A 53624-nucleotide genomic window follows, 5' to 3' on the forward strand; every position below is an offset into this window, starting at 1 on the left:
TGGACCAGCCAGCACACCCCAGCACGCCCACGCCCACCAACAAGATCAACAAACCCCACCAAGATCACCAACAAAACCCACCGGTGGATCCAGGTCTGATGCGACGAAAGGAGCCTTCGCCTCCGGCCAGATACGGTCGTGAGTGGTGATTCGGGTTCGTGGTGAAGGGGGGCAGATGAAGGAGAGCCTGAACGGGCGAGTCCACAAAGGACACTTTTCGAGCTGTGAGTGTCCGGTCTGGGTGGTCTGCACGGTTTCACGAGGGGGTCGTGAGTGGCAAAGAGGGTTCTAACCCTCATTGCCACTCACGACCTCGGCCAAGATCGTATATATAGCCATAAACCGGACAGTGCACAGCCGGAAACTGTCCGTTGTGGACACTCACTGGCACTTAGACGTCAGCGAAGAGGCCTCACGTCACGTTTGACTTACCCCTCAATAACCCTCTTTGCCACTCACGACCCATAGGTAAAACGCCTAAGTCGGGCGCAGTCACCCGAAATTTGTCCCCTGTGGACAGTCGGGGCCCTGATCCTGAAGGCTGGAAAGGGACCCTTCACGACACGGTCGCTGGAGCCTTCGTCCGGGTCCTTTCAACGCGCCTTTCGCCTGAAGAACACGGCCACGAGGACTCCAAGCCACACGACGGCGAGGGTGAGCAGCAACCCGGTGACGGTGTCGGCATCGTGCAGGCCCGGGTTCCGAGCGCCGCCGAAAGGCCGCCACAGCAACGGGAACGCGAGCAGCGTCAGGACACCGGTGAGGACCGCGCCCGTTTTGACCGGGGTCTTCCAGCGGTTCGGGAGGAACCGGCTCAGCGCGAGGCCCACGCCGCCGACCAGCGGCGCGACCAGCAGGTCGTGGACCAGTGGACCGCCGGCGAGCCAGCCGAGCGTCCCGAAGACGTCCGGGCGCAGCGGGAAGGCGTACTCGGAGAACAGCACCGCGCCCCACGCGAGCGCGGCGAGGCCGGGCAGGAAAAGCAGCAGCCGCAACGTCTTCACAGCGTCTCCAAGCGGGTGACCCATTTCGTCTGCAGGACACCGGGCCGGTTCGGTGCGATGATCCGGCACGGGAAGCCGTGGTCGGCGTCGAGCACTTCACCGTTGAGTTCCAGTGCCAACAGGGTGAGCTCGTCCCCGGTGTGCTCGCCCGGAAGATCGCTGACGCCGTAAGGTCCCGCCTTCTCCAGCGAGAACACGCGGACCGGGGTTCCCGGCGTGCTTCCGGCGTGCCGCAACAACTCCGGCAGGGAGACCCCGCTCCAGTGCGCGGATTCGCTCCAGCCCTCGACGCAGGCGATCGGCAGTTCGGCCGAAGTCCTCGGCAGGGCGCGAAGCTCCTCCAGCGAATAGGTCTTCGTACCGTTCGGGGTCACCACGGAGAGCCGCCAGCCTGGGTCTTTCGCCGTCTCCAGGACACCGGCGGCCTCGGCGGTCCGGTTCACCGGCAGCCCTTGCGGTCCCTTGCCGCTTCGCCAGGACAGTCCGGAAACGGTGCGCAGCAACGGAACCGTCGCTCCGGCCGTCGCCACGACGGCGACCCCCGCGGCCAGCCAGGTCGTGCGGAGGAAGGCACGCCGTGAGGGGTCGGGTGCTTTCGTGATCGAGCGGCGGACGATCGGGAGTTTCACCGCGATGTGCACCAGGATCGAGCCGATCGCCACCCACGCGACCGCGTAGTGCAGCTGCGGGAAGTAGAAGTTCCACGGGTAGTTCTGCGCGATGTTGAACAGGCCGGTGACCAGTTCGAAGAACGCGGCCGCCGAAAGCACGAGGATCGACAGGCGTTCGAGCGCGTGCGGCAGCGAACGGATCACCGGACGCTCGAACAGTTTCGGGTAGACACTCCAGAGTTTGGCCAGCAGCAAGGGGATCGACGCGATCCCGGAGATCACGTGCGTGCCCTGCGTGACCCGGTACAGCCAGACCGGGCGGCTCGGCCAGCCGAACCACGACGGCGGATGCTGGATGAGGTGGCTGATCAAACCCGTGACGAAGCACAGTGTGAAGGTGACGGCGAGGGCGAGACCGATCCGGGACGTCACGCGCTCCGAAGGGGTGTTCATGCTTTCTCCAGGCAGGCGAACCAGCGGTGGCCGTGGCTGGTGGACCAGGCGACGCGGAACGCGGTGCGCGCGGCGAGATCCGCGATCGCTTCGACACCGACCCACGCCCAGGTGAACCAGGCGCCGTTGTCGGGACGCAGGCGGACCCGGTCCTGGCGGAGACCGCGGCCGGGCGGGTCGAGTTCGACGAGCACGGTCCCGCCGGCGGTGAGCAGTTCGGCCATCCGCGCCAGGAGACGGTGCGGATCGCCGCCGATGCCGATGTTCCCGTCGGCGAGCAGGACATGCCGCCAGCGTCCTTCGCCGGGGAGCCGGTCGAAGACGTCGCGGTGGAGCGCGGCGGCGCCTCGGGCGTGGGTGAGCCGTACGGCGGTGGCGGAGATGTCGACGCCGAGCGAGGCGACGCCGCGTTCGGACAGCGCGGCGGTGAGCCTGCCGGGGCCGCAGCCGACGTCGAGGGTCGGGCCGTCACAGGCGTCGAGGAGGACGTCGTCGCCTTCGCACGGGATGGCCGTCCAGCGGTCCACCGGCAGGTCCACGCGTTCGCCGGTCGCCAGTTCCAGCCAGCAGCGGTGGCCGAGCAGGCCGCGATCGAAGGCGGTCACCGGACTTCGGCCACCGCTCGGGCGAACCGGCCGTGCGGTACCAGCGTGGCGACCCGGCGCGCGTCTGCGATGGTGTCCACATCGGACAGTGCGGCCAGCCGGCCGGGACGCAGCCCGACGTCGGTCAGAGCGCGTAAGGTCTGCCGTCCGGTGTCGTCGCGCGACATCGGGACCCCGGCGAGAGCCTTGGCGTGTAAAGGATCCTTGAGGCCCAGCGCCCACCAGCCGCCGTCCTCGGCAGGCCCGAGGACCGAATCTTCGGGCCGGTTGGCCGCTTCGGCCAAGAGTGCCGGGGTGACCTGTGGCGTGTCCATGCCGACCTGCAGCACCGGCTCCCCAGGGCGAGGGGCGTCCGCGTGCGCGTTGACGAGCCGCAGGTCGAAGCCCTCCCCGCGTTGGGGGATGACCTCGGTCTTTTGGAGTACCGAAGCGATTTCCGCGCCGCGGACGGCCTTGGCGAGTTCGCCGGTCATGGCGACGACCACGCGGGCGTCCGGGGTCCGGAGGGCGGCGTCGAGGGTGTCGAGCAATGAGGCGGCCGCGATCTCGGCGGCCTGCTCCGGTGTCGCGGGCGGGCACAGGCGCGTCTTCGCGAAACCGGGCACGGGCGCCTTGGCGACGATCAACAGGCAGAAGGTCATCGGCTCAGCACCCGCCCGAAATCCCGCGCGGCGCGGAGGGTTCCCCGCAGCGAACCGGAGACCTTCGACTTCGTGCCCTTGGCGCGTTCGCCGTAGGACACGTCGAACTCGGTGACCCGCCAGCCCGCGCGCCCGGCCTTGATCAGCAGTTCGAGCGGGTAGCCGAAGGCGCGATCGGTGACGCCGAGATCGAGGAGCGCCCGCCGCCGGACTGCTCGCAGCGGCGCGATGTCCCGGACGGGCAATCCCTTGTGCCGCAGGAGCGACGAGATCAGCACGTTCCCGGCTCTCGCGTGCCAAGGCCAGACTCCCGGTCCGGCCGGCACCCGCCGCCCGACCGTCAGATCCGCGTCCGCGAGGCCGCGGACGAGCATCGGCAGTTCGGCGAGATCGAGAGAACCGTCGGCGTCGGCGAAGCAGACGACGTCCGCCGTCGCCGCTTCCAGGCCCGCGTGCACCGCGGCGCCGTAGCCGCGCCGGGGTTCGTGGACGACCTTCGCCCCGAGCTCGGCCGCGATCTCGGGGGAGCCGTCCGTGGAGCCGTTGTCGACCACGATCGCCCGATACCGCTCGGGCAGGGCCGCCAGTACGCCGGGCAGGGCACCGGCCTCGTCGAGACAGGGGAGCACGACGTCAACCTGGTCATCGTTCACGCAACGCACGTTAAGTCCGGGATGGACGGACGAAAACCCTTGCCGTGCTTACCGAATCATGACGTCGGCGAAGTTCTTACCGAGTTCTGACGGATCGCGCGTTCAGGCCGCCGGGCGGCCGGGAGAGGGCTAAGGTGCCCGGCTGTCACGGTTTCGCGATCAGCCTGGCCGTGAACGCCCCGGCGAGCGCGACCAGGACGGCCCCGGCGATCCACGGCCACAACGGTACGGAGTCGTCCGCCGCCGGGAGGGCGGCCGCGGTGTCGGTCCGCGGCTTCGGGGCCGCGGCCGTCCCGGGACCCGCCGTGGTGAGCGTGAACGGGACGGAACCCGACACGGGGTGGCCATCCGCGGACACCACGCGGTACTTCACCGTGTAGACGCCGGCGGCGCCCAGCGCCCGAAGAGGCGCGGACAACTTCTCACCGGTGACCACGGGCTCTCCGCCTTCCCAGTGCGACGTGCCGTCCGGGCCGAGCACGGCCAATTCGGTGAAGCCGCGGTCGAGCGGCTCGTTGAACACCAAGGTGACGGCGGCGGGCGCGGACGCGAACGAGGAATCCTTCGCCGGATCACTCGAGACGAGCACGCTGTGCGCCATGGCGGGCTGGGCGCCGGCGAGTGCCATGAACAGCACCGAAGCGGCTATCACGGCTCCACGCGGCACGTTTCGCACCGAGGGCGGGAAAAGCGGCATGGTCGGGTCCTCGCAATCGCGTCGGGGATGCCCCATCGTGGGCGACGGAATGGTCGGACGCGTTGCGGTGGCGGGTGTTCGTGCGACAACCGTGTTAACGAAAACTCACCGCTTCCGGCGAAAGAGCACTCCGAAACGGACGGCCTTCACTCGTTCGGCCGCACGGGCCGGGCATTCGGCGGAGGAACTCACAGCCGGACGGCGGCATCGAGCCGGGTTCCTTTACCTGGCCTTCATGTGACGATCATGCCAGGTAACGCGGCAGCTGGTTTTCTTCTCGCCCATCGAGCCGTTCCCCATTTCTCCTTCGTAGGAGAGGACATATTCGTGGCCTTGCGAGGTATCGTCCCGCGCCGGGATCAGCTGATCGCGGCAAGCCTCACCGGCGCGGTCGTGATCGTGGTCGGATACGCGTCGGGTCTCGGGCTGAAACCCGGGACGGCGGCGGAAAGCCCGCCGCCGATGGCCGCCGGGCCCGCGCCGTCCGAGGCGTCCCCGGTGCCGGACGGGAAACCGCCGCCTCCCGCGCCCATTCCTTCCCTGCCGGCGGATCCGGTCACCGACGTCCCCGCCCCGGTGGCGCCGCCCGGACCCGGTGGCGGGGTCGAGGTCAGCCCGTCGGCACCGCCACCGGAACCCGTGCCGACGCATCCGCATCCGGAGCCACCGACGACGGTGCCGACCACTCCGCCACCACCGCCGGAGGAGCTTCCGGTGTGTCAACCTGGTGCGGCGCAACAGGTTCTCGACACCGTCGCCGCGCTTCCGCTGCTCGGCGGCATCACCGGCGGCCTCGGCGTGACGGGGGCGGACGGGCTCGGCGCGACGCTGCTCGGATACTGCCGTGCGCCCGACGGCACGGTCGTCCTCGAAACCGTCCCCGTCCCGGTCCGGTGAGCCATGGTCAAGACCTGGTACGTACTCGCCCGCTGCGTCGACTACTTCGGCATGACCCTGTTCACCGGCGGCCTGTTCTTCCTCGCGTTCCTGTGGCCGGACGGCGCGGGGCACGGCCGGGCGCGCAAGGTCGTCGGAGCCGGATGGCTGCTCGGTTTCGCCGGTACCGTCGCGGGTCTCGGTTTGCAGGGTGCGTGGGCGGCGCAACGGCCGGCCGCCGACCTGTTCGACTGGGACCTGCTCGGGCAAGTACTCGACACCCAGTTCGGCCGCGTCTGGTTCGCGAAGGCACTTCTGTGGCTGCTGGCGGGTGTCGTCCTCGCCGACCTGATGCAACGCGGCCGGGCAGCGGCGAAGTCGGCCGCCTGGCGAGCCGGCGCGGGCGTGGTGACACTGGGGCTGCTGCGCACTACGGGGTTGACCGGGCACGCGGTCGAAAGCGGGCGGCCGTTGCTCACCCAGCTCGCGGACCTCGTCCATCTGGCCGGGATCTGCGCCTGGATCGGCGGACTGGCCGTCCTGTTGTTCGGCGTGCTGTCCAGGCGTGATCCCGGCGAACTCGCCGCCGTCGTACCGCGTTATTCCCGGCTGGCCATGGTCTCCGTCTTCGCCGTCATCGTGGCGGGCGTCGTGCTGGCGTGGCAGACGGTCGGCAGCTGGGATCGACTGTCCACAACGGACTACGGGCGCACGCTGGTGGTCAAGCTGCTCGTCCTCGCGGTCGTCCTCGTCATCGCGCAGGGCAGCAAGAGCTGGGTCGCCCGGCGCCTGGATTTCGCGGTGGTCCTGCGCGGGGACGCCGCCACCGTCCGCCCCTTCGTCCATTCCGTCGCCGCCGAGACCGCGCTCGTCATCGTGGTCCTCTTCGCGGCGAGCCTTCTCGTCACGGCCAGTCCCGGCCGGTGACCGTGCTATCGAAAGGAGTGTCCTTTATGGACAACCCGGAACCCGAGAACCCCACGGCCGAAGCTCGCCGGCGGACCTGGCCGGTGGCGGTGGCGATCCTCGCGCTGGGTGTCGCGCTGTTCAGCCTCGCCACCCTGCGAGGCGGGCAGCAGGCGGACACCGCCCAGAGCGCCGACGTCGACCTGGCCGCGTTGTCGAAGCAGGGGCCGCTGGCGGTTCCGCTGTACCAGGGGCTCGCCAAGGAAAAGGCGACGGCGGCCTCCGCCAAAACCGTCGAGATCATGGGATACAAGTACAGCCCCGCGAGCCTTTCCGTCGCCGTCGGCGACACGGTGACCTGGACCAACCACGACACCGCGCCGCACAACGTCGTCATCACCGACGGCCCGGAGAAGTTCACTTCGCCGACGTTGCAACAGGGACAGACCTTCAGCCACACCTTCACCAAGGCGGGGAACTACTCCTACTACTGTTCGGTGCACCCGGACATGAAGGCCTCGGTCCAGGTGGAGGGCTCGGGCACTCCGCCGACGTCTTCGCCGACGAGCGGCCCGACGTCTTCGCCGACCTCGGCACCGACGTCGAGCCCGCCGCACTCGATGCCGCCCACCACCCCGGGCGGCGGGTCCTGTGTCCCGAAGGGTGTGCTGCAGCCGATCATCGACCACGTCAAGGCGGCGCACCTGCAGACCTCGCCGGGGCAGCAGGTGCAGGACATCCTGAACCTGGACCAGTACATCAAGACCCACACGGTGTGGCTGGAAACCGTGCTCGCCCCGGTGCTGGACGGATCGGCCGACAAGGTCGTCGCCGACACGCTCGCGCCGATCGTCGCGCATCTCAAATCCGCGCATCTGGAGACGTCGCCCGGGCAGCAGGTCACCGATCTGCTGAACCTCGACCAGTACATCAAGACGCATACGGTGTGGCTGGAAACCGTGCTCACCCCGTTGCTGAACCAGGCGAGCTGCTAGCAGGGGGCCCGGCCGGTAAGCGGCCGGCCGGGCCCTTCGCCAGTATCCACGTTCCCCAGTACGGAGACGAGCGATGTCCGACACCGAACTCCTGCCCGCTCCCGTCCAAGCCGGCCACACGCTGCGCCCGGACCGGTGCGTCGTCGAGCCGTCGATCAGATTCCTGCGTTTTCCCTTGGCACGCGCCAGGTTGACCGCGACGGCGGGATACCTGGACGTCTCGGAGGATCCCGCGCTCTTCGTCGAGCTGGACGTTTCTTCGCTGCGCACCTATCCGTGGCCGTTGAAGCGCTTGATCCTCAGGCGCCACGAGACCCGTGTGCTGACGTTCACCTCCGGCGAACTCGTCGTCGATGGCCACCAGGTGCGGATTGACGGAGAGATCGGGAACCGCGGGCTGGTGCTCTCCGGCGAGCTGCGTCCGGTCGATGAAGAAAGGATCGTCTTGTGGGCCAAAGGAATCCTTCCCCGGCCGCGTCGCGCGCGCTGGTTCGTCCGGCGCGTCCACGTCGAGATCGCCATCGAGTTCGTCCGGTGAAGCGGCTCACCGGTCTCGTCCTGACGGCGCTTTTCCTGATCCTGCAAGCCGTCTTCCTGACGTCACCGGCGAACGCGGCCACGCAGCAGGTGATGATGCAGAACTACGCGTACGGCCCGGCGGCGCTGACCGTCCGGGTCGGGGACACTGTCACCTGGATGCAGCACGATCAGGCGCCCCACGACGTCGTCACGACGAGCGCCCCGGTCACCTTCCGCAGTCCTCAGCTCTCGGCGGGGCAGAGCTGGAGCTACACCTTCACCAAACCGGGTACGTATTCCTACTACTGTTCGGTGCATCCGGACATGCGCGCGACGGTCACCGTGCTCGCCGCGGAAACGCCCACGAAGCAGCCGGCTCCTACGCCGTCGAAAAAGCAGACCACGGCTCGGCCACCGTCCTCTTCGGCTCCGGCTTCGAGCGCGCCTCCGACGAGCAGCGAGGCCCAGGCTCCCGCGGCGCCCGTGAGCGAGACCTCGGCGCCCGCGCCTCCGGTCACCCAGGAGGCGGCGGCCACCGGACCGTCGCTCGACCCGATGCTGCTGGTCGCCGGGGTCGTCACCGCGGTGGCGGTGCTGTGCCTGCTCCTCGTCGGATCGCGACCGGCCGGGTGAGGGAAGGTCTTACCGAGTTCTGACGGACGGCGCAGACCCGTCGTTTCGTGCCGGCAACGCGGGTTACGGTGCCGGTGATGTCCACTGTCACCGCCCCTTCCCGTACCGGCCGCCGGGCCGATCTGATCGCCGTGGGGCTCGCGATGCTCGTGGTCGCCGCCGCGATCGCGGTCGGCCTCCACTACAACCGGCCCGGCTCCGGCGTGGTGATCTACGCCTTCGCGCCGCCGCTGTTCGGGTTGTGGCTGCCGCACGTGGGGCCGGGTTCGGTCGCCGCCGTCATGCTCGCGCTCCTCGTCGTCACCAAAGGTCCCTCGCTCGCCGCGCGGCTGAGGTGGCGTCCGCTGCTGGCGCTCGGCTACGTGACCGCGCTGGCGTGGACGTTCTCGCTGGCGATGATCGACGGCTGGGCGCGCGGGTTCACCGGCAGGCTCACCACGGAACACGAGTACCTGCACGAGGTCCCGGGCATCACCGACATCCCGGCGATGCTGAACGAGTTCTCCTCGCGCATCCTGGACTTCCAGCCGAATTCGTGGACGACGCACGTCTCCGGGCATCCGCCGGGCGCGACGCTGGTCTTCGTCTGGCTCGACCGGCTCGGTCTGCAGGGCGGCGCGTGGGCCTCGACGGTCGTCGTGCTCGTCGGTTGCCTGGCCGTGGTCGCGGTGCCGGTGACGCTTTCCGCGCTGGGCAAGCAGGACGCCGCGAGGACGGTCCTGCCGTTCGCCGTCCTGACCCCGGGCGCGATCTGGATCGGGGTGTCCGCGGACGGTCTCTTCGCGGGTGTCACGGCCACCGGGATCGCGCTGCTGGCGCTCGCCACGCGACGGCGGATCCTCGCGCTCCCCGGCGGTCTGCTGCTCGGGTTCGGGCTCTTCCTCTCCTACGGTCTCGTGCTGCTGGGCGTGATCGTGCTGGCCGTCGTCGTGCTGACCCGCGAGTGGCGGATCCTGCTCCTCGCCGCGGTCGGCGTGGCCGTGGTCGTCGTGGCGTTCGCGCTGACGGGCTTCTGGTGGCTCGACGGCTATCACCTGGTCGTGGAGCGCTACTACCAGGGGATCGCGACGCTGCGCCCGTACTCCTACTGGGTGTGGGCGGATATCGCGGCGGTGCTGATCGCACTCGGCCCCGCCGTGATCGCCGGGACGCGACGGGCGGGCGCGGAGTTCCTCGCCGAGCCGAAACGGTCGTTGCGCGAGCCGGTCACGCTGATCGTGCTGGCCGCGGCGCTGACCATCGCTTTCGCCGACCTGTCCGGCCTGTCGAAGGCGGAGGTCGAACGCATCTGGCTACCGTTCGAGGTGTGGCTGCTGCCCGCGGTGGCGCTGCTGCCGGTCAAGGGGCGGCGGTGGTGGCTCGCCGCGTCGGCGGCCACGGCGCTGGTGGTGAACCATCTGGTGCTGACGAGCTGGTGAGGTGGATGGCATGACAGAACAGGGCCGGGTGCTCGTCGTCGACGACGACGAGACCGTGCGGGACGTCGTCCGGCGATACCTGGAGGTCGCGGGATTCGAGGTCGACGTCGCCGGGGACGGCACCGAGGGGCTGCGGCTGTTCTCCACGACCGGGCCGGATCTCGTCGTCCTCGACGTCATGATGCCCGGGCTCAACGGGCTCGAGGTGTGCCGCCGCCTGCGGCAGGTGAGCCAGGTGCCGGTCGTGATGCTGACCGCGCTCGGCGAGGAGGAGAACCGGATCGCCGGACTTCAGCTCGGCGCCGACGACTACGTCACGAAACCGTTCAGCCCCAAGGAACTCGCGTTGCGGGTGGCGTCGGTGCTGCGCCGGGCGCGGATGCCGCGGCCCGAACCGGCGGCGCGGGTGATCACCGACGGCGATCTCGCGTTGCAGATGTCGGCGCGGCAGGCGGCCCTCGGTGGTGTGGAACTTCCCTTGACCAGCCGGGAATTCGATCTGCTCGCGTTCTTCCTCACCCATCCCGGCGTGGCGTTCTCCCGCGCCGATCTGCTGGAGAAGGTCTGGGGCTGGGACTTCGGCGACCAGTCCACCGTGACCGTCCACGTGAGACGGTTGCGGGAGAAGATCGAGAAGAACCCGGCGAAACCCGTCCGCGTCGCCACCGTGTGGGGCGTCGGCTACCGGTACGACCCGGTGCGGCGATGATCGGCTCCGGGGAGTCGCTCGGCGAGATGCTGGCGCATGCCTGGCATATCCTGCCGTTCGCGCTGATGTTCGCGGTGCCGGTGGTGCTGCTCGGCGGTTTGGTGCTGTACCTGCTCCGGCGCGGTTCGCTGGCCACCACGATGACGATCCTCGTGCTGATCCCGGTGCTCGCGACGCTGATCGCGGTGCTCGGGATCAGCGGGTTCATGTTCACCCCCGCGCTGACCACGATGACGCTGGTCTGCCTGCTGGTCGCGCTGGTGACCGTGCCGGCGGCGCTCGTGCTCGGCCGAGCCATCGCGCGCCGGAGCGTGTGGGAGCGGGAGGCGCGGGAACGGGAGCGCGCGGCCGAAGCGTCGCGTCGCGAACTGGTCGCGTGGATCAGCCACGACCTGCGGAGCCCGCTGGCCGGGATCCAGGCGATGGCCGAGGCCGTCGCGGACGGCGTCGTCGCCGACCCGATCGAGGTCACCGGCTACGCGCGGCGGATCAGCGGTGAGACCACACGGCTGTCCGGCATGGTCGGCGACCTGTTCGAGCTGTCGCGGATCACGGCCGGCGCGCTGCAACTGACCATGGCCGCGGTGCCGCTGCGCGACGTCGTGAGCGACGCCGTCGCCGCGCAGGCCCCGCTCGCCGACCAGAAACGCGTGCGGATGATCGAATACGCCACCGTGTGGCCGGTCGTCTCCGGCAGCGACCCGGAACTGGCGCGGATCGTGCGCAACCTGGTGTCCAACGCCGTGCGGCACACACCGCCGGACGGGACGGTCGCCGTCCAGATCGGCATCGAAGGCGGCGAGGCGCTGCTCGCGGTTTCCGACGGCTGCGGAGGGATCCCCGACGACGAGATCGGCCGGGTCTTCGACGTCGCGTTCCGCGGGACACGGGCGCGCACGCCCGAACGCGGCGGCCTGGCGAGCGGCGGTGGGTTGGGGCTGGCGATCGCGAAAGGCCTCGTCGAAGCCCATCGCGGCCGTATCGGCGTCGAGAACCACGGGCCCGGCTGCCGGTTCGAGGTCCGGCTGCCGCTCGCCATGCCCTGACCGTGTCAGCGGCGTGTCACCGCGGTGTCAGCGCGGACGGCGATCGTTGCCGCCATGACGACTTCAGCGAAGCGAATCTTCCGACGAGCGGGCATCACCGCGGTGGTGGCCGCACTGCTGGCCGGGGTCGCCCCCGGCGTGGCCGCCGCGGACAACGGACGGGACCGGCCGGACCTGCGGGCGATGGTGGACGAGATCGCCGCCTCCGGTTTCGCCGGCGCGCAGCTGAGGGTGCACGACGCACGCGGTGACTGGACCGGCAGCGCCGGGGTGCGCGAACTGGGCTCGGCCGCCAAGCCGCCGACCAACGGGCGTTTCCGGATCGGCAGCAACACCAAGACCTTCGTGTCCACCGTCGTGTTGCAGATGGTCGGGGAGGGCAAGGTCGGCCTGGACTCGCCGGTGGCCGGGTATCTACCCGAGTTCGGCCTCGACCGCCGGATCACCGTGCGGATGTTGTTGCAGCACACCAGCGGCCTGTTCGACTACACCGGCGCGATGCTGCCCGACGGCACGATCGTGCCGGGAATCCCCTTGACCGGTAAGGAGTTCCTGGACAACCGGTATCACTCCTACCAGCCGGAGGAGCTGGTGCGCTTCGGCCTGTCCAAGCCGCCGCTGTTCGCGCCCGGCACCGACTGGACCTACACGAACATCAACTACGTCCTGGCCGGACTGGTGATCGAGAAGGTCGCGGGCCGCCCCTACGGCGATGAGCTCGAGCGGCGGATCCTGCGGCCGCTCGGACTTCGGGACACCGTGGTGCCCGGCACCTGGCCGGGTATCCCCGGCCCGCACGCCCACGGCTATTACCGCTACGAGGAGAAGCCCGGGCAGTGGAGGACGGTCGACATCACGAACCAGAACCCGTCGTGGGCGTCCAGCGCCGGTGAGCTGATCTCGACGACGAAGGACCTCCACACGTTCTTCTCCGCGCTGCTGGGCGGAAAACTGCTGCCCGCCCCGCTGCTGGCCGAGATGCGCAAGCCGCATCCGAAGGGCGGCTACGGCCTCGGGCTGTACGTCCAGGAAGCGAGCTGCGGCACCGTCCTCAAGGGAATGGGCGGCTTCCACGGCTACGGGACGCTGATGGCGAGCACTCCCGACGGCAGCAGGACCTACGAGCTGTCGATGACCTACGGCGACTCGGACGCCGATCTGGGGCAGGCCTACAACAAGGCGGACCAACTGCTCACCGACAAGGTGCTCTGCGGCAAGTAGGTCAGAGCCGCAGGAACCCCATATCCGGGAAGTGGGCCGGCGCGATGAGCGCGCCGGTCTCTTCCGCTTCCGCGAGAAACCGTTGCCGGGTACGGAGAGCGAGGTCCGGGTCGACGTCGCCGAGGAAACCGACCCGCGAGTCCGTCAGCTGCGCGGGAGTGTGCAGGACGTCGCCGAGCAGCAGCAGGCGCTCGTCGTCCGCGGTGATGTCGAGGACGTAGTGGCCGGGCGTGTGACCCGGAGCGTGCCGCGCCACGATCCCGGGGGCGATCTCGACCTCGTCGCCGCTGATGGCCTCGGTCAGCCCCGCGCCGCGAGCGGTCTCCATCCCGACACGGCTCCATTCACCCGTCCCGGCGGGCGCGATCAGCGCGTCCCAGTCGAGTTGGCCGAAGACCACCTGGGCACTGGGGAAGGTGAGGTCGCCTTCGGGGGCGATCCAGCCGATGTGGTCGTTGTGCAGGTGGGTGAGGAAGACCGTGTCGATCTCGTCCACCGGGCACCCGGCCTTGTCCAGCGCGGCCGCGAGGTCGCCGCCCGTGCCCATCGGCGGCGTGGGGTCGCCCTTGGCGGGCGTCATCCCCGGCGGGAAGGCGAATTCGCGCGGGCCGAGGCCGGTGTCGACGAGGATCGTGCGGCCCGCGCCGCGGATCAGGTACGCGCCGGTCGGGACGTGCACGGTGCCGTCCTCGTCGAAGACGTCCGGGTGGGCTTCGGGGTCGAGACCGGGGAAGAACGCGAGCGGCAGCCGGATCAGGCCGTCCCCGAGCGCTTCGATCTCGATGTCTCCGACGGTGATGCCCACCAAAACCCCCAAAAAGTCGATTCCGTTGCCGGGAACGACAACCGGCCGGGGGCCCGGTCTGTTCCCGGTTTCAGGAACCGACCGGTTCCCGCAGCTCAGCGGTGGCGAAACCGGCGATGCCCTCGGCGAAACCCGTTCGCGCGGTGAAGCCGAGCAGCCGTTCGGCGCGGGCAGGATCCGCGACGACGTGCCGCACGTCGGCGGGCCGGGCGCCGCCGGCGATCTTCGGGGCGGGTCCGTTGCAGGCCTTCGCGAGCTCTTCGGCGAGCTCGCCGACGGAGTGGGGTTGCCCGGAACAGATGTTCAGCGGCGTCAAGTCGCCTTCGGGGCCGTCGGTGCGCAGTGCCAGGACGTTCGCCCTCGCCACGTCGTGGACATGCACGAAGTCGCGCTGCTGTTTCCCGTCCTCCAGGACGATCGGCGTCTCGCCGCGCAGGAGCGACGACCGGAACAGCGACGCGACGCCCGCGTACGGGGTGTTCTGCGGCATCCGGGGCCCGTAAACGTTGTGGTACCGCAGGGCCCAGACCGTTCCGCCGGTCTGCCGGGCCCACGCCGCCGCCAGATGTTCCTGCGCGAGCTTGGTGGCCGCGTAGGTGCTCCGCGGCCGCAGCGGCGCGTCTTCGGGAACCAGCCGCCAGGCGAGTTCGGCGCCGCAAGCCGCACACGTGGGCTCGAAGCGTCCGGCATCCACATCGGACTGTTTCCGCGGCGACGGCGCGACGATCCCGTGGGCAGGGCATTCGTAGCGACCTTCGCCGTAGACGACCATCGACGAGGCGAGCACCAGTTTCCGGACCTTCGCCCGGTGCATCGCGGCGAGCAGCACCGCTGTCCCGTAGTCGTTGTTCAGCGCGTACGACGGCGCGTCCGCCGGGTCGACCCCGTGTCCCACGACGGCGGCCTGGTGGCAGACCGCGTCGACGCCGTCCAGCAGCTCGGCGACCAGCTCCGGGTCGGTGACGTCGCCGCGCAGGAACCGGTGGCGGCCGGTGTACCCGGGCGGGCGCGACGAACCGTGGGCGGTGCCAAGGAGGCTGTCGAGGACGACGACCTCCTGACCTTGATCGGACAGCAGATCGGCGATGTGGGAGCCGATGAACCCGGCCCCGCCGGTAACCAGTGTTCGCACCACTCCGACGCTAGGGGCGATCTCCGGCGGCGGCCCCGGATCACCGGCTCACGTCAGGGAATCGTCATAACTACGCGGCACCGCCGAAGCGAAGATCAGCCGAAACCGGATACGGTGTGCTCATGGAACGGAGCGCACAACGGCTGGGCCGCGCACTGGTGGTCATCGTGGACGATCGGGTCGCCCACGGCGAACACGAGGACAACACGGGACCGCTGGTCACGGAGCTGCTCGAAGAGGCCGGGTTCATCGTCGACGGCGTCGTGGTGGTCGAGGCCGAGACGGCCGCGATCCGCAACGCGCTCAACACCGCGGTGATCGGCGGCGCCGACCTGGTGATCACCGTCGGCGGCACCGGGGTCTCCCCGCGCGACCGCACCCCCGACGCGACGGCCGGTGTGCTCGACCGCCCGATCCCGGGCATCGGTGAGGCACTGCGCGCGTCCGGCCTCGCCGCCGGCGCGGTGGACGCGGGTATCTCCCGCGGGCTCGTCGGCGTCTCCGGCAGCACGCTGGTGGTCAACCTCGCGGGTTCACGCGCGGCCGTGCGCGACGGCATGGCGACGCTCTCGTCGCTGGTGCCGTACGTGATCGACGAGCTTTCCGGGCTCGAAGAGGCCTAGTTCTTCGGGGCGGGTCCGGGCTCGGTCCCGGGCTCGCCCTTTTTGTCCTGGTGCAGCACTCCCTCCACCTTTTCGGTGACGTGGCCGATCTTGTCCTCGAACCGGCCGCCGGTGACCTTGTTCGCCCCGGCCGACGCCGCCGAGACTCCCTTGGCCGCGACGTCGCCCGCCTTCTCGGCGAGCGGCCCGGCCTTCTCGCGGACTTCGCCCGCGACCTCTTCCGCTTTGTGGATGGCCTGGGCGGCCAGCCCCTTCGCTTTGTCGACAATGCTCATGCGCTGATGGTCCCACCGGCGGGCGGACCGCGCGACCGGTGCGAAAATGGACGTCATGCCAGGTGAAGACAAGGACAAGCGCCCTTCCGCCGCGGAGAAACGGCGGGTCGACGACATCTTCGGCGACGTCCTGCCGGATACGACCTCCGACGAGCGAGAGCCGGGGCAGCGCACCCCGGACTCCGACTCGTGGTTCCTGGAGAACCGGCCGCCTCATCACGACCGGTGAACCTGGGTCTCAGCCCTGGCGGTTCTGCTGCGCGCGCAGCAGGTCGCGGATCTCGGTGAGCAGTTCGACGTCGGTCGGCTCCGCCGGGCCTGCCTCTTCGCCGCGCTTGCGCCGCTCCTGGACGTGCTTGACCGGCAGCACGATCACGAAGTAGACGACGGCCGCGACCAGCACGAAGTTGATCGCCGCGTTGATCACGCCGCCGAAGTCGAGGAACGTGGCGTCGTTCTCGGCCAGGATGTTGAACCCCAGCCCCTTGGCGGCGTCCGACCCGCCGATGGTGTTGATCAACGGTTTGATCAGGCCGTTCGTGAAGGCCGTGACGATCGCCGTGAACGCGGCGCCGATGACCACCGCGACCGCCAGGTCGACGACGTTCCCGCGCATCAGGAAGTCCTTGAAACCCTTGAGCAAGACGCTCTCCTCTTCACCTGGGACGGTTCGCCGACCGTCCCTTTTTTTGCATACCGGGGGGACGCAGGCGCCCGCCGCCAGCGGGCAGGGCGCGAGCTAGCGGAGGGTAACCGTTATGGACCGTTCCAGCGAGGTGGCCGCGACCCGTGTCGCGATCGCGGAAGGCAGGGAAAGCAGCACCAAAGGTCCCTTGCTCCCGGCGCCCGAGGACTTCGGATCGCGGGTGCCTTGGTCGCCGACCGCCGCCACGACGGCCATGCTGGCCAGCACAGATGCTTCGCGCCCGGCTTCGGCGGCCGCGACGACGTCGACCCGTTGGCCGGGCCTGAGCAGCTCCGCGACACCGGCGTCGGCGAGCCTCACCGGGACGGTCGAACTCTCGGGATCACCCGATCCGGGGATGGCCGCGTCCAGCAGGCGGACATCGGTCAGCGGTTCACCCGCCCGTGCCGCACCGACGAGCAGCCGCCCCTCCGCCGAGGCGGGCAGGCCGATCGCGCCCTGTGGACGGACGTCGTCCGGGAGGTCGACGAGCTTGAGGTCGGCGGCGCGCAGCACCGACCCGGCCGGGAGGTCACGGGCGGAGACCACGGTCGCGGTGCCGGGCGCACCGCGTGCCGACGCGGGCAGGAAGAGCGCGATCAGGCCGCTGAGCAGCAGGGAAAGGGCAAGCCAGCGGCGCAGCAGCCGCGCGGGCCTGCCGTGGAGTCTTCGCAGGGCGGGCAGGTAATGGAGCACGGGATCCCCCTCGTCGATCGGTGATGATCTCGACGTTAGGGGCCGGTGCGCGGCCCTGGAAAGAACGAAAACCCCCGGCTGTGGATAACCGGGGGCCTGTGGACAACTCGGGACGTCAGGAAGCGGCGGCGGCCGTTTTCGTCGTACCCGTGGAGGAAGATGCCGCGCTCTTGGTCTCCGGCTTGGACTCGGTCTTCGACTCCGACTTCGTCTCGGTCTTGGCCGGGGCCGAGGTCGTGTTGGCCTTCGAGTCACGCGAATCGTTGCGGTAGAACCCGCTGCCCTTGAAGACCACGCCGACCGAGCTGAAGACCTTGCGAAGCGGGCCCGAGCACTGCGGGCACACGGTCAAGCTCGCGTCGGAGAACGACTGCACGGCCTCGAAAGCGTGGTCGCATTCCTTGCAGGCGTATTGGTAGGTGGGCACTGCTGCTCCTTCGTGCATTGGCACTCAGCCGACAAGAGTGCTAACACAACACGGTACCGGGGCATTCCGACGCAGGTCAAACAAGGTTTCCCAACATCACATGACGCCCTGGTCACGGCCGTCGTGCCTAAGCTCTGCGCTGTCGCGTCACGTCGGAGTGCGGGAAGGGCGGTCACCATGCCGGAAGAAGATCCGTTCGGCGGCAGGAAACCGACCGGTCACGAGCGCATGACCGGCCTGCCCTGGGACGTGTCGTACCGCGACGGCCCCGCCCCTTGGGATTTCGGCGGACCTCAACCCGCGGTCGTCAGGGCGGCGGGAAGGTTCACCGGCCGGGTGCTCGATGCGGGATGCGGATCGGGAGAGAACGCGCTTCACCTTGCGTCGCAAGGACTTTCGGTGCTGGGCGTCGACGTCGCCGAGACGGCCCTCGCCCTCGCGCGGCGGAAGGCGCGCGAACGCGGGCTCGAGGCCGAGTTCGTGACGGCGGACGCGCTTCACCTGGAGCGGCTCGGGCAGCGCTTCGACACGGTGCTCGATTGCGGGCTCTTCCACGCCTTCGACGCGGACGAGCGCGTCGCGTACGTCAAGAGCCTCGAAGCGGTCACCAAGGGGACGCTTTACATCCTGTGTTTCAGCGACGGTGAGAACGCCGGGCCGCACCCCGTAAAACGTGAAGCGCTGACAAAGCCCTTCGGGGCAGGATGGCGCGTGAAGACCATCGTGGAGGAGCGCGTCCGGACGAGGTTCCACGACGAAGACGGTGCTCCAGCGTGGTTCGCGACGATCGAAAGAGAGCCGTCGAGTGACTGAGTTGCGAGATCTGCTGGCCGACGTCGCTGCCCGCGTCACCCGCTACCGCGAAAGCGTCGCCGACGCCCCGGTCTTCCCGGACGACACGACTGGCGTCCGGGAGAAGCTCGGTGACCTGCCCGAGAAGCCCGTCCCGCCCGCCGACGTGATCCGGCGGCTGGCCGGTGCCGTCGAGCCGGCGCTGGTGGCGAACACCGGGCCGAGGTACTTCGGCTTCGTCACCGGTGGCGCGCTCGACGCCGCGACGGCGGCCGACATGCTGGCGACCGGGTGGGACCAGCCCGCGTTCAACCAGGTCACCTCGCCCGCCGCCGCGATCGTCGAGGAGGTGGCGGGCGAATGGCTCAAGGAGGTCCTCGGCCTCCCGTCCGGCGCCTCCTTCGGCTTCGTGACCGGCGGGCAGGGCGCGAACACGGTCGGCCTGGCCGCCGCCCGGCATCACGTGCTGGCGCGGGCCGGATGGGACGTCGAGCGCCGAGGACTGCACGGGGCGCCGCCTCTGAAGGTCGTCGCCGGCGAAGAGCGGCACGCGTCGATCGACCGCTCCCTCCGCTTGCTCGGCCTGGGCACCGACGCCGTGCACCCGGTCCGCGCGGACGGCCAAGGCGCCATCGACATCGCCGATCTCGAACGAACGCTCGACGGGCCCGCAATCGTTTGCCTCCAGGCCGGAAACGTGAATACCGGCGCGTTCGACGACTTCGCCGCCGCGACGGAGATCGCCCGGCGGCACGACGCGTGGGTCCACGTCGACGGCGCGTTCGGGCTCTGGGCGGCCGCCGCTCCCACGCTCAGGCGCTTGACAACGGGACTGGAGGCGGCCGATTCCTGGGCGGTCGACGGGCACAAGTGGCTCAACGTCCCGTACGACAGCGGCTACGCGTTCTGTGCCCATCCCGAATCGCACAGGGCCGCCATGGCGGTCACCGCCGCTTACCTGACCGGCCAGGGTGACGGCGGCGTGAGAGCGCCGGGCGACTTCGTGCCGGAGTCGTCCCGCCGGGCGCGCGGATTCGCGACGTGGGCCGCGCTCAGCGAGCTGGGCCGCGAGGGGATCGGCGAGCTGGTCGAACGATGCTGCGCGCTGGCCAGGAGGTTCGCCGAGAAACTCGAAGCGTGCGAGGGCGTCACCGTCGTGAACGACGTGGTGTTGAACCAGGTCCTCGTCGCCTTCGAGGAGGAAACGGATCGCGTCGTCGAAGCGCTCCAGCGGTCAGGCGAGTGCTGGATGGGGGCGACCACTTGGCATGGACGGCGCCTGATGCGCATCTCCGTGTCCAACTGGAGCACCACCGAAGCGGACGTCGATCGCAGTGTCGCCGCGATCCAGGCGGCGGTGAAGAGCGATCAGGAATCGAGAAGCGCCGCGAACCGGTCTCACCTAGCGTGACCGTCATGGACATCGCCATTCACGGGAGCTTCCTCCCGCAGACCGACCCCGAAGCAGCACTGGCCTTCTACCGCGACATCCTCGGCTTCGAGGTGCGCAACGACGTCGGCTACGACGGCATGCGCTGGCTCACCGTCGGCCCGCCGGGGCAGCCCGTGTCGATCGTGCTGCACCCGCCCGCCGTCGACCCGGGCATCACCGACGACGAGCGCCGGGTGATCGGCGAGATGATGGCCAAGGGCACCTACGCGGGCATCCTGTTCTCCTCCGACGATCTCGACGGTCTCTTCAAACACCTGCAGGAGGCGGGCGCCGAGATCATCCAGGAGCCGACCGACCAGCCGTACGGCCTGCGTGACGGCGCCGTCCGCGACCCGTCCGGGAACCTGATCCGTATCCAGCAGCGCGTCTGACTTCACCGGGTGCGGGCGCGGACGTGGACCCGTTCGCCCTGCCTGCCGAAGAGACTGAGCACCTCGACCCGCCCGCGGCCGGTGGCGCCGAACCAATGCGGTGTCCGGCAGTCGAACTCGGCGGCCTCGCCGGGACCGAGCACGACATCCTGGTCGCCGAGCACGAGCCGCAGCCTGCCTCGCAGCACGTAGAGCCATTCGCGGCCGGCGTGCGTTCGCGGGCGGGGATCGTCGTCGCCCGCCGGAATCGTCATCTTGTAGGCGCGGGGCCCGTCCTCGTGCCGGGTGAGCGGGATGAGCACCCGGCCGTCTGATGGCGGTCCGAGCACCCTCGGTGAGGCGACGATCTCGTCGACGCGCAGGCCCAGCGAGGCGATCACCGGCAGCAGCAGTTCGAGGCTCGGCTTGCGCTGTCCGGATTCGAGGCGGGACAGCGTGCTGGTGGAGATGCCGGTGGCGCGGCTGAGCTCCACCAGCGTCGTGCCCTTCTTCTCCCTGGCGTGACGCAGCCGGGGCGCGATCAGCTCGATCGCCGCGGTGACGGCGGGTTGGTCCTGCATGTCGCCAGCTCAGCAGCTCGTCCCGGTTCCGGCAAAGTTCTTTGCCGAAACAGCCAGAAGCTCCCGATGCTGGCCGCATGACCGAGACGAAACGCCTCCCCGCCGGGGTCTACCTCCTCGCCTTCAGCCTGTTCGCGATGGGGAGCGCCGAGTTCCTGATGGCCGGGGTCCTGCCCGCGGCCGCCGCCGATCTCGGCGTCTCCCTGTCGTCCGCGGGCGCGCTCATCACCGCGTTCGCCCTCGGTGTCGTCCTGGGTGGTCCGCCGTTCGCCGTGCTGAGCTTGAAGTGGCCACGGCGCACGGCATTGATGACCACTCAGGCCGTCTTCGCCGCCGCCACCGCGGTCGGTCTGCTCGCCGATGACTACTGGATCCTCCTGGTCGTCAGGTTCGTCGCCGGTCTCGCCTACGCCGGCTTCTTCGCGGTCGCCGCCGTGACCGCGATCAGCCTGGTGACCCCCGACCGCAACGCCCGCGCCTCCGGTGTCGTCGTCGCGGGGCTCAGCGTCGCCATGGTCGCCGGGGGACCGGTGGGCACCCTGCTGAGCAACCTCACCGACTGGACCGGCGGTTTCTGGGGCGTCGTGACGCTGACCGTCGTGGGGGTGGTCGCGTGCGCCGTCGGCCTGCCCGCCACCGCGCCTTCGTCGGAACCCAGCCTTTCGGGGGAACTGCGCGCCATGCGGGCACCACGCCTCTGGGGTGTCTACGCGATCACCATCCTGAGCACCGCCGCGTACATGGTGTCCTTCAACTACCTGGCGGCGATGCTCGCGGACGTCCTTCCCGCGGTCTGGATCCCCGCGGTCCTCGCGCTGTTCGGGATCGGCGCTTTCGCCGGACTGTCGATCGGCGGCCGGATCTCCGACCGTCGCCCGCACCACGCGCTGCTCGGCGGCGCCGTCGGCATCGCGGTCTTTTCGGCGATGCTCGCACTGTTCGCCACCTCCGTCTGGGTCGTCGTGCCGACGGTGTTCCTGCTGGGTGTCGCGGCCTTCGTGCTCAATCCGGCGCTCTACGGGCGGGTCTTCACGATCGCCGCTTCGGCCCCGACCCTCGCCGGCGCGACCACGGTCTCGGCCTTCCAGCTGGGCATCAGCCTCACCCCGGCCTTCGCCGCCGGGGCCTTAAACCTGGCCGCTTCGTTGACCGCCATCCCGTGGATCGGTGCGGGTCTGGCGCTGGTCACGGTGCTGCTTGTGCTCACTTGCTAGCATGCGAGCATGACCCAGGTCGCCAAACGGCAATTCAACGTCTATCTGCCGAACGACCTCATCAAGCGGGTGAAGCACGCGTCCGTCGACGCCGACGAGTCGCTTTCGTCGTTCGTCGAACGGGTGCTGGAGGAGTACCTGCTGCGGACCAGTGAGGAACGCGAGCGATGAAGATCATGCCGATCCGCTACAGCGCGGACGTCGAGGCCATGACGCGGTTCTACGAGGTGCTCGGCCTGCGGGTGGGGCCGGTGTCGCGTCCCGGCGGCTGGGTCGAGATGCCCGCCGAGGGCGGGATGCTGGCCGTCCATCGGTCGTCCGGCGAAGACGTGGGCCGCTGCGAGCTGGCCTTCGAAGCCGACGAACCACTGGAGGACGTCGCGGAACGCCTGCGGGCGGCCGGATTCGAGCCGGGCCCGCCGATGGACGAGGGCTTCGGCCACTCGTTGCGCGTCCAGGATCCCGACGGGGTCTGGGTGCAGCTCAACCGGTACGACCGAGACCTCTACACGTGACAGGAGTCCGGCTGGCGGTCGGCATCGTCGCGCTCGAGTTCGCGGCCGCCGTCACCGGCTTCGTCGCCTCCACCTTGCTGCCCGTCGTCGCCGCCGATCTCGACGCGAGAAGCGACCTCGGGCTCCTGATCGCCGGCTCGACACTAGGGCTGTTCGTCGCACTTCCCTTGGCTAGCAGGGTTCTCGCGCGCCTGGGCCCGCGCGGTACGCTCGCCGCCGGGATGATCGCCTACCTCGGCGGCCTCTTCCTGGCCGCGGTGGCGCGGACGGCGTGGATGTTCGCCCTCGGCCAGTTCTCCGCCGGGCTCGCGAGTGGTCTCCTGGCGATTTTCGGTGTCAGCTCGGCGATCCGGCATCTCGATGACCGGCTGCGGATCCGCGTGATCGCGGCGTCCTCGGCCATGTGGATCGTGCCCGCCCTGGTCGGCCCGGCCGCGACCCTCGGCCTGGAACATCTCGTCGGCTGGCGATGGACCCTCCTGCTGCCGGTGCCGTTCGTCCTTTTCGGACGGTTGCTGGTCGTGCGTGCCGCTCGTGGCGACGCACCCGATGCCGCTTCCCGGCCCTTGCTACGAACGCTGTCAGTGCCGCTAGGAGCGGCGATCGTCGTGTTCAGCGCGGGCTTCTGGCCGCTCGCGCTTGCTGGGGCGACGATCACCGCCGTCGGGATGATCGCGATCCTGCCGCCGGGCACCGCACGGCTCCGGCCGGGAACCCCCGCCGCGCTCGGTGCCATGGTGCTGTTCGCGATCGGCTATTTCGGCGCGGACAGCCTGATCACCGTGCTCCTGACGAGCGAGTTCCACGTGAGCCTCGGGCAGGCGGCGATCGTGCTGAGCGCCGCGCCGCTGGGCTGGGCGGTGACCAGCCTGGTGGCGGCCAAGTTCTCCTCGGCACGCTTTCCCGCCGTGGGCCTGAGTCTGACCGCTCTTGGCACCGCGGGCGTGGCCTTCGGTGGTTCGTTCGCCACGGCTCTCGTCGCCTGGGCGGTCGCCGGAATCGGTGTCGGACTCGCTTATCCGAGCCTGTACATCAGGGCCACGACAGCGGACGCGAGCGGTTTCACCGCCGCGGAACTCGCGACCGCCGTCATCACCGCGGAATGCGTCGGGCAATTGCTGGGGCGAGCCGTGGGCGGCGCCTTGAGTTCCTCGGGCGCCGGTCTGCTGGCGTCGTACGCGCTTTTCGCGGCCGCCTTGGCGGCGGCCGCGTTCGCCGCGAGGCGTCAGTCGATAAGGACGTTCTTGTAGAACAGGTTCGCGTAGCGGTTGATGTTGTCCATGCTGCTGCGCGACCCGAAACCGATGTACAGCCGCGTTTCCCCGGCCAGGCTCCGGTAGATCCCGAGCCCCTCCGGCTCGCGGAACACCAGTGATTGTCCCGCCTTGGTCAGCGCGCGGCTCTTGACTTGGCCGGTGTTCATGTCGATGCAGGTGACGTAGGAGTTGATGTCGGCGGGGTCCGCGTGTCCCGTACCGTCCAATGTGTACAGATACTGGCCGTAGATGGCGTACCCCTGGAAGGTCACCGGCACGGTGGACAGCGCGGGCTGCGCGAAATGCGCCAGCGGCGAACTGAAGTTGCCTGCCGCGGCGGAAGCGAGCGGGTAGACGCTGTAGAACATCTTGCCGCCTTCGTTGCGGCGTACCGCGATCCGCTTGTTGATCGGATCGGTGGCGCAGGTGATCGTGTCGCTGCCGGTGAGGAACTTCTTCACCGACGGCGTGCCACCGTTGACGAACTTGAACCGGGCCAGCGCCGTCCCGCGACCGGCCCCCGTGGGTCCGTCCGAGTCGCATTCCATCCAGATGTAGGAGTCGGTGCCCACCGGTTCGACGCCGATCGACACCCCGTGCCCGGCGTTGTTGAGATGCATCGCGCCCTGGATCTCGCCGGAGAAGTTGACCTGGGTGATGCACAGATCGTCCCCGGTCCCGCCGTTGCGGGCGTTCACGATGAAGATGCGCACGTTCTGGTTGTCGAAGGTGAAGCCCTGCATCACATGGTGCGACTCGTGCAGGATCTTGCTGCGGAACTCGTCGTAGGTCGGCTTGGTGAGGTCGAAGCGCTTGGACGTCGGCACCGCGGCCGAAGCCGGTCCGGCGAACACCGCGCCGGTGCCGAGCAGCGCCGTCGTCGCGGCGAGTCCACCACCGGCGCGCAGCAACGAACGCCGGGAGAGCGGGGAGCGGACGGGATCCGGGGGCAGCTGCTCGGACATGGGCGCTCGCCTTCGTCGAGTTTCGCGGTCCGATGGAAGGTTCTTGAGGCCCGTACAAAATCTGTACAAACCCGGCGTGGCGACCCCGGCACCGCGAAACGACCGAGCGATGCCGGGGTCGCCGATCTACTTCCCCTCACACAGGGCGGCGTTGGCGACGTCGACGCCGCTCGGGTCGGTCGGGAGCTTGTTCGAGTTGGTCACGACCGACGCGAACCGGCCGTCGTCGGTGGCCAGCGTGAGCGACGCGTGCCCGGTCGGCAGGGCGCCGTCGTGTCCCCAGGCCACGCCGCCGCAGGACAACTGGATGCTGAACTGCCCGAGCCCGTACCCGGCGGGGGAACCCGGCGTCCATGGCACGACGGTGCGCATCTCCGCGAGGGCCTTCCGCGAGACGACAGCGCCCGAAACGAGCGCACGCTCGAATTTCGCGAGGTCCGTCAAGGTGGATTCCATCGCGGCCGACGCACTCCACTTCGAGAGCTCGAACGAGGTCGTCATATCGACCCAGAAGTAGCCGCCACCGAGCTGGAAGCCCTGGTAGCCGGGCAGGTACGGACTGGTGAGCGTCCGCTTTCCCGGCGGCGGGAACGAGGTTTCGGTCAGCCCGACCGGTTCGATGATCCGCTCGGTGATCGCGTCGCCGACGTATTGGCCTGTGAACTTCTCGATCAGCAGGCCGAGGACCAGGTAGCCGACGTTGGAGTAGTGGTAGGCCCCGGGCGCGGAAACCGGTTTGTCGTCCATCGCGGCGTGTACGAGCGTGGCCAGGTCGAACGTGCCGTCCGGCTTGGTCTTCGCACCGGCGGGGTCGTGCGGGAACCCCGCGGTGTGGTTGAGCAACCGGCGCACGGTGATGACGGTGCCGTCGTAATTCCCGGTGACGACGCCGGGCAGGTACCTCTCGATGGGAGCGTCGAGGTCGACGAGCCCCTCGTCGAACAACTGGAGCACCACGGCCGCGGTGAACGTCTTGGTCTGGCTGGCGATCCGGAAATGGTCGTCCGCCGTGATGGGCCGCTGCCCGGGGGTGGTGGCGGATCCGCTCGACAGGGTCCACGAGCCTTGGCCGTCGCCGGCGTGGACGGCCGCGCCGGGGCCCGCCTGACGCTGGTAGCGGTCGAGCATGGTCTGTACGGCGGCGTGATCGCCGGTCTCGGCCGCCACCGCGGGGGCGACCGGCACGGCGAGCGCGACGGCCAGAGCGACACCGGCGAGCCGCTGGGTCTTCGTTCCCATTCTCTTCTCCCTCAGTCTTTTTCGGAGTTCGTCGAGGCGTCACCGATCGCGGTGAGTCCCTTCTCGATGACGTCGAGCACACCGGCGACGCCTTCGAGCAACTTCACGAGGTTTTCGCCGCTGGCGAGCAATTCGGCCAGTTTGGCCGCGATCCGGCCGCCGTGTTCGACGGCGATCGCCACGCACTCAGGGATCGCCTCGGCGATGCTGGCCCCGAAGGTCGCGGGCGCCGCCGCGATGGCCCTGGTCATGATCGGCACGATCTTCCCGACGGCCTCGGTGATCAGGCGGGTGACGATGTCGACGGCCTGCGCCACCACCTCACCGGCCGCGACCATCGCCTTCGCGTTGGTCGCCGCGGACTCCGCGACCGTCTTGATCCCGTCGACCAGCTTCGTCGCCGTCGCGGTGTAGTCCCGCTTGGCGTCCCCGGACCATTCGCTCGTCTCGTTCTCCGTCGTGGAGCCGTAGTCCTCGGCGACGGAGTTCGCGCCCTGCGAGACCCTGTCGTGCTCGGCGGAGGGAGCCGAAACCGATGCCGGCTCACCGCGAAGCTGCCCGAGCGGCTCTTCGAGGAACGAGATCATCGGCGTCAGGAAGTCGCAGCCGGCGCTGCCCAACGCGGAAAGCGGGCTCGCCGTCGAGCCGAGCATGTCGAGTGAGACGGCGGGCTCACCGCTGAGCTCCGCGGACAGCCATTCCTTGCCACCGACGGAATCTCGCGCGACGCGCAGGTTCGCGAGCGCGGTGGTGATCTCCACGGCCGTCGTCATCGTGCGCCTCCATCGAGGTTCAGGCGGGCGGCGTGGTCTTCGTCCGTGCTCTGATACCGCTCGGCCGCCCTCCGCATGCCGTCGCCGACGTCGTCCATGACCGACGCGGTGCGGGCGAACGCGTCCCGCGTCCGGCTCATCGCGGCGCCGATGCCCGCGGTGAAGCACTGTGCGAACGGTCCGAGCGCCGTCGGCGGCATCTCGCCGGGCAGCGCTGTACCGAGCGAGGACAACTGGTCGGCGTGCGCGGTGAGCCGGCCCGCGTGCCGGCGTAACTGATCGGGATCGACGGCGTAGGACCGTTCCGCGGTCATCGCACGACCTCCGGCGAGAGGTGCCGGGTGAGCTGGGTGAGTGCCGCGCCGTCGCCGAGATACCCCGCCATCACGTCGGCCATGCGTTCGCCGGCGAGGCGCTGTGCTTCGCGTGCGGTGGTCACGATCAGCGCCGCGAGCGCGTCGGCTTCGAGTTTGCGCGCGGCGGGCGTCAACGCGACACCTTCGAGCACGCCCGCCGCGTTGACCGAGACGGTGACCTCACCCCGGGGTGAGCGTGCCGTCGCCCCCGCCTGTTCGAGACTCTCCCGAGCCTGGCGTGCACCGTCCGCGGCGCGTTCGAGCCGGCCTCGGTAGTCGGCGAGCCATTGTGCCGGCTCCATGGTGTTCCCCTTCCTTGTTCGATGGAACGCGTCGTCACTGGCGGGCCAGTGCCGCCGCCTCGCGTAATGCGTGTACGAGTTCGTTGTGCCGCAACGGGTTGACGCTCACCCAGCCGCGGTCGTCGCGATCGATCCGGACCCTCCCCGAAGGACCGTCCAGCCAGGAAAGTTCGAGTGGCCGCTTCTCGGCGCCCGATCTGCGTACGACCCCGAGCTGGCCGCGTCCCGCCACCGAAGGCAGCACGGTGGCGAGCGCTTCGGCGGCCGGGGCGTCGCCGTCGGCCACCGGAGACCAGGTGATCGGCAGGGTCGGTGCGGCAGGCACCTCGGGAAGGAACCCGGCGAACGTGTCGGCGAGCGCGTCGTACGCGACCCTCATGACGGTCACCGGGCTCGGCGCGCCGCCGAGCGGCTGTCCGCACAGGACCGCTCGGTCTTCGTGGATCATGGCCGCGAAACCCGTCAAGCTTCCCTGGTCGGCCAGTACCAGATCGACCGAGCCGTGGTGCTCGCGCAGCGCGGCGACCAGGGTCCCGGCCAGGCCGGCCGGTCCGTCCGCCGTGGCGAGGCCACGTTCGGCCAGCGAGCCACCCGCGGCACGAAGCGATGCCTCGCGTTCGCCCGCGATCCGGCCGAAGGACGGAATCCGCAACGGGAACGGCAGCGGTACGCCGGCGAAGGTCGCGAGCAGATCCAGCTCCGCGAGTTCGAAGCGGCTGCCGTGTTCGTCGAGCGGGGTCATGACGCCCGTCCCCTGAGGTCGTCGCCGGCTCGCTCTTCCTGCTCTTGGTACTTGTGCTTGGCGGACGCGAGCATCTGCCGGTATTGCCTGACTTCGCGTTCTGTGGCCTTGATCTCGCCCGCGAGTCCGGAGCCTCCCGCGGCCTCCCGAAGGCGGTTCGCCAGATGCGCGGCGGGCGGCGCGGTGCCCAGCATCGGCAGCCGTGCCGCGAGCCTGCTCGCGGTGGCCACCAGATCGGCGGTGAGATCACCGAGATCGGCCAGCGTCGTGATGCGTGCGTCGAGCAGTTCCAGCTCGACTTCGATTCCCCGCCCCGCGCTCATCGCCACTCCCGCTCGGGAAGACCGATGACCGCCTCACTGGCGGGCTCCGAGAGGGGGAACAGCGCGTGGTCGATCGTCGGCAGCTGGTTGGTGTGGTCGTCCTCGTCGGACCGGCCATGCGTGCCCGAGCCGGCCAGAGCCGGCTGGCCCACGGAGTCGGTGCGCGTCGCGGCCGGTTCGGCCGCCGCGTGCGCCGCCATCGCGCGGGGCGCGGCCGATAGTGCCGCCGCTCCCACTCGCGCGCCGTTCGCGAGGGGGCTCACGAAGGCGCCTGGCCCGGCGACACCGGCACGGGTGAGCGTTGCGGCGGTCGCGCCCTGCCCAAGTCCGCCGGACCCGGTGAGGCGCTGCCACGAAGACCCGCTCGGGGTAGTGCCGTCCGGCGACGAGGCCGAGGCGCTCGCCGTGGTGTCGCCGCCCGGCATGGTCGAAGCGGTCGGGATCGTGCCCCGTGCCTGTCCGATCAGCCTGCTCGAATTCGTCAGGCTCGACTCGTAGGTCCGCATCGTGTGGACGGCACGCTGCTTTCGCAGGTCGGTCGTGCCGGTGTCGGCGTAGAAGCTGAAACCCGCTCCGCCGAAGGTCCAGTCCATGAACATGCTTGTCATCGGTGCGGCTGGATCACCCGCCGGGGCGGGCATCGTGGCCCTGGCCCACGCCAGCGCGTCGGCGGCCTGTTGCGCGGCCCGCTCGCCGGCGTGGGCGAGCTCCGCGATCTTCTCCACCCGCTCGGCGAGCGCGAGCAGACGCTTCGCCGCTTCCTCCGCGCCGCTGCCCCGCCAGCCGTCCAGCAACGCGGCGCGCTGCTCGCGCAGCACTTCCGCGTGGTTGACCAACGCCGCCCGATGCGCGGACCAGTCCGCGGCGATCGTGCCGACGTCCGCGATGTCGGCGTCCTGCCACAGCATCCGGTGCAGCTCTTCGTGGCTGTAGGCCTCCCAGTTCACCCCGCCCTCCGGCGGTGTGGGCCGTCCGAAGTACACGTTCCACATCCCGGAGATGTCAGCCGGCGCAGTCTCGGTGCTCACCCCGGTTCCCCCTTCCCACCGACCGCTTGTCGATGCGACCCATGCTGGCCGAGGGCGTGCCGGAGCCGGAAGGTCGAGCGGCGGCCATTCACGGCCGGTGGTACTGAGCTGCGAAAAGGGCCTAGTGCTGGGCGCGGTAGGCCTTGGCGAGGTGCTGCTGCAACCGGGCGTGCCGGAATTGGTAGACGGCGCCGGACTGGCGCAGCACCCCTCGCCGGTACGCGTCGTCCAGGAACGCGGTGACGGCCCACGGCAGCTTGCGGAGGAGAGGGAGCCGCAGGCGGGTGAAGACCAGCCACTGGCCCCACGCGGTGAAGGTGATCACGTACGCGAAGGCTGTGACGAGCCCTGCGGTGAGACCGAGCAGGGCACTGACCCTGAACGACCGCACGAGGTGAAAGGACGGACCCGTGATGCTCTCCAGCGCGGCCGCTGCCCCGAAACTGCCGAGGCCGATCGCGATCGCGAGTACCGGCGCGAACAACCCGACGACGCGCAGCACGGTCGAGCGGTTCGCCGCGAGCAGGTCGGCGGGGCTGGTGGCGGTGCTCAGGTTGGCGGGTACCTCGAGGAGGGTGATGAGCGCCAGCAGCCCACCGCAGGCAGGGCCGAAGGCGAGCCCGAACACAGTGACGTCGACGAGGATCAGGCGGAGGAGACGGCCGAGATCGTCGATCACGACGAGATCCGGCGACAGTGCCCTCACGAAGACACCGACGAGGGTGATGGCGACGGCCGCCAGCACGCCACCCCCCACGCCCGCCGCGAACCTGACGGCGATCCTCCGCCGGAGACGGGGCCGGCGTGCCCGCCGGTCGAACAGCCGCACCCGCACGCGCGTCGGTTCGAGAGGTCCGGCCTTGCGGACCACCAGGAACGAATACAGCAGACCGAACGGAACGGCGATCACGGCTCCGCTGGCCAGCCCGTCGACGAGGACGACGGGCCACCGGAACGGCAGCCCGGAAGTGAGTGAATTGAGCGGGCACAAAACGAACCAGATGACGAGCGCCGTGGTCAGCCAGGTGGAGGCCGTCACCAGGAGGACACGCGACCACCGGGTCAGCGAGCCGCCCATCCGCCACCATTCGAGGTCACCGGTTTCCCGCCGGTCGAGGTCGTCGGCGAGGAAGCCCAGCCAGCGGCGGACCTGTTCGAGGTCCCAGCGCTGCCGGACGTCGCCGGCTTCCCAGACGGTCGGGACGAAGGTGTCGAGCAGATGCTCTTCGAGCGCCTGCGCCGTCGGGAAGCGGCCGGTGTCCAGCAGGCTTGCCGGATCGCGGTCGCGCGAGTCGCTGTAGACCGTACGGGCGAGCCCGACCATGAGCGGGGTTTTCAGGACCGTGGCCAGGTTCGCGGCCGGCGCTTCGGCGTCACGCAACGCGGCCAAGACCGGATCCCACGCCGTGGCCGAGCCGCCGGGAGTGAGGCGCCGTGCCGTTCGGGGCAGGTAGCCGGCGAGGTCGTCGACGGTGAGGTCGGTCAGTTCCACGACGGCGGCCGACGTCAGCGTGTGGAACTTGGTGACGGCCCGCTCGTACTCGTCGAAGCGACTGGTCAGGAACAGCGGCCCGGACAGGGAATTGAGCGCTTCGAGCGCCGGCCGGTGCAGGCCCGCGGCGATCTCGTCGAAGCCGTCGAGGACGGGCAGGATGTACCCGGTGTCGACCAGCACGGCCGCCAGTGTCGAGCCGCCGGGTGCCTCGGCGGAGAGGCCGGGATGGTCGCGCTGAAGCGTTTCGACGAGCCAGGTGCGCAAGGGCGTCGTGGTCGGGTCCCACGAACCGACGGTGAAGATCACCGGCACGACGCCGCCGCGATCCCGGACGGCCAGCGCGTCGAGCGCGAAACGCAGCGTCAGCACGGTCTTGCCCGCTCCCGCGCGGCCCAGCACCACCAGTTTCCGGGACGGGATGCCGCGGTAGATGTCCGCGATGTCGCCGATCTCACCGGAGAGGTCGAGCGGCTCGGCGGTCATCCCGTGCGGAACGCGGCAGATGTTGTCCCAATGGTCGGCGAGGTCGCCCGCGATCCGCCACCTCACGGGCAGGGGGAACGGGTCGTGCACGCGGCGCAGTTCCTCCTCCCGCCTGAGCCGGGTGGCGATGATCGTGGCCAGATGGTCCGCCGCTTCGGACACCTCTTCGGGAACGATGACGAGCGAGGGGGCCGGAACCACCGGTGTCTCGCCGGTGTCCTTGGGCGGTACTTCGACGGACTCGTCCGGTTGTCTGCCGTCGGCGGCGGCGAGGAGGGCGGCGCGCTCCTGCGGGGTGATGCCCAGGGCGTCGGCGAGCAATGTCACGGTGCCGACGCGCGGATCGGTGCCCCCACCGGTTTCGAGACGGCGGATGGTTCGGACCCCGACACCCGCACGGGCGGCCAGGCCCTCCTGAGTCAGACCTGCCCGGCGGCGGGCGTCGCGGAGGAGAACGCCGAACCGACCGGCCACGGGCGACGTCCCTCCAGATGCGCTGTGCGACGAGTGATCATCCTAGTGGTGGACCGGCCACGAACGGCAGTCGGTCGGCCTGGTCACCGACTCGCGATATCCACGGGAATCCATTCTTCCCGATTCGTCGATTCCGGCACCTGTCGTGACGAAATCGGCAAGAAAGAACGGGTGTCGCCGTGAAAAAGAGAATGGAATGGATTCGTGTCCATCTCTGACTTTCTGTGTTCGCGCGTTCATCCGGCTACGTCGAATGGTCCAGTGTCGCGGACATTGGGGTCGATGTTCGAGTCCGTCGGTTGCTTTGGAAGCTGCGCCCTGTAAAGGTCGTCAGGCCAGGATGCGAGACGGACGGGGAGAAGCGTATGCGGGTCGTGGCGGTCATGAACTACAAGGGCGGCGTGGGAAAGACGACGATCACCGCGAACCTCGGCGCGGTCGCCGCGAGCCGCGGTCTCCGGGTGCTGCTGCTCGATCTCGATCCGCAGACGAATTTGACCTTCTCCTTCTTCTCGGTCGACGAATGGCACGATCGGCTCAAGGACGGCCGGACGATCAAGCAATGGTATGACACCGAATCGCCCGGCAATGACATGCCGCTCGCCGATTTGATCGTCACCCCCGAACGGGCCAATCACGTTCTCAAGGAAACCGGCGGGCAGCTCGATCTGATCTCCTCTCATCTCGGCCTCATCGACATAGACCTCGAACTCGCCGCCCGGCTGGGCGGGACGACGACTCTCGACGGGTCGAAGCGAAAGTTCTTGGATCTGCACGGCTGCCTGCGACGCGCACTGGAGGATGACCGGTTCAGCGGCTACGACCTGGTGCTCATCGACTGCGCGCCGAACTTCGGCCTTGTCACCAAGACCGCGATCGTGGCCAGCGAGCAGATCCTCGTACCGGCCAAAGCGGACTATCTGTCCACGCTGGGGTTGGACTATCTGGCCGGTAATTGCGGGAAGCTGGTGGAGCAGTTCAACGACTTCGTCAATCACAAGGGCGGTAGTGGTGGTCATCGGACGATCGACCCGAGCTTCTTGGGAGTGGTCTTCACGATGGTGCAGATCTACTCGCAGCAAGTGGTTCTCGCTCAGCACACCTACATCGAAGAGGCGCGCCTGAACTCCCGGGTCCCGGTGCTGGACAGCAAGATCCGCAACAGTTCGCGGCACTTCGGCGACGCCGGTGAGAGCGGGGTACCGGCGATGCTGGGCGCCTCCGCGAAAGATGAGGTCGTCATGGAGTTCGACCGGCTGACGGACGAGGTACTGGGCGCACTCGCCTTGTCGTCGGGTGGCCACCGGTGAACGAACTGAAGAATGCCGTCGCACTGCACGCCCGGGTGTACGAGTTCCTCGGGCGGCAAGACGAGGCCACGCTGCAGGCGATCGTCAGCGGGGAGGCTCGGCTCGCCGTCTCGCGCACCGGAGGCGCACAGGCGTCACCACCCGACCCCGCACCGGAGTCCCTGCTGCCCTCCGGCGATCCGGAGTTCGTCGCGCGGGAGCTTTCGAAACCGGCATCGGACGATGAGCGACGGATCTTCTTGAGAGCGACCGGGTTGCCCATGACCGGATTGCGGAAAGTGGCAAGGCTGCGCGGTCTGCGCGGCTACAGCAGCCTCACCAAAGCCGGACTCATCGATCGGCTGGCTTCCTCGGAGTCGCGTCCTGAAGGGCCTGGCGTCGCACAGAGGAAGGTGACGCCCCAGCCCGGTGTCGCACGGCCGGACGCGGAAGTGGTGGCCATCGCCGCGCGGCTTCGTGAACTGGAGACTGTTGAAGAGGGCGCTGCCTACCTCGAAACCCAGCAGCTGGACCGGGACGGCCTCCGTGCCCTCGCGGCCGAACTGCAACTCACCCGGGTGGATCGCCTGAATCAGGCGGAACTCGAGAAGAGGGTGCTCAAGCAGGCGATCGGGTCTCGCCGCAAGTTCTCCGGCCTGGGGAAGTGGTGAGCGTGGTGGCGGAGGAGACCGGCGGCCGGGCGATGCACCTCATCCGCGGGCGCCGAGTCACGGTTTCGGATTTGTTGGACGCCGGTCTGGTCGGGGTGGGGGAGAAGCTCAGGTTCACGAGGAGCCGTATCGGCGCCGCCTACGACGCGACGGTGACCGAAAAAGGCCGGATCAGGCTCGTCCCGGACGGTGAGGAGTTCCGTTCTCCGTCACGGGCGGCCATGGTGGCCGCCGGCATGCGGGCCGTCGACGGCTGGCACGCCTGGTACGTGGTCGACCAGGGCCGGATGCTCGACGCCGTTCGGCAGGAACTGCTCGACCGGGCGATTTCGACGGCGGCGGCCGCGGCCAACCGGCGGAACGAAGACGTGGACCGGCAACGGATCCATTCACGCTTGCGGGAGGCGCGGAGTCGCGCGGACGAGCGGAACCCCGAGAGCTTCTCCGTCCGTGACCTCCTGGCGCTTTGGGGAGTGACGGATCGCGGCGACCAGGTCAGTCAGATCGAAGCGGATCTCGCGAACCATGGATTGGTGACTTCGCCCAGCTTCAGGGCGGTGACTCTGGACACGACGGTTTCGCTGATCACGCCGCCCGACGAGGAAGACGAGTCGCAGGCGGCGGGAAGGTCTGAAATGGACAACCTTTCGGTCGCGGAGGACGACGAAGGCGGCGACGACTTGAACGTCCGCCTGACCGTCGGGAACCTGTCACCTCTGCGTGGTGTCGAGTCCGTGAGTCCGAACAGCACGCTTGAAGAAGCGATCACGAAGATGCTTCTCAACGACTACTCGCAGCTCGCGGTCCTGAGCGGCCCTCGTAACCTGCGTGGTGCCGTCACATGGCGCTCGATCACGCAGGCGATGCACCAGAAGCCCGAGGCGAGCGTCGCCGATGCGATCGATCCTCTGGTGGAGGTCGTTCCTTATGATCGCGATCTCTTCGAGGTGCTTCCCACGTTGCAGCAGCGCGATTTCGTCTTCGTCTTGAACGAAAGCAAGGTCATCGAAGGCATTGTCACGACCGCCGATGTCGCGCAGCGCTACGGCGAGTTGGCGACGCCGTTCTTTCAGCTGGGTGAGCTGGATCAGACGCTCCGCTGGATCCTCGGGCGCTCCTTCGACGTCGATTCCATTCAGCCGTATTGCACTAGGAAGGTCGAGAGCTTCGACAAGCTCACCATCGGTGATTACCTGCGGGTGCTGGAGAACAACGAGGCGTGGGAGAAGCTGGGCTGGCCGTTGGATCGCTCCGTCTTCATCGAGCGGCTGGACGCGATCCGGGTCATCCGCAACAAGGTCATGCACTTCCATCCCGACCCGGTGCCGGAGGACGCGGTCGAAAAGCTGCGAAGGTTCAACAGGCTGCTGCACCAATACCGGGACATGGCCTAAGCCGGTGGGTGAAACGCGAAAGACCCGCACTCTGCCGAGCGCGGGTCTTCGAACTGTGGAGCTGAGGGGAATCGAACCCCTGACCTTCTCGATGCGAACGAGACGCGCTACCAACTGCGCTACAGCCCCTGGTGAAGCTTGCCCCTCGTTTGGAGCTCCATGAGCCTATCAGTGGCTCACGGAGCCCCGAACAAGGGGGGTCACTCTCCGGCGGCCCGGCGGAAAGGCCTGGTCCCGGGCTCGTCGAGCTCGTGGAAGGCCGGATCCTCGTCGTCGAGGTCGACGACGACGGCTTGGCGCCGGAGGCGGGACATCGGGGACGGTTTGCGTTCCACGACGGCCGGACGTTCGGTGGCGACGACCTCGATGTCCTCACGGGACTCGTGCGCATCGTGGTCTTCGTCGTCGATCGCCGGGCGGCGCGGGGCGCGGGTGTTGTTGAAGCGGGCGAGGCGGCGCTGCCGGATGTCGTTCTCGATGCGGACCTGGCGGCGCAGGTACGCCAGGTAGCCGATGAGGACGGCGTCGACGACACCGTTGGCCCACCAGACCGTCGGGGTCAGGAAGCCGGCGACGGCGGCGGTCGTGACCACCAGCACCAGGAGCGCGATGACGACGCGCTGCCGGAACGCGTACTTGGCGCGGGCGGCGATGTCCGCCGCCTCCGGGTCGAATCCGCCCCGGCCGGGCCGGTAGCCGGCGCCTTGGCGTTCTCTTTCCGGGCGGGCCGCGTGCGAGGGCTGGGGAAGCGGTTCGGCTTCCGGTGCCTCGTCTTCGAGGTCGGCGTCGAGCTCCGCCTCGAGCTCGGCCAGGTCGTCTTCTACCGATGGTTCCGTGTTCTCCGCCATCGCGAACTCCTCCGGTCCCTCGTGGCGTGTGCTCCCGCTCCGCACGACTCGCGCCGCCAAGGCCGAGTCCGTCGTCCGTGCGACCTGCTGGCGCTTGCGGGCGACCATGGGCACGAGAACGACGAGCCATGCCGCTGCGAGCGCGACGATGATCACCGAACTGGGCATCTCCCGTCACCTCCCCCGATCCACTGCTGTAGTCACGCTAGCCACAACAGTCACACACGCCGCGCAGACTCGCCGGTTTCGATCACGGAAAATGCATCACCAAATTAGGTGAATCTCACAGCTTGTGGTAACGCGGTCACCGGAACGACCCGGTGACGGGGTCAAACGCGCTCCGCGAGGCCCTTCGAGACGAGCCGTGAGACCAGTCCGTCACCGGTCTCCTCCTTGGTGACGGCGTAGCAGAAATGGTCCCGCCAGCCGCCCGCGACATCGAGATAGCGCTCGAAAAGTCCTTCTTGCCGGTAGCCCGCTTTGGCGAGAACCCGCAGGCTGGGAGTGTTTTCGGGGCGGACGGTCGCCTCGAGCCGGTGCAGTCCGCCGAAGTCGAAGACGTGGTCGGTGACGAGGGCGACCGCGCCGGTCGCGACGCCGCCGCGGACGATGTCCGATGACACCCAGTAGCCGATCCAGGCGGAGCGGAGGGACGCCCGGATGACGTTACCCACAGTGATCTGCCCGGCGAAGCGTCCGTCCACCGTGATGGTGAACGGGAGACATTGACCGCGCCTCGCCAGGCCGCGCAGTGCCAGCCACTGGGACGGCCATGACCAATACGCGTTGCGATCCGGCCAGGGTCCGACGCCGGTCGGTTCCCACATTTCCAGGTGCTCGCGGTCGCGCAGCCGGACGCGGCTCCAGTCGCCGGCGTCCCGGAGACGGACCGGCCGGACGGCGAGGATCCCGGCGGGCACCCGGAGCGGCCCCAGCTTCGCGGGCCAGCCCGGATGCCTGCTCTCGATCGGATACGCGACGCCGGAAATCGGTGCGCCCATTACGCCCGCTGGGCCAGGAAGGTCACCTTGACCTGCTCGCCCGCGGCGACCTCGGTGAGGTCTTCGTCGATGTTGATCAGACAGTTCGCCTCGGCCAGCGACGCGAGCAGATGCGCGCCGGACGTGCCGAGCGGCTGCACCAGGTACTCGCCGTTGCCCTCGTCCCGCAGCAGTTGCCCGCGCAGGAAACCCTTGCGCCCCTTGGTCGAGGTGATCGGGGAGAGCAGCCGCGCGCCGACGATCCGGCGGTGCGGGTTGCGGGTGCCGCGCGCGGCGCGGATCAGCGGGCGCACCAGCACCTCGAACACGACCAGCGCGCTCATCGGGTTGCCGGGGATCAGGAACGTCGGTACCGAATCGGGACCGAGCCTGCCGAAACCCTGCACGGAGCCGGGGTGCATGGCGACGCGCGTCATGTCGATGTGGCCGAGATCGGACAGTGCCGCGTGCACCTCGTCGCCCGCGCTCCCGCCGGCGCCGCCCGCGACGACGACGATCTCCGACATCAGCAGGCGGCCTTCGACGATCTCTCGGAGGCGTTTCGGATCGCCGGGGACGATGCCGACGCGGCTCACCTCGGCGCCCGCGTCCCGCGCGGCCGCGGACAGCGCGTAGGAGTTGACGTCGTAGACCTGCCCGACCGACGGCGTGCGGTCGATGTCGACCAGCTCGTCGCCGACGGACACGATCGAAACCCGTGGCCGCGGGTAGACCAGGACCTTCGCCCGGCCGACCGCGGCGAGCAGCCCGACCTGGGCCGAGCCGATGGTGTCGCCCTTGCGCACGGCGACGTCGCCGATCTGCACGTCTTCACCGGTCCGGCGCACGTAGCCCGCCGAAGGCACCGACCTGTGCACGGTGACCTTGGCCTGGTGCCCGTCGGTGTAGGCGGTCGGGACGACGGCGTCGGCGAGCGTGGGCAGCGGCGCGCCGGTGTCGACCCGCACGGCCTGGCCCGGCTGCAACCGCCGCGGCTGGCGGGAACCGGCGGCGATCTCGCCGACGACCGGCAGCTGCACCGGCTCCTGGCCCGCGGAGCGGACGTCGACGCTTCGCACCGCGTAACCGTCGACGGCTGCCTGGTCGAAACCGGGCAGCGCGTGTTCGGCGACGACCTCTTCGGCGCACAGGAGGCCCTGAGCCTCGGAGATGGCGACCCGGACCGGACGCGGGCGTACCGCGGCGTCCAGAGTCAGGGAGATCTGATCCTCGACGGAACGGAACTGTCCCGCGTCTTCGGTCTCGGCCGCTTCGGCGATGGGTTCCGTCATGGCTGCGGGATCTCGATCCGTTCGTTCGACCAGGCACGCGATGAAGGCCCGTCGGTGAACTGAAGTTCACCACCGTTACCAGGAGTGATGCGGTCCGAAGCCGCGGAAATCGCCCGATCGGGCAAGCTCCTCGTGGTCCGTGCCGCCGTGGTGGTCGCTGCGCCTGTCATAGGCGTGAAGCCTAACCTGACCACGTGGTCGAGCCCGGCAATGAACACCTGAGTAAAGCGGAGTGGCGTTCTCGGATAACCGCCGAACGGCGTTCGCAGGTGTCGGAAGAGCGCGCGCGGGAGGCTGCGGCGCTCGTCGTCGCCGCCGCTCGGCTGCCGGGTGAGGTGGTGTGCGCCTACGTCCCGTTCGGTACCGAACCGGGTTCGGCGGCACTGCTTGATCAACTTCTGGACCAGGGCAAACGCGTGCTCTTGCCGATCGTCCCCGACACGGCGGGCCCGCTGGAGTGGGCCGCCTACGAGGGCCCGTCGAGTCTCGGACCGGGACGGCTGAGGGGGTTGCTCGAGCCGACCGGTCGCCGCCTCGGTTCCGACACGCTGAGGACGGCCGATGTGGTGTTGATCCCCGCGCTCGCCGTCGACGACGAAGGGGTCCGGCTCGGCCGCGGCGCCGGGTACTACGACCGGTCGCTCCCCCTCGCCGCGCCAGGCGCGGCGCTGATCGCCGTCGTCCGGGACGCCGAACTCGTGCGTGAGTTGCCCGCGGAACCGCATGACATCCGCATGACCGGGGTACTGACCCCGGAGCACGGCCTGGCGCCGCGCCCGGTCGATAGACTGACGCCCCGACGCAGTGGTTCAGAAAGGGCACAATGAGCTCTGACGCGCACCTGTCCGAACAGTTCGCCGAAACGCTGTCGAAAATGCGTTCCGCGGGCGCTCACGCCATGGAGCTGGCGGCCCTGCGACGGCGTCTCGAGCAGCTGACCGAACCCGGCGCCGGTGAATTGCCGGGAAACGAACTCGAACCTCTCGATGACATCAGCAGGCTCGTGGATCTGCCGGAGCCCGATCCCGAAGAGGCGCGCCGGGTGCTGGACCGCACCGCCGTCCTGAAGCTGAACGGCGGGCTCGGTACGAGCATGGGGCTCACCGGGCCGAAATCGCTGCTGGAGATCAAACCGGGGAAGACGTTCCTCGACGTCATCGCCATGCAGGTGCTTTCGACCCGCGAGAAGTACAACGCGCGGCTTCCGCTGATCCTGATGAATTCGGCGGGCACCCGCGAACCTTCGCTGGAGTTGCTGAAGAAGTATCCCGATCTCGCCGACGACGTCATCCCGGCCGACTTCCTGCAGGGGCGCGAACCGAAGATCACCGCCGACGGGCGGCCCGCCGCATGGCCCGCGAACCCGGAGCTCGAATGGTGCCCGCCGGGCCACGGCGACATCTACGTCGCGCTCGCGGTGAGCGGGATGCTCGAAACCCTGCTGGCGGAGGGGATCCGCTGGTGTTTCGTGTCCAACTCCGACAACCTCGGCGCCCTCCCGGACGCCCGGATCGCGGCTTGGCTCGCGAACGAGGACATCCCGTTCGCGATGGAGACGGTGCTCGGCACCGCGGCCGACCGCAAGGGCGGGCACCTCGCGCGGCGCGCGGGCCGGATCGTGCTGCGTGAATCCGCGCAGGTCCCCGACGGCGACGACTCGTTCGGCGATGTCGCCAAGTGGCGTTTCTTCAACACCAACAACATCTGGTTCGATCTCGAACGGCTGAAGGCGCTGCAGGACGCCGACCCCGCCGCGCCGTTGTTGCCGCTGATCGTGAACCGGAAGACCGTCGACCCCGCCGATGCCACCAGCACGCCGGTGATCCAGCTCGAAACGGCGATGGGCGCGGCGATCGGCTCGGTCGAGGGCGCGCGGGCCATCGAGATCCCGCGGACCCGGTTCGCGCCGGTCAAGACCACCGACGATCTGCTGGTCGTCCGGTCCGACGCGTACGTGCTCGACGACGGCGGGGAGATGGTCCCGGAGTTCACCACCACCCCGCCGGTCGTGTCGCTGAGCAAGGAGTTCTACAAGCTCCTACCGGACTTCGACGCGCGTATCCCTTCCGTGCCTTCGCTCAAGGAGTGCACGAGCCTCGCGGTGGACGGCGACGTCACCTTCGGGAAGAACGTCGTCGTCCGGGGCGATGTGAAGATCACCGGGCCGAAAACCATCGCGGACGGCGAAATCCTCTAGCCGCGCTGGGCGATGAACACGTACTCGCGTCCTGGACGGTCGGGGGCGTCCCGGACGTCCAGAACGCGAAAACCGTGGCTCGCCAGCAAGGATTCGAGGTCTTCGCGTTCGCGGAACCACAACGTCGAGTCCGAGGTGACGACCTCGCCGTCGGAGAACCGGTAGCTGTACCGGAACGACACGAACGGCAGGTTCACCTCGGTGACCTCGCGCCATTGCTCGACCTCGCCGACGCCGGGGACGTCGATGATGTCGTGCGCGGTGTCGGCGCTCCAGTCCTCCCATACGCGACGGCCGGGGCGCCGGATCTCGAAGACCAGATGGCCACCCGGCGCCAGCGCCGTGCGGATGCCTTCGAGGGTCCGGCTCCATTCGGCGTCGGTCAGGAAGACCTGGGCCACGTTCCCGGTCATCACCGCGAGATCGGCCCTCGCGTCACCCGCCGCTTTCGCGTCACCATGGATCCAGGTGATCTTCCCTTCCTGGTCTTTGGCCTTCGCGATCTCCAGTGACGCCTTCGCGGGATCGACCCCCACGACCTCGATCCCGCGCGCGGCCAGCAGAACGGCCAGGCAGCCGGTGCCACAGCCGACGTCGAGCACTCTCTTCGCCCCGAGCTCGGCGATGATCGCGAGGTAGTGGTCCAGGTCGTCGCGAGCGCCGTCGAAGGCGTCGTAGATCGGGGCGAGCCGGGCGTGGGCGAAGAGCGCGTCAGGCATTCGGCGACGATAGTTCCGGGACGCGTCCGGGAGCCACGGATTTAAGGTCGCGCCGCCAGGCCCGTTCTCCCAGCAACGCCAGGAAAGCGGGCAGCAGCACCCCGCGTACCAGCGTGGCGTCGATCAGGACGGCGACCGCCATCCCGACCCCCATCATCTTGTACTCGATCGCGCTCAACGTGATGAAGACGCTGAACACGCCGACCATGATCACCGCCACGCCGCTGACCACCCCCGCGCTCGTGCCGGTGCCGCGGACGATCGCGGCGATGGCGCCATCGGCCCGGAGTTCACGGATCCGGCTGAGGATGAAGATGTGGTAGTCCATGCTCAGCCCGAGCAGCAGGACGAACATGAACATCGGCAGCCAGCCGACCACCCCGCCGTACGGGGTGAATCCCAGCAGGGAAGCGAAATGGCCGTCCTGGAAGATCCAGGTGAGCACGCCGTAGGCCGCGCCGATCGACAGCAGGTTCAGCACGATCGACACGAGCGCCACCGGCACGGACCGGAAAGCCAGCAGCAGCAACACGAACGCCGCCAGCAGGACGAACCCGAAGACCAGCGGCATCCGTTCGACGACCCGGTCGGCGAAGTCACGGGCGCTCGCCGTCCGGCCGGACACCGCGTAGTCGACGCCGTCCACCTCGCCGATCGTCGCGGGGAGCACTTCGGCGCGCAGCTTCGCGAGCGCCGCGTCGGCTTCCGCGTCGCGGCCGGCGCCGGAGAGCGGGACCCGGACGACCACGGCCTCGTCGACGTTGGCGACGGCGATGGGTTTGTTCAGCACACCGGAGGTTTCGCCGATCCGCCGTTCGAGATCCGTGATCGCCGACCGCAGGGCCGGGGTGTCGACCGGGCCACCGTTCTCGGCCGTCAGCACCACCGTGGCGGGGTAGACCACTCCCGGGAAGGCCGCCTGGGTGCGGGCGGCGGCGTCGATCGCCGGCATCGAACGCGGCAGGCTCTCCGCCGGTGTCGGATCCTGCAGGCGCATGCCGAGCGCGGGCAGCGTGAGCAGGATCAGTAACGCGGCCGCCAGCCCGCCCCACCACGCCGGCCGCCGGGTGACCACGCGGGCGGTCGCGGACCAGAACCGCGACCTCTCCGCGGCGGTACGCCGCTTGCCCAGCCAGGGAATCCGCCCGCGATCGACCTTGTCGCCCAGCAGCGAGAGCAGCGCCGGCAGCACGGTGACCGAGCCGAGCACGGCCAGTCCGACCACGAACGCCGTGCTGATCGCGAGACCGGTGAAGTTGTCGAGCCCGGTGAACACCAGCCCGCTCACACACAGGACGACCGTGATCCCGGAGACGACCACGACGTGCCCGGAGGTCCGTGCCGCGATCCGGGTCGCGGCGTCGATCGAATGCCCGCGTGCGCGTTCTTCTCGTTGGCGCCTGAGAAAGAACAGCGAGTAGTCGACGCCCACCGCCATCCCGATGAGCAAGGTGATCACCGTCGTCGCGCCGTTGATCGGGGTGAAGTCGTCGATGACGGACAGGAAGCCGAACGCCGCCGCGACACTCGTGCCCGCCAGCAGCAACGGGACCGACGCGGCGACCAGCGCCCCGAAGACGATCAGCAGGATCACCAGCGTCAGTGGCAGGGAAAGGAGTTCCGAGCGTTTGACGTCCTCCCGGATTCCCTTGTCGACCACGGACGACAGGCTCAGATCTCCGGACTGGCCCAACCGGACCGAAGGATGCCGGGCGGCGACCGCGTCCACTTGCGCCGTCGCGGTCTCGAAGTTCGGGCGGATGTCCTTCTCCTCGCCGGCGATCGAAAACCCGACGAGTCCGGATGTGCCATCGGCCGAGGTCCGCTCGCCGCCGCCGTCGGCCAGCGGCGAGCGGACGTCGGTGACCGAGCCGGACCGGGTGAGCGTGGCGACCAGGTCTTCGGTCGCCCGCCGGAGTTCTTCGTTCGCGGAGAACGGCGGCGAGCCGGGTTCCTTCGCCTCGACGAGGACGTTTTCGCGTAAGGGTTCGAAGGTGTTCTGGGCGTTCAGAGCGGTCTGGGCGCGGCCGGACTCACCGGGATCGGTGCTCCGCCGGCTTTCGCCGTCCAGCAGCATTCCCGACAGCAGGGCGACGACCACGAGGGCGACCCAGCCGACGAGGGTGACCGCGCGGTGGCGCAGGGACCAGGCGGCGATCTTTTCGGGCAGCATGAACTACAGTCCTTTGCGTGAAGGAGTGAGATGCCTCGGGCGAGGTTTTTGCTTCTTCTTTCCTGGGCCGTCGAGTTGCCGCTCGGCGGCCCAGGGTCTTTCACCGGTGGTCAGTCGACCTCCTTGAGGATCCGCTCGACCGTGCCCACGCTCTTCCGGAGATCCGCGAGACGTCCGTCGAGTTCGGTCAGCTTGCGTTCGGTCTCTTCCTGCGCCTGGACGGCCTTCTCGGCGAGCCTGCGGTATTCCTGCTCGCGCGCGAGCGCGCCCCTGGCCCGGATGGTCGCGCCGAACTGCCACACGACCACCGTGATCACCACGGTGAGGAACACGAAGATGCCGATCAGGCCGGCGACCTCCTGCCATTGATGCCAGTTCACGATCGTTCCCCCTCGTCACCCGGTGCCGGTGTGCTCAGCGTCGGCGCCGCGGCGGCGATGGTGTCCGGGCTCAGCTCGACCAGGAACGGCTTCACCTCGTAGAACTTCATCGCCTTCCCGTCCTCCGACAGCTCCAGTGCGGCCGACACGAGCCCGGCCGCCTCCAGTTTGCGCAGGTGGAGCTGCAGCAGCGCTCGGCTGATGCCGAGCTCCCGCGCCAGCTGGCTGACATACGCGCGCTCCGCACGCAGCGCCGCGACGATCCGCAGCCGGTGCGGATTCGCCAGCGCCCCCAGCAGCCGCAGCAACTCGTCGCCGGACGGTCCGGTGGCGGTCATGCCGAGCTCCTGCACATGCCAAAGAAATCTAGCAGGTGCTGGCTCCGTCTACCAGGTGTTCGAGCCAGGCGTTCGGTTCCGTGTAGACGCCGACGTCCAGCGCCGGGGAAGCGAGCACCGGCGCTATCCCGCCCGGCACGGCCGTGAGACCGTCCCGGAGTTCGACGCCGGTCCACGCCTTCCACTGGGCGAAGGTGCCGGTGACCGTCATCGCGAACGGCGCCACTTTCACGAACCGGGCGCCGAGCCGTTCGTGCGTGCGCAGCCACGGATCCTCCGGCAGCCCGTCCGCGCGACGGCGGGCGACGTAGTCCTCAAAGGACAGTTCTGGTTCGTTCTCCTTCCCGGCCGGGCGGACCGGCACGACGAGCTTGCGCATACCTGTTTCCGAAGCACGCTTTTTCAACGCCTCCAACGCTTTTGTGGCCAGGCCGCCGCCACGGCGGCCTGGCGCGACCATCACTTCGAGTGCGATCAACGTATTCGTCTCACGGGTGCTCAGCAGGTCTTCCGCGGCCCAGATCAGCGCTGCGTCCCAGCCGTGGTCCGGCAGCTCCGGGCGTTCGGCGGTCGGGAAGCCGACCGGGACGGCGGCGGTCCTCGCCACGGGAACACCGTCCTCCAGCAGCACGAGGAAGTATTCCGGCCAGCGGGCGGCGAGATGGGACGATTTCGCCAGCAGGCCGGCCAGACCGTGCTGGAGGAATTCGCCGCCGACACCGCCGAGGCCGAGCGCGGGCTCGCGCAATTCGGGGCGGGTGGCCAGGTCTTCGATCACGATCATGTCCTCAGTAGACCCGAGGACACGCGATTCTCACGAGGTGGTTTTCCGGAAGGGCGAACGGGAACGGAACGCGCGCCTGTCCTTGCTGCGGTTATCTCACGGTGGGCGCGTTCGACGTCTGCCCATTCGGTGGAGCTTCGCTCTTCACGGTGCCTGCGACGAGGCGTTGGTTCACAGTGTACGGCATCCGGAGCGGGACGAGAGCCCTCCGGCGGGAGTGCTGATCAGCGTACGGGCAGCGCGCGGCGCCGTCCGGTGATCCCTGTGGTGTTGAGGTTGGCGCGCTCACCGGCGGAGTGACCGTCGAGATAGCCGCTGCCGGACAGCCGCCTCGGCGGCGCCGAGCGCAGGTCGCCGTACTGCTCGTCGTACGCCTGTTTGACCATCGCCGTCCGATCCTGGATCACCAGTTCGGCGGAGCGGTGACCGGCGGCGGCCGTATGGGTCCTGGCCGCGGTGTCCTCACTGTTGCGGAGCCGTTCGTAGACCGCGCCGGAGAATCCGTGCAGCCACGTCCGCCGGTACGCGGCCAGTGATTCGCCCGCGAACACCCGGTTCTCCGGGCGGACCCTGGTCAGCTGGGTGGTCGCCTGCAGCAGCAGGCTGGTGTACAGCAGTTCCGTCCGCTCCAGATCGGAACGGAAACCGAACACTGTCACCGCGGTGACCGATTGGCCGAGCCGGTGCAGCAGGGCGCGGCAGCGCAGCGGATGCGCGATGTTCGTGAGCAGCCCCGCCTTGTCCCGGCTGTACGGGTTGTCGATGGGGATCTTGATCTGGGTGATCTCGTCGGCGGTCGCCCCGGAGGCGGCCAACAACGCCTGATCGATGCCGTACCGGGCGATCAGTTCGGCGGCCTTGGTGTTGTACGACTCGGCTTCGGCCTCGGTGACCGCCGGGTCCTCCGCCTTCGCGAGCAGTTTCCGGACGCGCGCGAGCAGCGTGTCATGGTCGGGCATGGTCCTCCTTCCTGATTGGGTTGGAGCGGATCAATCTAGGAGAGAGGTCCGACAATATTCGGACGAGCTGTTCGGAACCCGGCGAGGGGGCGGTATGTCGGTCGACGTGTCGGTGGTCGGTTCCGGCCCGAACGGGCTCGCGGCGGCGGTCCTGCTGGTCAGGGCCGGGCTGACGGTCGAAGTGCACGAGGCGGCGGACGAGATCGGCGGCGGGACGCGCACGGCGTCGCTGTTCGATCCCGAAGTCCGGCACGATATCTGCGCCACCGGGCATCCGCTGGCCGCGGCGTCTCCGTTCTTCCGCTGGTTCGACCTCGCCGCGCACGGCGTCGACCTTCTGCGGCCGGAAATCGCGTACGCGCATCCCCTGGAAGGTGACCGGGCCGGGCTCGCGTACGAAGATCTCGACCGGACCTGTGACGCACTCGGCGCGGACGGGCCCCGGTGGCGCCGTCTGCTGGGCCCGCTGGCCGAACGCAGCCGCGAACTGGCCGATCTCCTGCTCGGAGACCTTCGCCACCCGCCCCGCGACCTTCGCGCCGCGGCCCTCCTCCCCGCCAGGATCGCGCTGCTCGCGTCCGGTTCGGAGCGCCGCTTGTTCACCGGTCCGGAGGCACCCGCGTTGCTGTCCGGGGTTTCCGCGCATGTGATGAGCCGTCAGCCCTCCCTCGCCGCGGCCGGCGCGACACTGCTGCTCGGCCACCTCGCGCATTCCACGGGCTGGCCGATCGCTCGCGGCGGAAGCCAGGCCATCACCGAGGCTCTCGCCGCCGATCTCCGCGCCCGCGGGGGACGGATCCACACCGGCAGCCGGATCACCGATCTGCGGCAGTTGGCGAAGTCGCGGACGGTGATCCTCGACCTCGCCCCGCGCGGTTTCCTCGAAATCGCCGGCGATCTGCTGCCGCCGCGATACCGGAAGGCGCTGGAGGCCTACCGCTATGGGCCCGGCGTGGCGAAGGTCGACTTCCTGGTGTCCGAACCGGTTCCGTGGGCGGTGCCGGAGGTCGGCAAGGCGGGCACCGTCCATCTCGGAGGCGCGCGAGACGAGGTGTACGCCGCCGAAAACGCCATCGTGCGCGGGGAAGATCCGGACGACCGGTTCGTCCTCGTTTCGGATCCGATGACGATCGACCCGTCCCGCGGAGTGCCGGGCAAACGGCCGGTGTGGGCGTATTGCCATGTGCCGCAAGGGGATCCTCGGGACGCCACCGAGCTCGTCCGGTGGCGGATCGAACGGTTCGCACCCGGATTCTCCGACACGATCCTGGCGAGCCGTTGTATCACCGCGCCGGAACTGGAGGCCTACAACGCGAACTACCCCGGCGGTGACGTCGCGGCGGGCGCGGTGAATCTGCGGCAGGTGCTCGGTCGGCCGGTTCCGCGCTGGAATCCACATCGGACTCCGCTGGGCGGTGTCTTCCTGTGTTCGGCCGCGACCGCGCCGGGCCCGGGTGTGCACGGGATGGGCGGTTGGTATGCGGCGAAATCCGTACTGGGTAAGGACTTCAACGGCGTGATTCAGCCGAGATAGGCGTCCAGCGTGACGGCCAGCGCCCGCTCCGGTGACGGCGCGAAGCTCGCACCCGCAAGTCCGCCCCACAGCCACAGCTGGGCGAGACCGTGCAGCGACGCCCACAGCGAAGACGCGAGCAGCCGCGGGTCGGTCGCGGGATGCCAGCCGCCTTCCTGCACGTCGGCGACCAAGGCGGCGAAGAAGTCGAACACCGCGCTGCTCACCCGCGTGAGTTCGGGATCGTCCGGATCGATGAGATCGCGGCGGAACATCAGCTCGAACATCGCCGGATTGGCCAGCGCGAAGTCGAGATAACCGTGGCAGGCCGCGATCAGCCGTTCGCGTGGTGTCCCGGCCGGCAGATCGGCGCTGCGCTCGAGCAAGTCGGTGTAACCGCGGGTGGCGACCGCCGAAAGCAGGGCCGCGCGGCCGGTGAAATGCCGCAGCGGCGCGCCGTGCGAGACCCCCGCGGCCTTGGCGATCCCGCGCAGCGTCACGGCGCCGACGCCTTCTTCGGCCAGCAGGTTCGCGGCGGTCTCGATCAGGCGGGTTCGGGCGCCCACGACCGGGTCTCCTCGAGAACGGGCAGGAGGTCGGGGCGTTTCGGCAGGAAGCCGTCGCCCGGCTGACGGCCGATGAGCCGGTTGCGGAACCGGCTGACCGCGACCGGGAAGACCTCCCTGGTCAACCAGCGCAGGTCCGCGCGCAGGCCGGGACGTCCGGCCGATCCGGGCAGCGGGGCGAGCCAGGCCGGGTCGTGGGTGACGTCGAGCTTGCCGAGCACGTGCCCGGCCAGCCGCCGGTGGCCCTGCTCGGACAGGTGGAGCCGATCCGGACCGAAGTAGCGCGAATCGTGCGCGGCGTCGTCCGGCCAGAGGTCGACCAGCGTCGCGCCGTAGCTGACGGACGCCTCGCGGACGGCGTCGTTCAGCGCGACGATGCGCGGGCGCATGCGGTGGCCCATGGGCATGCGGTGGGAGATGTCGCTGAGGGTGAAGGTGACGACCCGCGGCGCGATCTCGGTGCAGGCGCGGATGGCCGTGTCGACGCGGCGGGCGACCGTGCGCGCGTCCCAGCCGCGGCTCATCACGTCGTTGCCGCCGCCGAACAACGCGATCAGATCCGGCCGGAGCCTGCTCGCGGCCGGCGTCTGCTCGGCGTGGATCTGGTCGAGTCTGCGGCCGCGGACCGCGAGATTGGCGTAGCGGAAACCGGGCTCTTCCTCGGCGAGGCGTGCCGCGACGAAGTCGGCCCAGCCGCGGTAGAAACCGCCCGAGGGATGCGGATCGGCCAGCCCTTCGGCGCAGCTGTCGCCGAGCGCGACGAAACGTTGGTAGCCCATCCAGATCTCCGTAACCGCGAGTTCACCTTGTAGACACTGTCTATCAAACTGATGTAGACGCTGTCTACTCAGCGGTTCAGACGGCTCCGATGGGTGAAGGCGACAGCACGCCGCGGATCGCCGTCCGGGAGCACCCGGCACAGCGCGTCGACGATCTCCAGGTCGTCGGCCCCGCACGGGGTCTCCCAGTACGCCCACAGCGCCGCCGCGTTCCCGCTGCCGAGCACGACCCGGCGGACCGACGCGGTGACGGCTTCGCGTTCCTCGCGCACGGCGGGCGACTCCGATTCGGGCAGCAGCGGACCGCGGAACGCGTCCGCCGCGGCCGTGACGTCGCCTCGTTTGAGTGCCTCGCGGACCCGCAGGAAGTCGGCGTCCACCTCGGCGGAAAGCCGGTACGGCCGCGTCTGCACGATGTCCGATCCGAGCTGCGTCCGCAGCCGGTGGATCTCCGCGCGCACGGTCACCGGATTGCCGCTCTCGCCGTAGAGCAGCAGTGCCAGCCGCTCCGCCGAGAGACCGCCCGGGTTCAGGGCGAGCAGCGTGAGGATCTCCGCGTGCCGCAAGGTGAACGGCACCTCGCGACCGTCCACTGTGGTCGATGGTGGCCCGTCGGTGAGGAACTCCAGCGCCAGCCGCGGACGCCGCGACGCACCCCGGTTCCGCAGGCGCAGCAGGTAACCCTCGCTCAACGGCTCCACCGTGCCGAGGCGCCCGTCGGGCAGGGTGACCGCGCCGCCGCCCGGCCGGATGTCCACGGTGGAGGGAAGGTCGCCGCAGGATTCGGACGCCAGCACGCGGCCCTTCGCCGAGAGCAAGGCTCCCGGCGCGCCGCGCAACGCTTCCAGGTGAGTCATGTTCGCGACCCGCAGCCGTTCGTCGCGCATCGCGAGCCGGGCCCGCAGCTGGCCTTCGGCGAGCTGGGCGGCCGCCGTGACCAGCGCGAGCATCGCGGGATGGACCGTCCGCAGCGGACCGCTGACGTCGATCGACCCGAGCAGCGCGCCGGTCTCCGGATCGCGCACGGGCGCCGCCGCGCAGGTCCAGCCGTGGTAGGTCCGCACCAGGTGCTCGGCCGAGTAGATCTGCACCGGCTCCCCGGTGGCGAGGGTGGTGCCCATCGCGTTCGTCCCGATGACGTCTTCGCTCCAGCGAGTGCCTTCGGCGAGCATCACGCCGTCCGCGCGCCGCAGCACGCCCGCGGCGCCCTCTCGCCACAGGATGTGCCCGGCCGCGTCGGTCACGATCATCATGTGCTCGGCGTCGTCGGCGATGCTCACCAGCGTCTGCCGCAGGATCGGCAGCACCGGGGCCAGCGGATGCTCGTCGCGCAGGCCGTGCACTTCACCGGAGTCGTAGACCAGCGGCGCGACGCCGCTGTCCGGATCGACGTGCGCGGCGAGCGAGCGATTCCACGAAGCGGACACGATCGACCTGGGGGAACGCGGCGCGGGAACGCCGGAGAGGACGGCGTCGTGGACGTCCTTCAGCAGCCGCGCGTACGCCTGAGGGTCACGCGGCGACGCTTCACGTCCGGGCAGCTCCGCCACGTTTCCGAGAATAGGTGACCACGCTCACTTCGTTGCAACGTGCGTGCAACCTCACCCGCCCTAACTTCGCCGTCGACCGCCACCCCTAGCGATGAGGCAGGAAAGATGGCCAAGTACGCGGCACCGAACACCGAAGGCAGCGTCGTCAGCTACGAGTCGCGCTACGACCACTACATCGGGGGCGAGTACGTACCGCCCGCGAGCGGTCAGTACTTCGAGAACCCGACCCCGGTGACCGGACAGGTGTTCACCGAGGTCGCGCGCGGCACCGCCGCCGACATCGATCGCGCGCTCGACGCGGCCGAAGGCGCGGCCGCGGCCTGGGGCCGGACTTCGGTGGACGAGCGCGCGAACGTGCTGCTCAGGATCGCCGACCGGATGGAACAGAACCTCGAAGCGATCGCCGTCGCCGAATCGTGGGAGAACGGCAAACCGGTCCGCGAGACCCTGGCCGCCGACATCCCGCTGGCCATCGACCACTTCCGCTACTTCGCCGGCGCCCTGCGCGCCCAGGAGGGCGGCATCTCCCAGATCGACGACAACACCGTCGCGTACCACTTCCACGAGCCGCTCGGCGTCGTCGGCCAGATCATCCCGTGGAACTTCCCGCTGCTGATGGCGGTCTGGAAGCTCGCGCCCGCGCTCGCCGCCGGCAACGCGATCGTGCTGAAGCCCGCCGAGCAGACCCCCGCGTCGATCCACCTGCTGATGTCGCTCATCGGCGATCTGATCCCGCCGGGTGTGCTGAACATCGTCAACGGCTTCGGTGTCGAGGCGGGCAAGCCGCTCGCGTCGAGCAACCGGGTGCGGAAAGTCGCGTTCACCGGCGAGACCACCACCGGACGGCTGATCCTGCAGTACGCCAGCGAGAACATCATCCCGGTCACCGTCGAACTCGGCGGCAAGAGCCCGAACATCTTCTTCGACGACGTCGCCGCGGCCAACGACGCGTTCTACGACAAGGCGCAGGAAGGCTTCGCGCTCTTCGCGCTGAACCAGGGCGAGGTCTGCACCTGCCCGTCGCGGGCGCTGATCCAGTCCGGTATCTACGACCGGTTCCTCGGCGACGCCGTCGAACGGGTCAAGAAGATCAAGCAGGGTCACCCGCTCGACACCGAGACGCAGATCGGCGCGCAAGCCTCCAACGACCAGCTGGAGAAGATCCTTTCCTACATCGACATCGGCCAGAAGGAAGGCGCGAAGATCCTCACCGGCGGTGAGCGCAGCGACCTCGGCGGCGAACTGTCCGGCGGCTACTACGTGCAGCCGACGGTCTTCGAGGGCGACAACAAGATGCGGATCTTCCAGGAGGAGATCTTCGGCCCGGTCGTCTCGGTGGCCAGGTTCGACGACTACGCCGACGCGCTGAAGATCGCCAACGACACGCTGTACGGCCTCGGCGCCGGTGTCTGGTCGCGCGACGGCAACACCGCCTACCGCGCCGGCCGCGACATCCAGGCGGGCCGGGTGTGGGTCAACAACTACCACGCTTACCCGGCACACGCGGCCTTCGGCGGTTACAAGGCGTCCGGGATCGGGCGCGAGAACCACAAGATGATGCTGGATCACTACCAGCAGACCAAGAACATGCTGGTGTCCTATTCGGACAGTGCGCTCGGGTTCTTCTGATGGCCGAGCGGGTCGGCTTGACACCGGCCGCCGCGGATCTGCTGCGGCGGTTGGTGTCACTCCACGGGCCGGTGATGTTCCACCAGTCCGGCGGATGCTGCGACGGGAGCGCCCCGATGTGTTACCCGGCGGGCGAATTCCGCACCGGGGCGTCCGACGTCCACCTTGGTGACCTGAGCGTCGAGGGCATCGACGACGTTCCGGTGTGGATGTCGGGCCCCCAATTCGAGTACTGGAAGCACACGCATCTGACCATCGACGTCGTTCCTGGCCGGGGAAGCGGATTCTCCTTGGAGGCGCCCGAAGGGGTCCGTTTCCTGGTCCGGTCCCGGTTGTTCAGCGACGAGGAGTCGGCTGAGCTGAACGGCCCAGCAACGCGATGAGCCGGTCACCGGGCCCGGCGTCCGGGGGTGTCTCGACAGCGTGGTCGAAGGCGCCGCCGGGCCCGCGCACCGGCATCACGTCGGGGTAGCGGCTCGCGATCTTCAACGCGGCCTCCGCGAGCTCGTCGTCCCAGCGGTGTTCGCGGCCCAGGGCGGTGTCGAGGTCCCAGTCGTGGGTGAGCGTGTCGACGAACAGCACGGCCAGCGCGTTCTTCCCGGGGAGCGGGCCGAAGCTCCCGAAGTCGAAGGTCTTGTCGAGCGCTTCGGCGTCGAAGGCCGCGAGGAACTCGGCGGAGCTCTCTTCGTAGGACTTGGCGAGGTCTTCGTCGGCCGACGGCCGGGTCTTCGTCGGGTGGCCGGTCGCCTGCGCGGTGCGGGAATCGTGCCCCTCGATCAGGTGTTTCACGATGTCGCGGACGGTCCACTCGGCGCAGGGGGTCGAGCGGTCCCAGTCGTCCGCGCCGATTCCGGCGATCGTGGCTCCGGCGGCTCGATGTGCCCGGGTCGTGAGTGCGATGAGATCCATGGCGGCAATGTATACGAACGATCGTGCTATCTTCTAGGGTGTGAGCACTCTCGAAGTGAACGAGGTCTTCGTCGGGCGGCCGTCCGTGCTGGGGCGGAAGCGGGACGTCCCGGTGTACAGCGCCATCGCGAAATCGCGGGTGGAGGCGCCGTTCCTGAAACTGGACGAGATCAATCTGGCCGGCGACGACCAGGCGGATCGCACCGTCCACGGCGGCGTCGACAAGGCGGTCTACGTGTACCCGGCCACGCACTACGCGGCCTGGTCGGAGCAGGGTTTTCCGGTGTCGGCCGGTGATTTCGGGGAGAACGCCTCGGTGACGGGCGCCGACGAGTACGACGTGCGGGTCGGTGACGTCTGGGCCTGGGGAGAGGCGCTGGTCCAGGTCTCGCAGCCGCGGACGCCGTGTTTCAAGCTCGCGATGAAGACGGGACGCAAGGACATCATCCCGGCGATGATCGATTCGGGTCGCAGCGGCTGGTACCTGCGGGTGCTCCGGACTGGAGAGGTCCCCACGTCGGGTCGCATGACGCTCGAAGAACGCGATCCGGTGAACCCGACGATCGCCGAGGTGTACGTCGCGTCGTTCACCAACGTCGCCCAGCTGGACGACGACCGCCGAGACGCCTACTGGTCGCTGCTGGACCGGGTGCTCGCGGCGCCGTCGCTTTCCCGGCAGTACC

62 protein-coding genes and 1 tRNA gene (1 of these 63 running past the window's edge) are annotated in these 53624 nt (G+C 69.2%); 27 read left to right on the forward strand and 36 right to left on the reverse strand.

Annotated elements, in window-relative coordinates; genetic code table 11:
• Positions 1–593: 593 nt before the first annotated feature.
• The 6 genes from ACIRGA_RS05500 to ACIRGA_RS05525 all read right to left on the reverse strand — a co-directional run bounded on the left by ACIRGA_RS05500 (position 594) and on the right by ACIRGA_RS05525 (position 4664).
• Positions 594–1004, reverse strand: coding sequence for a hypothetical protein (locus ACIRGA_RS05500; RefSeq protein WP_400936837.1), 411 nt, complete (start codon positions 1002–1004; stop codon positions 594–596).
• Complete coding sequence (locus ACIRGA_RS05505; protein WP_400936840.1) at positions 1001–2068, reverse strand: molybdopterin-dependent oxidoreductase; 1068 nt, start codon at positions 2066–2068, stop codon at positions 1001–1003. Before ACIRGA_RS05505 ends, ACIRGA_RS05500 begins: the two co-directional genes overlap by 4 nt.
• A complete protein-coding gene (locus ACIRGA_RS05510; RefSeq protein ID WP_400936842.1) occupies positions 2065–2673 on the reverse strand; it encodes a methyltransferase domain-containing protein in 609 nt (202 codons plus the stop codon). Before ACIRGA_RS05510 ends, ACIRGA_RS05505 begins: the two co-directional genes overlap by 4 nt.
• The gene (locus tag ACIRGA_RS05515; protein ID WP_400936845.1) at positions 2670–3314 is read right to left on the reverse strand and encodes a DUF2064 domain-containing protein; all 645 of its coding nucleotides are present in this window, start codon (positions 3312–3314) and stop codon (positions 2670–2672) included. The genes ACIRGA_RS05510 and ACIRGA_RS05515 overlap by 4 nt, the downstream gene beginning before the upstream one ends.
• On the reverse strand, positions 3311–3967 hold the full coding sequence (locus ACIRGA_RS05520) for a glycosyltransferase family 2 protein (RefSeq protein WP_400936848.1): 657 nt from the start codon (positions 3965–3967) through the stop codon (positions 3311–3313). Before ACIRGA_RS05520 ends, ACIRGA_RS05515 begins: the two co-directional genes overlap by 4 nt.
• Positions 3968–4112: 145 nt before the next feature.
• Positions 4113–4664, reverse strand: coding sequence for a copper resistance protein CopC (locus ACIRGA_RS05525; RefSeq protein ID WP_400936851.1), 552 nt, complete (start codon positions 4662–4664; stop codon positions 4113–4115).
• A 327-nt stretch (positions 4665–4991) separates the two neighbouring features.
• Between ACIRGA_RS05525 and ACIRGA_RS05530 the strand changes: the two genes are divergently transcribed.
• The 9 genes from ACIRGA_RS05530 (at position 4992) to ACIRGA_RS05570 (ending at position 12987) form a co-directional block, all read left to right on the forward strand.
• Positions 4992–5561, forward strand: a complete 570-nt coding sequence (locus tag ACIRGA_RS05530; protein ID WP_400936854.1) for a hypothetical protein — start codon at positions 4992–4994, stop codon at positions 5559–5561.
• 3 nt (positions 5562–5564) lie between these two features.
• A complete protein-coding gene (locus ACIRGA_RS05535; protein WP_400936857.1) occupies positions 5565–6467 on the forward strand; it encodes a copper resistance D family protein in 903 nt (300 codons plus the stop codon).
• 26 nt (positions 6468–6493) lie between these two features.
• Complete coding sequence (locus tag ACIRGA_RS05540; RefSeq protein WP_400936860.1) at positions 6494–7441, forward strand: plastocyanin/azurin family copper-binding protein; 948 nt, start codon at positions 6494–6496, stop codon at positions 7439–7441.
• 73 nt (positions 7442–7514) lie between these two features.
• Complete coding sequence (locus ACIRGA_RS05545) at positions 7515–7979, forward strand: hypothetical protein (protein WP_400936863.1); 465 nt, start codon at positions 7515–7517, stop codon at positions 7977–7979.
• The gene (locus ACIRGA_RS05550; protein ID WP_400936865.1) at positions 7976–8593 is read left to right on the forward strand and encodes a plastocyanin/azurin family copper-binding protein; all 618 of its coding nucleotides are present in this window, start codon (positions 7976–7978) and stop codon (positions 8591–8593) included. The genes ACIRGA_RS05545 and ACIRGA_RS05550 overlap by 4 nt, the downstream gene beginning before the upstream one ends.
• Before the next feature lie 77 nt (positions 8594–8670).
• Entirely contained in the window at positions 8671–10011 is a 1341-nt protein-coding gene (locus tag ACIRGA_RS05555) for a hypothetical protein (RefSeq protein ID WP_400936867.1), read from the forward strand.
• A gap of 10 nt (positions 10012–10021) precedes the next feature.
• A complete protein-coding gene (locus tag ACIRGA_RS05560; RefSeq protein ID WP_037340495.1) occupies positions 10022–10720 on the forward strand; it encodes a response regulator transcription factor in 699 nt (232 codons plus the stop codon).
• A complete protein-coding gene (locus tag ACIRGA_RS05565; RefSeq protein WP_400936869.1) occupies positions 10717–11766 on the forward strand; it encodes a sensor histidine kinase in 1050 nt (349 codons plus the stop codon). Before ACIRGA_RS05560 ends, ACIRGA_RS05565 begins: the two co-directional genes overlap by 4 nt.
• Positions 11767–11820: 54 nt before the next feature.
• Complete coding sequence (locus tag ACIRGA_RS05570; protein WP_400936871.1) at positions 11821–12987, forward strand: serine hydrolase domain-containing protein; 1167 nt, start codon at positions 11821–11823, stop codon at positions 12985–12987.
• Position 12988: 1 nt separating this feature from the next.
• Here the strand turns inward: ACIRGA_RS05570 and ACIRGA_RS05575 are convergent, their stop codons facing one another.
• The gene (locus ACIRGA_RS05575) at positions 12989–13792 is read right to left on the reverse strand and encodes an MBL fold metallo-hydrolase (protein WP_400936874.1); all 804 of its coding nucleotides are present in this window, start codon (positions 13790–13792) and stop codon (positions 12989–12991) included.
• A 70-nt stretch (positions 13793–13862) separates the two neighbouring features.
• Positions 13863–14924 carry an NAD-dependent epimerase/dehydratase family protein gene (locus ACIRGA_RS05580; protein ID WP_400936877.1) on the reverse strand — a complete coding sequence of 354 codons (1062 nt, stop codon included), beginning with the start codon at positions 14922–14924 and terminating at the stop codon, positions 13863–13865.
• A gap of 122 nt (positions 14925–15046) precedes the next feature.
• Between ACIRGA_RS05580 and ACIRGA_RS05585 the strand changes: the two genes are divergently transcribed.
• On the forward strand, positions 15047–15547 hold the full coding sequence (locus tag ACIRGA_RS05585; protein WP_005155592.1) for a molybdenum cofactor biosynthesis protein B: 501 nt from the start codon (positions 15047–15049) through the stop codon (positions 15545–15547).
• Here ACIRGA_RS05585 and ACIRGA_RS05590 read toward each other — a convergent pair.
• Positions 15544–15822, reverse strand: coding sequence for a hypothetical protein (locus ACIRGA_RS05590; protein ID WP_073846255.1), 279 nt, complete (start codon positions 15820–15822; stop codon positions 15544–15546). The genes ACIRGA_RS05585 and ACIRGA_RS05590 overlap by 4 nt on opposite strands.
• Before the next feature lie 55 nt (positions 15823–15877).
• On the opposite strand from ACIRGA_RS05590, the gene ACIRGA_RS05595 reads away from it, so the two are divergent.
• Positions 15878–16051 (forward strand): hypothetical protein, encoded by a 174-nt coding sequence (locus ACIRGA_RS05595; RefSeq protein ID WP_400936879.1) that lies wholly within the window; start codon positions 15878–15880, stop codon positions 16049–16051.
• 9 nt (positions 16052–16060) lie between these two features.
• Here the strand turns inward: ACIRGA_RS05595 and mscL are convergent, their stop codons facing one another.
• From mscL to ACIRGA_RS05610, 3 genes are all read right to left on the reverse strand, one after another.
• Positions 16061–16465: a large-conductance mechanosensitive channel protein MscL gene (mscL, locus tag ACIRGA_RS05600; protein WP_005155596.1), complete on the reverse strand. Its 405-nt coding sequence runs from the start codon at positions 16463–16465 to the stop codon at positions 16061–16063.
• A gap of 96 nt (positions 16466–16561) precedes the next feature.
• Positions 16562–17203 (reverse strand): SAF domain-containing protein, encoded by a 642-nt coding sequence (locus ACIRGA_RS05605; RefSeq protein ID WP_400936882.1) that lies wholly within the window; start codon positions 17201–17203, stop codon positions 16562–16564.
• A gap of 115 nt (positions 17204–17318) precedes the next feature.
• Positions 17319–17630, reverse strand: a complete 312-nt coding sequence (locus ACIRGA_RS05610) for an FmdB family zinc ribbon protein (protein WP_395875232.1) — start codon at positions 17628–17630, stop codon at positions 17319–17321.
• A 228-nt stretch (positions 17631–17858) separates the two neighbouring features.
• On the opposite strand from ACIRGA_RS05610, the gene ACIRGA_RS05615 reads away from it, so the two are divergent.
• The 3 genes from ACIRGA_RS05615 to ACIRGA_RS05625 are packed head-to-tail and all read left to right on the forward strand — an operon-like array spanning position 17859 to position 20246.
• Entirely contained in the window at positions 17859–18443 is a 585-nt protein-coding gene (locus ACIRGA_RS05615; protein WP_400937359.1) for a class I SAM-dependent methyltransferase, read from the forward strand.
• A complete protein-coding gene (locus ACIRGA_RS05620; RefSeq protein ID WP_400936885.1) occupies positions 18436–19833 on the forward strand; it encodes a pyridoxal phosphate-dependent decarboxylase family protein in 1398 nt (465 codons plus the stop codon). Before ACIRGA_RS05615 ends, ACIRGA_RS05620 begins: the two co-directional genes overlap by 8 nt.
• 5 nt (positions 19834–19838) lie before the next feature.
• Positions 19839–20246 (forward strand): VOC family protein, encoded by a 408-nt coding sequence (locus tag ACIRGA_RS05625; RefSeq protein ID WP_400936888.1) that lies wholly within the window; start codon positions 19839–19841, stop codon positions 20244–20246.
• A 2-nt stretch (positions 20247–20248) separates the two neighbouring features.
• Here the strand turns inward: ACIRGA_RS05625 and ACIRGA_RS05630 are convergent, their stop codons facing one another.
• On the reverse strand, positions 20249–20806 hold the full coding sequence (locus tag ACIRGA_RS05630; protein WP_400936891.1) for a helix-turn-helix domain-containing protein: 558 nt from the start codon (positions 20804–20806) through the stop codon (positions 20249–20251).
• 77 nt (positions 20807–20883) lie between these two features.
• Between ACIRGA_RS05630 and ACIRGA_RS05635 the strand changes: the two genes are divergently transcribed.
• The 4 genes from ACIRGA_RS05635 to ACIRGA_RS05650 are packed head-to-tail and all read left to right on the forward strand — an operon-like array spanning position 20884 to position 23785.
• Positions 20884–22020: an MFS transporter gene (locus tag ACIRGA_RS05635; protein ID WP_400936894.1), complete on the forward strand. Its 1137-nt coding sequence runs from the start codon at positions 20884–20886 to the stop codon at positions 22018–22020.
• A 9-nt stretch (positions 22021–22029) separates the two neighbouring features.
• Positions 22030–22191, forward strand: coding sequence for a CopG family transcriptional regulator (locus ACIRGA_RS05640; RefSeq protein ID WP_400936897.1), 162 nt, complete (start codon positions 22030–22032; stop codon positions 22189–22191).
• Complete coding sequence (locus tag ACIRGA_RS05645; RefSeq protein WP_400936900.1) at positions 22188–22535, forward strand: VOC family protein; 348 nt, start codon at positions 22188–22190, stop codon at positions 22533–22535. Before ACIRGA_RS05640 ends, ACIRGA_RS05645 begins: the two co-directional genes overlap by 4 nt.
• Complete coding sequence (locus ACIRGA_RS05650) at positions 22532–23785, forward strand: MFS transporter (RefSeq protein ID WP_400936902.1); 1254 nt, start codon at positions 22532–22534, stop codon at positions 23783–23785. The genes ACIRGA_RS05645 and ACIRGA_RS05650 overlap by 4 nt, the downstream gene beginning before the upstream one ends.
• On the opposite strand, the gene ACIRGA_RS05655 is transcribed toward ACIRGA_RS05650, so the two are convergent.
• From ACIRGA_RS05655 to ACIRGA_RS05695, 9 genes are all read right to left on the reverse strand, one after another.
• Positions 23761–24756, reverse strand: coding sequence for a teichoic acid biosynthesis protein C (locus ACIRGA_RS05655; RefSeq protein WP_400936904.1), 996 nt, complete (start codon positions 24754–24756; stop codon positions 23761–23763). The two genes, ACIRGA_RS05650 and ACIRGA_RS05655, sit on opposite strands and share 25 nt — an antisense overlap.
• Before the next feature lie 126 nt (positions 24757–24882).
• Positions 24883–25995, reverse strand: a complete 1113-nt coding sequence (locus tag ACIRGA_RS05660) for a serine hydrolase domain-containing protein (protein WP_400936906.1) — start codon at positions 25993–25995, stop codon at positions 24883–24885.
• 11 nt (positions 25996–26006) lie between these two features.
• Entirely contained in the window at positions 26007–26768 is a 762-nt protein-coding gene (locus ACIRGA_RS05665) for a hypothetical protein (protein WP_400936909.1), read from the reverse strand.
• Positions 26765–27082 (reverse strand): WXG100 family type VII secretion target, encoded by a 318-nt coding sequence (locus ACIRGA_RS05670; RefSeq protein ID WP_400936912.1) that lies wholly within the window; start codon positions 27080–27082, stop codon positions 26765–26767. The genes ACIRGA_RS05665 and ACIRGA_RS05670 overlap by 4 nt, the downstream gene beginning before the upstream one ends.
• Positions 27079–27426 (reverse strand): YbaB/EbfC family nucleoid-associated protein, encoded by a 348-nt coding sequence (locus ACIRGA_RS05675; protein WP_400936914.1) that lies wholly within the window; start codon positions 27424–27426, stop codon positions 27079–27081. Before ACIRGA_RS05675 ends, ACIRGA_RS05670 begins: the two co-directional genes overlap by 4 nt.
• A 34-nt stretch (positions 27427–27460) precedes the next feature.
• On the reverse strand, positions 27461–28168 hold the full coding sequence (locus ACIRGA_RS05680) for an ESX secretion-associated protein EspG (RefSeq protein ID WP_400936916.1): 708 nt from the start codon (positions 28166–28168) through the stop codon (positions 27461–27463).
• Positions 28165–28491 (reverse strand): hypothetical protein, encoded by a 327-nt coding sequence (locus ACIRGA_RS05685; protein ID WP_400936919.1) that lies wholly within the window; start codon positions 28489–28491, stop codon positions 28165–28167. Before ACIRGA_RS05685 ends, ACIRGA_RS05680 begins: the two co-directional genes overlap by 4 nt.
• On the reverse strand, positions 28488–29519 hold the full coding sequence (locus ACIRGA_RS05690) for a hypothetical protein (protein WP_400936922.1): 1032 nt from the start codon (positions 29517–29519) through the stop codon (positions 28488–28490). The genes ACIRGA_RS05685 and ACIRGA_RS05690 overlap by 4 nt, the downstream gene beginning before the upstream one ends.
• A 121-nt stretch (positions 29520–29640) precedes the next feature.
• Positions 29641–31971, reverse strand: coding sequence for a helix-turn-helix domain-containing protein (locus tag ACIRGA_RS05695; RefSeq protein ID WP_400936925.1), 2331 nt, complete (start codon positions 31969–31971; stop codon positions 29641–29643).
• Between the two features lie 365 nt (positions 31972–32336).
• On the opposite strand from ACIRGA_RS05695, the gene ACIRGA_RS05700 reads away from it, so the two are divergent.
• Genes ACIRGA_RS05700 through ACIRGA_RS05710 form a run of 3 tightly spaced genes read left to right on the forward strand, consistent with a single transcriptional unit; the run spans position 32337 to position 35325 of the window.
• The gene (locus tag ACIRGA_RS05700) at positions 32337–33281 is read left to right on the forward strand and encodes a ParA family protein (RefSeq protein WP_400936927.1); all 945 of its coding nucleotides are present in this window, start codon (positions 32337–32339) and stop codon (positions 33279–33281) included.
• Complete coding sequence (locus tag ACIRGA_RS05705) at positions 33278–33931, forward strand: hypothetical protein (protein ID WP_400936930.1); 654 nt, start codon at positions 33278–33280, stop codon at positions 33929–33931. The genes ACIRGA_RS05700 and ACIRGA_RS05705 overlap by 4 nt, the downstream gene beginning before the upstream one ends.
• A 5-nt stretch (positions 33932–33936) precedes the next feature.
• Positions 33937–35325: a CBS domain-containing protein gene (locus ACIRGA_RS05710; protein WP_400936932.1), complete on the forward strand. Its 1389-nt coding sequence runs from the start codon at positions 33937–33939 to the stop codon at positions 35323–35325.
• 56 nt (positions 35326–35381) lie between these two features.
• Here ACIRGA_RS05710 and ACIRGA_RS05715 read toward each other — a convergent pair.
• The 4 genes from ACIRGA_RS05715 to glp form a co-directional block, all read right to left on the reverse strand.
• Positions 35382–35454, reverse strand: a tRNA-Ala gene (locus ACIRGA_RS05715).
• Positions 35455–35525: 71 nt separating this feature from the next.
• Positions 35526–36341, reverse strand: a complete 816-nt coding sequence (gene glpR / locus ACIRGA_RS05720; protein WP_400936935.1) for a gephyrin-like molybdotransferase receptor GlpR — start codon at positions 36339–36341, stop codon at positions 35526–35528.
• Between the two features lie 161 nt (positions 36342–36502).
• Positions 36503–37174: a GNAT family N-acetyltransferase gene (locus ACIRGA_RS05725; RefSeq protein ID WP_400936937.1), complete on the reverse strand. Its 672-nt coding sequence runs from the start codon at positions 37172–37174 to the stop codon at positions 36503–36505.
• Positions 37174–38445 (reverse strand): gephyrin-like molybdotransferase Glp, encoded by a 1272-nt coding sequence (glp, locus tag ACIRGA_RS05730; RefSeq protein WP_063273172.1) that lies wholly within the window; start codon positions 38443–38445, stop codon positions 37174–37176. Before glp ends, ACIRGA_RS05725 begins: the two co-directional genes overlap by 1 nt.
• Positions 38446–38663: 218 nt before the next feature.
• Between glp and ACIRGA_RS05735 the strand changes: the two genes are divergently transcribed.
• Both ACIRGA_RS05735 and ACIRGA_RS05740 read left to right on the forward strand, forming a co-directional pair.
• A complete protein-coding gene (locus ACIRGA_RS05735; RefSeq protein WP_400937361.1) occupies positions 38664–39272 on the forward strand; it encodes a 5-formyltetrahydrofolate cyclo-ligase in 609 nt (202 codons plus the stop codon).
• Positions 39269–40642 (forward strand): UTP--glucose-1-phosphate uridylyltransferase, encoded by a 1374-nt coding sequence (locus ACIRGA_RS05740; RefSeq protein ID WP_400936940.1) that lies wholly within the window; start codon positions 39269–39271, stop codon positions 40640–40642. The genes ACIRGA_RS05735 and ACIRGA_RS05740 overlap by 4 nt, the downstream gene beginning before the upstream one ends.
• On the opposite strand, the gene ACIRGA_RS05745 is transcribed toward ACIRGA_RS05740, so the two are convergent.
• From ACIRGA_RS05745 to ACIRGA_RS05770, 6 genes are all read right to left on the reverse strand, one after another.
• Positions 40639–41361, reverse strand: coding sequence for a class I SAM-dependent methyltransferase (locus tag ACIRGA_RS05745; protein ID WP_400936942.1), 723 nt, complete (start codon positions 41359–41361; stop codon positions 40639–40641). The genes ACIRGA_RS05740 and ACIRGA_RS05745 overlap by 4 nt on opposite strands.
• Entirely contained in the window at positions 41354–43534 is a 2181-nt protein-coding gene (locus tag ACIRGA_RS05750; protein WP_400936945.1) for an MMPL family transporter, read from the reverse strand. The genes ACIRGA_RS05745 and ACIRGA_RS05750 overlap by 8 nt, the downstream gene beginning before the upstream one ends.
• Positions 43535–43644: 110 nt before the next feature.
• Complete coding sequence (locus tag ACIRGA_RS05755; protein ID WP_038508185.1) at positions 43645–43914, reverse strand: hypothetical protein; 270 nt, start codon at positions 43912–43914, stop codon at positions 43645–43647.
• A complete protein-coding gene (locus ACIRGA_RS05760) occupies positions 43911–44252 on the reverse strand; it encodes a helix-turn-helix domain-containing protein (protein ID WP_038522344.1) in 342 nt (113 codons plus the stop codon). The genes ACIRGA_RS05755 and ACIRGA_RS05760 overlap by 4 nt, the downstream gene beginning before the upstream one ends.
• 28 nt (positions 44253–44280) lie before the next feature.
• Positions 44281–45036: a GNAT family N-acetyltransferase gene (locus ACIRGA_RS05765; protein WP_400936948.1), complete on the reverse strand. Its 756-nt coding sequence runs from the start codon at positions 45034–45036 to the stop codon at positions 44281–44283.
• A gap of 224 nt (positions 45037–45260) precedes the next feature.
• Positions 45261–45995: a DUF2786 domain-containing protein gene (locus tag ACIRGA_RS05770; RefSeq protein WP_400936950.1), complete on the reverse strand. Its 735-nt coding sequence runs from the start codon at positions 45993–45995 to the stop codon at positions 45261–45263.
• 94 nt (positions 45996–46089) lie between these two features.
• On the opposite strand from ACIRGA_RS05770, the gene ACIRGA_RS05775 reads away from it, so the two are divergent.
• Entirely contained in the window at positions 46090–47529 is a 1440-nt protein-coding gene (locus tag ACIRGA_RS05775; protein ID WP_400936952.1) for a phytoene desaturase family protein, read from the forward strand.
• Here ACIRGA_RS05775 and ACIRGA_RS05780 read toward each other — a convergent pair.
• The 3 genes from ACIRGA_RS05780 to ACIRGA_RS05790 all read right to left on the reverse strand — a co-directional run bounded on the left by ACIRGA_RS05780 (position 47517) and on the right by ACIRGA_RS05790 (position 50403).
• Positions 47517–48074, reverse strand: a complete 558-nt coding sequence (locus ACIRGA_RS05780) for a TetR/AcrR family transcriptional regulator (RefSeq protein ID WP_400936955.1) — start codon at positions 48072–48074, stop codon at positions 47517–47519. The genes ACIRGA_RS05775 and ACIRGA_RS05780 overlap by 13 nt on opposite strands.
• Entirely contained in the window at positions 48053–48853 is an 801-nt protein-coding gene (locus tag ACIRGA_RS05785) for an SGNH/GDSL hydrolase family protein (RefSeq protein WP_400936957.1), read from the reverse strand. Before ACIRGA_RS05785 ends, ACIRGA_RS05780 begins: the two co-directional genes overlap by 22 nt.
• A gap of 68 nt (positions 48854–48921) precedes the next feature.
• Positions 48922–50403: a GAF domain-containing protein gene (locus tag ACIRGA_RS05790; RefSeq protein ID WP_400936960.1), complete on the reverse strand. Its 1482-nt coding sequence runs from the start codon at positions 50401–50403 to the stop codon at positions 48922–48924.
• Positions 50404–50508: 105 nt separating this feature from the next.
• On the opposite strand from ACIRGA_RS05790, the gene ACIRGA_RS05795 reads away from it, so the two are divergent.
• Together ACIRGA_RS05795 and ACIRGA_RS05800 are read left to right on the forward strand one after the other, a co-directional pair.
• Positions 50509–52032: an aldehyde dehydrogenase family protein gene (locus ACIRGA_RS05795; protein WP_037340578.1), complete on the forward strand. Its 1524-nt coding sequence runs from the start codon at positions 50509–50511 to the stop codon at positions 52030–52032.
• The gene (locus ACIRGA_RS05800; RefSeq protein ID WP_400936962.1) at positions 52032–52415 is read left to right on the forward strand and encodes a DUF779 domain-containing protein; all 384 of its coding nucleotides are present in this window, start codon (positions 52032–52034) and stop codon (positions 52413–52415) included. Before ACIRGA_RS05795 ends, ACIRGA_RS05800 begins: the two co-directional genes overlap by 1 nt.
• Here ACIRGA_RS05800 and ACIRGA_RS05805 read toward each other — a convergent pair.
• Complete coding sequence (locus ACIRGA_RS05805; protein WP_400936965.1) at positions 52369–52941, reverse strand: TIGR03086 family metal-binding protein; 573 nt, start codon at positions 52939–52941, stop codon at positions 52369–52371. The genes ACIRGA_RS05800 and ACIRGA_RS05805 overlap by 47 nt on opposite strands.
• A 40-nt stretch (positions 52942–52981) precedes the next feature.
• Here ACIRGA_RS05805 and ACIRGA_RS05810 point away from each other — a divergent pair, with 40 nt between their 5' ends.
• Positions 52982–53624: the 5' portion of an MOSC domain-containing protein gene (locus tag ACIRGA_RS05810; RefSeq protein ID WP_400936968.1), read on the forward strand. Its footprint extends 53 nt past the window's final position; the window shows 643 of its 696 coding nt (coding positions 1–643); the start codon lies at positions 52982–52984; its stop codon lies off the right edge, out of view.

This window comes from Amycolatopsis sp. NPDC102389 (genome assembly GCF_044765885.1).
In the GTDB taxonomy this organism is placed as follows: Bacteria; Actinomycetota; Actinomycetes; order Mycobacteriales; family Pseudonocardiaceae; genus Amycolatopsis.

Excerpts from the sequence above, each read along its gene's own strand:
- ACIRGA_RS05655 (WP_400936904.1), bottom strand. The coding sequence starts at position 24,756 with ATGTCCGAGCAGCTGCCCCCGGATCCCGTCCGCTCCCCGCTCTCCCGG.
- ACIRGA_RS05535 (WP_400936857.1), top strand. The coding sequence starts at position 5,565 with ATGGTCAAGACCTGGTACGTACTCGCCCGCTGCGTCGACTACTTCGGC.
- ACIRGA_RS05680 (WP_400936916.1), bottom strand. The coding sequence starts at position 28,168 with ATGACCCCGCTCGACGAACACGGCAGCCGCTTCGAACTCGCGGAGCTG.
- ACIRGA_RS05800 (WP_400936962.1), top strand. The coding sequence starts at position 52,032 with ATGGCCGAGCGGGTCGGCTTGACACCGGCCGCCGCGGATCTGCTGCGG.
- ACIRGA_RS05635 (WP_400936894.1), top strand. The coding sequence starts at position 20,884 with ATGACCGAGACGAAACGCCTCCCCGCCGGGGTCTACCTCCTCGCCTTC.
- ACIRGA_RS05595 (WP_400936879.1), top strand. The coding sequence starts at position 15,878 with ATGCCAGGTGAAGACAAGGACAAGCGCCCTTCCGCCGCGGAGAAACGG.
- ACIRGA_RS05515 (WP_400936845.1), bottom strand. The coding sequence starts at position 3,314 with ATGACCTTCTGCCTGTTGATCGTCGCCAAGGCGCCCGTGCCCGGTTTC.
- ACIRGA_RS05770 (WP_400936950.1), bottom strand. The coding sequence starts at position 45,995 with ATGCCCGACCATGACACGCTGCTCGCGCGCGTCCGGAAACTGCTCGCG.
- ACIRGA_RS05670 (WP_400936912.1), bottom strand. The coding sequence starts at position 27,082 with ATGACCGCGGAACGGTCCTACGCCGTCGATCCCGATCAGTTACGCCGG.
- ACIRGA_RS05750 (WP_400936945.1), bottom strand. The coding sequence starts at position 43,534 with ATGCTGCCCGAAAAGATCGCCGCCTGGTCCCTGCGCCACCGCGCGGTC.
- ACIRGA_RS05740 (WP_400936940.1), top strand. The coding sequence starts at position 39,269 with ATGAGCTCTGACGCGCACCTGTCCGAACAGTTCGCCGAAACGCTGTCG.
- ACIRGA_RS05745 (WP_400936942.1), bottom strand. The coding sequence starts at position 41,361 with ATGCCTGACGCGCTCTTCGCCCACGCCCGGCTCGCCCCGATCTACGAC.
- ACIRGA_RS05795 (WP_037340578.1), top strand. The coding sequence starts at position 50,509 with ATGGCCAAGTACGCGGCACCGAACACCGAAGGCAGCGTCGTCAGCTAC.
- glpR (WP_400936935.1), bottom strand. The coding sequence starts at position 36,341 with ATGCCCAGTTCGGTGATCATCGTCGCGCTCGCAGCGGCATGGCTCGTC.
- ACIRGA_RS05685 (WP_400936919.1), bottom strand. The coding sequence starts at position 28,491 with ATGAGCGCGGGGCGGGGAATCGAAGTCGAGCTGGAACTGCTCGACGCA.
- ACIRGA_RS05585 (WP_005155592.1), top strand. The coding sequence starts at position 15,047 with ATGGAACGGAGCGCACAACGGCTGGGCCGCGCACTGGTGGTCATCGTG.
- ACIRGA_RS05545 (WP_400936863.1), top strand. The coding sequence starts at position 7,515 with ATGTCCGACACCGAACTCCTGCCCGCTCCCGTCCAAGCCGGCCACACG.
- ACIRGA_RS05630 (WP_400936891.1), bottom strand. The coding sequence starts at position 20,806 with ATGCAGGACCAACCCGCCGTCACCGCGGCGATCGAGCTGATCGCGCCC.
- ACIRGA_RS05665 (WP_400936909.1), bottom strand. The coding sequence starts at position 26,768 with ATGACGACGGCCGTGGAGATCACCACCGCGCTCGCGAACCTGCGCGTC.
- ACIRGA_RS05775 (WP_400936952.1), top strand. The coding sequence starts at position 46,090 with ATGTCGGTCGACGTGTCGGTGGTCGGTTCCGGCCCGAACGGGCTCGCG.
- ACIRGA_RS05700 (WP_400936927.1), top strand. The coding sequence starts at position 32,337 with ATGCGGGTCGTGGCGGTCATGAACTACAAGGGCGGCGTGGGAAAGACG.
- ACIRGA_RS05785 (WP_400936957.1), bottom strand. The coding sequence starts at position 48,853 with ATGGGCTACCAACGTTTCGTCGCGCTCGGCGACAGCTGCGCCGAAGGG.
- ACIRGA_RS05760 (WP_038522344.1), bottom strand. The coding sequence starts at position 44,252 with ATGACCGCCACCGGACCGTCCGGCGACGAGTTGCTGCGGCTGCTGGGG.
- ACIRGA_RS05590 (WP_073846255.1), bottom strand. The coding sequence starts at position 15,822 with ATGAGCATTGTCGACAAAGCGAAGGGGCTGGCCGCCCAGGCCATCCAC.
- ACIRGA_RS05725 (WP_400936937.1), bottom strand. The coding sequence starts at position 37,174 with ATGGGCGCACCGATTTCCGGCGTCGCGTATCCGATCGAGAGCAGGCAT.
- ACIRGA_RS05525 (WP_400936851.1), bottom strand. The coding sequence starts at position 4,664 with ATGCCGCTTTTCCCGCCCTCGGTGCGAAACGTGCCGCGTGGAGCCGTG.
- ACIRGA_RS05540 (WP_400936860.1), top strand. The coding sequence starts at position 6,494 with ATGGACAACCCGGAACCCGAGAACCCCACGGCCGAAGCTCGCCGGCGG.
- ACIRGA_RS05505 (WP_400936840.1), bottom strand. The coding sequence starts at position 2,068 with ATGAACACCCCTTCGGAGCGCGTGACGTCCCGGATCGGTCTCGCCCTC.
- glp (WP_063273172.1), bottom strand. The coding sequence starts at position 38,445 with ATGACGGAACCCATCGCCGAAGCGGCCGAGACCGAAGACGCGGGACAG.
- ACIRGA_RS05645 (WP_400936900.1), top strand. The coding sequence starts at position 22,188 with ATGAAGATCATGCCGATCCGCTACAGCGCGGACGTCGAGGCCATGACG.
- ACIRGA_RS05615 (WP_400937359.1), top strand. The coding sequence starts at position 17,859 with ATGACCGGCCTGCCCTGGGACGTGTCGTACCGCGACGGCCCCGCCCCT.
- ACIRGA_RS05565 (WP_400936869.1), top strand. The coding sequence starts at position 10,717 with ATGATCGGCTCCGGGGAGTCGCTCGGCGAGATGCTGGCGCATGCCTGG.
- ACIRGA_RS05560 (WP_037340495.1), top strand. The coding sequence starts at position 10,022 with ATGACAGAACAGGGCCGGGTGCTCGTCGTCGACGACGACGAGACCGTG.
- ACIRGA_RS05640 (WP_400936897.1), top strand. The coding sequence starts at position 22,030 with ATGACCCAGGTCGCCAAACGGCAATTCAACGTCTATCTGCCGAACGAC.
- ACIRGA_RS05660 (WP_400936906.1), bottom strand. The coding sequence starts at position 25,995 with ATGGGAACGAAGACCCAGCGGCTCGCCGGTGTCGCTCTGGCCGTCGCG.
- ACIRGA_RS05555 (WP_400936867.1), top strand. The coding sequence starts at position 8,671 with ATGTCCACTGTCACCGCCCCTTCCCGTACCGGCCGCCGGGCCGATCTG.
- ACIRGA_RS05625 (WP_400936888.1), top strand. The coding sequence starts at position 19,839 with ATGGACATCGCCATTCACGGGAGCTTCCTCCCGCAGACCGACCCCGAA.
- ACIRGA_RS05765 (WP_400936948.1), bottom strand. The coding sequence starts at position 45,036 with ATGATCGTGATCGAAGACCTGGCCACCCGCCCCGAATTGCGCGAGCCC.
- ACIRGA_RS05805 (WP_400936965.1), bottom strand. The coding sequence starts at position 52,941 with ATGGATCTCATCGCACTCACGACCCGGGCACATCGAGCCGCCGGAGCC.
- ACIRGA_RS05570 (WP_400936871.1), top strand. The coding sequence starts at position 11,821 with ATGACGACTTCAGCGAAGCGAATCTTCCGACGAGCGGGCATCACCGCG.
- ACIRGA_RS05675 (WP_400936914.1), bottom strand. The coding sequence starts at position 27,426 with ATGGAGCCGGCACAATGGCTCGCCGACTACCGAGGCCGGCTCGAACGC.